The 56,023-nt window shown below is 65.5% G+C and carries 49 protein-coding genes and 1 pseudogene (1 of these 50 cut by a window edge); 19 read left to right on the forward strand and 31 right to left on the reverse strand.

The annotated features are described in order from the left end of the window. The first annotated feature begins 271 nt into the window (after positions 1 to 271). Positions 272 to 2,641, forward strand: coding sequence for a penicillin-binding protein 1C (gene pbpC, locus Q0K12_RS02345; RefSeq protein WP_297260044.1), 2,370 nt, complete (start codon positions 272 to 274; stop codon positions 2,639 to 2,641). A gap of 128 nt (positions 2,642 to 2,769) precedes the next feature. Here the strand turns inward: pbpC and plsY are convergent, their stop codons facing one another. After that, positions 2,770 to 3,363 carry a glycerol-3-phosphate 1-O-acyltransferase PlsY gene (gene plsY / locus Q0K12_RS02350; RefSeq protein WP_297260046.1) on the reverse strand — a complete coding sequence of 198 codons (594 nt, stop codon included), beginning with the start codon at positions 3,361 to 3,363 and terminating at the stop codon, positions 2,770 to 2,772. After that, positions 3,360 to 5,522, reverse strand: coding sequence for a ribonuclease catalytic domain-containing protein (locus tag Q0K12_RS02355; protein ID WP_297260047.1), 2,163 nt, complete (start codon positions 5,520 to 5,522; stop codon positions 3,360 to 3,362). The genes plsY and Q0K12_RS02355 overlap by 4 nt, the downstream gene beginning before the upstream one ends. A 199-nt stretch (positions 5,523 to 5,721) precedes the next feature. On the opposite strand from Q0K12_RS02355, the gene Q0K12_RS02360 reads away from it, so the two are divergent. From Q0K12_RS02360 to Q0K12_RS02380, 5 genes are all read left to right on the forward strand, one after another. Beyond that, on the forward strand, positions 5,722 to 7,548 hold the full coding sequence (locus Q0K12_RS02360; RefSeq protein ID WP_297260049.1) for a cache domain-containing protein: 1,827 nt from the start codon (positions 5,722 to 5,724) through the stop codon (positions 7,546 to 7,548). A gap of 42 nt (positions 7,549 to 7,590) precedes the next feature. Then, positions 7,591 to 8,730: an NADP-dependent isocitrate dehydrogenase gene (gene icd / locus Q0K12_RS02365; protein WP_297260051.1), complete on the forward strand. Its 1,140-nt coding sequence runs from the start codon at positions 7,591 to 7,593 to the stop codon at positions 8,728 to 8,730. A 356-nt stretch (positions 8,731 to 9,086) separates the two neighbouring features. Next, entirely contained in the window at positions 9,087 to 10,892 is a 1,806-nt protein-coding gene (lepA, locus tag Q0K12_RS02370) for a translation elongation factor 4 (protein ID WP_297260178.1), read from the forward strand. Between the two features lie 198 nt (positions 10,893 to 11,090). Then, a complete protein-coding gene (locus Q0K12_RS02375; RefSeq protein WP_297260052.1) occupies positions 11,091 to 12,290 on the forward strand; it encodes a hypothetical protein in 1,200 nt (399 codons plus the stop codon). Between the two features lie 50 nt (positions 12,291 to 12,340). Continuing rightward, positions 12,341 to 13,570, forward strand: a complete 1,230-nt coding sequence (locus tag Q0K12_RS02380) for a hypothetical protein (protein ID WP_297260054.1) — start codon at positions 12,341 to 12,343, stop codon at positions 13,568 to 13,570. Between the two features lie 222 nt (positions 13,571 to 13,792). Here the strand turns inward: Q0K12_RS02380 and Q0K12_RS02385 are convergent, their stop codons facing one another. From Q0K12_RS02385 to Q0K12_RS02445, 13 genes are all read right to left on the reverse strand, one after another. Further along, positions 13,793 to 14,191 carry a F0F1 ATP synthase subunit epsilon gene (locus Q0K12_RS02385; protein ID WP_297260055.1) on the reverse strand — a complete coding sequence of 133 codons (399 nt, stop codon included), beginning with the start codon at positions 14,189 to 14,191 and terminating at the stop codon, positions 13,793 to 13,795. A 19-nt stretch (positions 14,192 to 14,210) separates the two neighbouring features. Continuing rightward, positions 14,211 to 15,629, reverse strand: a complete 1,419-nt coding sequence (gene atpD / locus Q0K12_RS02390) for a F0F1 ATP synthase subunit beta (RefSeq protein WP_297260057.1) — start codon at positions 15,627 to 15,629, stop codon at positions 14,211 to 14,213. A 13-nt stretch (positions 15,630 to 15,642) separates the two neighbouring features. After that, a complete protein-coding gene (locus tag Q0K12_RS02395) occupies positions 15,643 to 16,527 on the reverse strand; it encodes a F0F1 ATP synthase subunit gamma (protein WP_297260059.1) in 885 nt (294 codons plus the stop codon). 15 nt (positions 16,528 to 16,542) lie between these two features. After that, positions 16,543 to 18,051 carry a F0F1 ATP synthase subunit alpha gene (atpA, locus tag Q0K12_RS02400; protein ID WP_297260060.1) on the reverse strand — a complete coding sequence of 503 codons (1,509 nt, stop codon included), beginning with the start codon at positions 18,049 to 18,051 and terminating at the stop codon, positions 16,543 to 16,545. Positions 18,052 to 18,054: 3 nt separating this feature from the next. Then, positions 18,055 to 18,606 carry an ATP synthase F1 subunit delta gene (atpH, locus tag Q0K12_RS02405; protein WP_297260062.1) on the reverse strand — a complete coding sequence of 184 codons (552 nt, stop codon included), beginning with the start codon at positions 18,604 to 18,606 and terminating at the stop codon, positions 18,055 to 18,057. Further along, positions 18,603 to 19,184, reverse strand: coding sequence for an ATP synthase F0 subunit B (locus tag Q0K12_RS02410; RefSeq protein ID WP_297260063.1), 582 nt, complete (start codon positions 19,182 to 19,184; stop codon positions 18,603 to 18,605). Before Q0K12_RS02410 ends, atpH begins: the two co-directional genes overlap by 4 nt. A gap of 297 nt (positions 19,185 to 19,481) precedes the next feature. Next, entirely contained in the window at positions 19,482 to 19,901 is a 420-nt protein-coding gene (locus Q0K12_RS02415; protein ID WP_297260065.1) for an ATP synthase F0 subunit B, read from the reverse strand. Between the two features lie 171 nt (positions 19,902 to 20,072). Beyond that, positions 20,073 to 21,134, reverse strand: coding sequence for a glycosyltransferase (locus tag Q0K12_RS02420; RefSeq protein ID WP_297260067.1), 1,062 nt, complete (start codon positions 21,132 to 21,134; stop codon positions 20,073 to 20,075). After that, positions 21,131 to 21,703 carry a shikimate kinase gene (locus Q0K12_RS02425; RefSeq protein ID WP_297260069.1) on the reverse strand — a complete coding sequence of 191 codons (573 nt, stop codon included), beginning with the start codon at positions 21,701 to 21,703 and terminating at the stop codon, positions 21,131 to 21,133. The genes Q0K12_RS02420 and Q0K12_RS02425 overlap by 4 nt, the downstream gene beginning before the upstream one ends. 415 nt (positions 21,704 to 22,118) lie before the next feature. Further along, positions 22,119 to 23,252, reverse strand: coding sequence for an alanine racemase (gene alr, locus Q0K12_RS02430; protein WP_297260071.1), 1,134 nt, complete (start codon positions 23,250 to 23,252; stop codon positions 22,119 to 22,121). A gap of 178 nt (positions 23,253 to 23,430) precedes the next feature. Next, complete coding sequence (gene tgt, locus Q0K12_RS02435) at positions 23,431 to 24,567, reverse strand: tRNA guanosine(34) transglycosylase Tgt (protein WP_297260073.1); 1,137 nt, start codon at positions 24,565 to 24,567, stop codon at positions 23,431 to 23,433. A gap of 70 nt (positions 24,568 to 24,637) precedes the next feature. Further along, positions 24,638 to 25,663, reverse strand: coding sequence for a DUF1848 domain-containing protein (locus Q0K12_RS02440; RefSeq protein ID WP_297260075.1), 1,026 nt, complete (start codon positions 25,661 to 25,663; stop codon positions 24,638 to 24,640). Beyond that, positions 25,660 to 26,370 carry an SDR family oxidoreductase gene (locus Q0K12_RS02445; RefSeq protein ID WP_297260076.1) on the reverse strand — a complete coding sequence of 237 codons (711 nt, stop codon included), beginning with the start codon at positions 26,368 to 26,370 and terminating at the stop codon, positions 25,660 to 25,662. The genes Q0K12_RS02440 and Q0K12_RS02445 overlap by 4 nt, the downstream gene beginning before the upstream one ends. A gap of 146 nt (positions 26,371 to 26,516) precedes the next feature. On the opposite strand from Q0K12_RS02445, the gene Q0K12_RS02450 reads away from it, so the two are divergent. Continuing rightward, positions 26,517 to 27,161, forward strand: a complete 645-nt coding sequence (locus tag Q0K12_RS02450; RefSeq protein WP_297260078.1) for a LysE family transporter — start codon at positions 26,517 to 26,519, stop codon at positions 27,159 to 27,161. 32 nt (positions 27,162 to 27,193) lie between these two features. On the opposite strand, the gene Q0K12_RS02455 is transcribed toward Q0K12_RS02450, so the two are convergent. The 3 genes from Q0K12_RS02455 to mutY form a co-directional block, all read right to left on the reverse strand. Beyond that, complete coding sequence (locus tag Q0K12_RS02455) at positions 27,194 to 28,894, reverse strand: ATP-binding protein (RefSeq protein ID WP_297260080.1); 1,701 nt, start codon at positions 28,892 to 28,894, stop codon at positions 27,194 to 27,196. Then, positions 28,891 to 29,628, reverse strand: a complete 738-nt coding sequence (locus Q0K12_RS02460) for a response regulator transcription factor (RefSeq protein WP_297260082.1) — start codon at positions 29,626 to 29,628, stop codon at positions 28,891 to 28,893. The genes Q0K12_RS02455 and Q0K12_RS02460 overlap by 4 nt, the downstream gene beginning before the upstream one ends. A gap of 193 nt (positions 29,629 to 29,821) precedes the next feature. Next, positions 29,822 to 30,931 carry an A/G-specific adenine glycosylase gene (gene mutY, locus Q0K12_RS02465; protein WP_297260180.1) on the reverse strand — a complete coding sequence of 370 codons (1,110 nt, stop codon included), beginning with the start codon at positions 30,929 to 30,931 and terminating at the stop codon, positions 29,822 to 29,824. Positions 30,932 to 31,132: 201 nt separating this feature from the next. Between mutY and Q0K12_RS02470 the strand changes: the two genes are divergently transcribed. The 3 genes from Q0K12_RS02470 to Q0K12_RS02480 all read left to right on the forward strand — a co-directional run bounded on the left by Q0K12_RS02470 (position 31,133) and on the right by Q0K12_RS02480 (position 32,794). Further along, positions 31,133 to 31,642, forward strand: a complete 510-nt coding sequence (locus Q0K12_RS02470; protein ID WP_297260084.1) for a peptidylprolyl isomerase — start codon at positions 31,133 to 31,135, stop codon at positions 31,640 to 31,642. A 12-nt stretch (positions 31,643 to 31,654) separates the two neighbouring features. Continuing rightward, positions 31,655 to 32,131: a DinB family protein gene (locus tag Q0K12_RS02475; RefSeq protein WP_297260086.1), complete on the forward strand. Its 477-nt coding sequence runs from the start codon at positions 31,655 to 31,657 to the stop codon at positions 32,129 to 32,131. Between the two features lie 108 nt (positions 32,132 to 32,239). Next, on the forward strand, positions 32,240 to 32,794 hold the full coding sequence (locus Q0K12_RS02480) for a hypothetical protein (RefSeq protein ID WP_297260088.1): 555 nt from the start codon (positions 32,240 to 32,242) through the stop codon (positions 32,792 to 32,794). 439 nt (positions 32,795 to 33,233) lie between these two features. Here the strand turns inward: Q0K12_RS02480 and Q0K12_RS02485 are convergent, their stop codons facing one another. Further along, positions 33,234 to 36,065: a response regulator gene (locus Q0K12_RS02485; RefSeq protein WP_297260090.1), complete on the reverse strand. Its 2,832-nt coding sequence runs from the start codon at positions 36,063 to 36,065 to the stop codon at positions 33,234 to 33,236. Positions 36,066 to 36,176: 111 nt separating this feature from the next. On the opposite strand from Q0K12_RS02485, the gene Q0K12_RS02490 reads away from it, so the two are divergent. Continuing rightward, positions 36,177 to 37,076 (forward strand): DMT family transporter, encoded by a 900-nt coding sequence (locus Q0K12_RS02490; protein WP_297260091.1) that lies wholly within the window; start codon positions 36,177 to 36,179, stop codon positions 37,074 to 37,076. A gap of 380 nt (positions 37,077 to 37,456) precedes the next feature. On the opposite strand, the gene Q0K12_RS02495 is transcribed toward Q0K12_RS02490, so the two are convergent. Next, positions 37,457 to 38,317 (reverse strand): PHP domain-containing protein, encoded by an 861-nt coding sequence (locus Q0K12_RS02495; protein ID WP_297260093.1) that lies wholly within the window; start codon positions 38,315 to 38,317, stop codon positions 37,457 to 37,459. 129 nt (positions 38,318 to 38,446) lie between these two features. Between Q0K12_RS02495 and Q0K12_RS02500 the strand changes: the two genes are divergently transcribed. The 4 genes from Q0K12_RS02500 (at position 38,447) to acs (ending at position 42,458) form a co-directional block, all read left to right on the forward strand. Beyond that, positions 38,447 to 38,650 carry a Trm112 family protein gene (locus tag Q0K12_RS02500; RefSeq protein WP_297260095.1) on the forward strand — a complete coding sequence of 68 codons (204 nt, stop codon included), beginning with the start codon at positions 38,447 to 38,449 and terminating at the stop codon, positions 38,648 to 38,650. Positions 38,651 to 38,704: 54 nt separating this feature from the next. Then, on the forward strand, positions 38,705 to 39,262 hold the full coding sequence (gene yfcE / locus Q0K12_RS02505; protein WP_297260097.1) for a phosphodiesterase: 558 nt from the start codon (positions 38,705 to 38,707) through the stop codon (positions 39,260 to 39,262). Between the two features lie 11 nt (positions 39,263 to 39,273). After that, positions 39,274 to 39,930 (forward strand): Maf family nucleotide pyrophosphatase, encoded by a 657-nt coding sequence (locus Q0K12_RS02510; RefSeq protein ID WP_297260098.1) that lies wholly within the window; start codon positions 39,274 to 39,276, stop codon positions 39,928 to 39,930. A gap of 452 nt (positions 39,931 to 40,382) precedes the next feature. Beyond that, complete coding sequence (gene acs / locus Q0K12_RS02515; RefSeq protein ID WP_297260099.1) at positions 40,383 to 42,458, forward strand: acetate--CoA ligase; 2,076 nt, start codon at positions 40,383 to 40,385, stop codon at positions 42,456 to 42,458. Positions 42,459 to 42,626: 168 nt separating this feature from the next. Here acs and Q0K12_RS02520 read toward each other — a convergent pair whose 3' ends face one another. After that, entirely contained in the window at positions 42,627 to 42,851 is a 225-nt protein-coding gene (locus Q0K12_RS02520) for a hypothetical protein (protein WP_297260101.1), read from the reverse strand. A 219-nt stretch (positions 42,852 to 43,070) separates the two neighbouring features. Here Q0K12_RS02520 and Q0K12_RS02525 point away from each other — a divergent pair, with 219 nt between their 5' ends. The 4 genes from Q0K12_RS02525 (at position 43,071) to Q0K12_RS02540 (ending at position 46,926) form a co-directional block, all read left to right on the forward strand. Continuing rightward, positions 43,071 to 43,310 (forward strand): FeoA family protein, encoded by a 240-nt coding sequence (locus tag Q0K12_RS02525; protein ID WP_297227566.1) that lies wholly within the window; start codon positions 43,071 to 43,073, stop codon positions 43,308 to 43,310. A gap of 93 nt (positions 43,311 to 43,403) precedes the next feature. Next, positions 43,404 to 43,655, forward strand: coding sequence for a hypothetical protein (locus tag Q0K12_RS02530; RefSeq protein ID WP_297260103.1), 252 nt, complete (start codon positions 43,404 to 43,406; stop codon positions 43,653 to 43,655). Between the two features lie 342 nt (positions 43,656 to 43,997). Next, positions 43,998 to 46,217 carry a heavy metal translocating P-type ATPase gene (locus tag Q0K12_RS02535; protein WP_297260105.1) on the forward strand — a complete coding sequence of 740 codons (2,220 nt, stop codon included), beginning with the start codon at positions 43,998 to 44,000 and terminating at the stop codon, positions 46,215 to 46,217. A gap of 406 nt (positions 46,218 to 46,623) precedes the next feature. After that, positions 46,624 to 46,926 carry an HMA2 domain-containing protein gene (locus Q0K12_RS02540; RefSeq protein WP_297260106.1) on the forward strand — a complete coding sequence of 101 codons (303 nt, stop codon included), beginning with the start codon at positions 46,624 to 46,626 and terminating at the stop codon, positions 46,924 to 46,926. 390 nt (positions 46,927 to 47,316) lie between these two features. On the opposite strand, the gene Q0K12_RS02545 is transcribed toward Q0K12_RS02540, so the two are convergent. From Q0K12_RS02545 to Q0K12_RS02590, 10 genes and pseudogenes are all read right to left on the reverse strand, one after another. Beyond that, positions 47,317 to 48,228 carry a DMT family transporter gene (locus Q0K12_RS02545; RefSeq protein ID WP_297260108.1) on the reverse strand — a complete coding sequence of 304 codons (912 nt, stop codon included), beginning with the start codon at positions 48,226 to 48,228 and terminating at the stop codon, positions 47,317 to 47,319. Between the two features lie 370 nt (positions 48,229 to 48,598). Further along, positions 48,599 to 49,525 carry a D-alanine--D-alanine ligase gene (locus Q0K12_RS02550; protein ID WP_297260109.1) on the reverse strand — a complete coding sequence of 309 codons (927 nt, stop codon included), beginning with the start codon at positions 49,523 to 49,525 and terminating at the stop codon, positions 48,599 to 48,601. After that, complete coding sequence (locus Q0K12_RS02555; RefSeq protein WP_297260111.1) at positions 49,488 to 50,153, reverse strand: HD domain-containing protein; 666 nt, start codon at positions 50,151 to 50,153, stop codon at positions 49,488 to 49,490. The genes Q0K12_RS02550 and Q0K12_RS02555 overlap by 38 nt, the downstream gene beginning before the upstream one ends. 383 nt (positions 50,154 to 50,536) lie before the next feature. Continuing rightward, positions 50,537 to 51,331 carry a flagellin gene (locus Q0K12_RS12420; protein WP_363315612.1) on the reverse strand — a complete coding sequence of 265 codons (795 nt, stop codon included), beginning with the start codon at positions 51,329 to 51,331 and terminating at the stop codon, positions 50,537 to 50,539. 210 nt (positions 51,332 to 51,541) lie between these two features. Continuing rightward, positions 51,542 to 51,955, reverse strand: a pseudogene (locus Q0K12_RS02565) (flagellin); the annotation flags it as partial. A gap of 47 nt (positions 51,956 to 52,002) precedes the next feature. Beyond that, positions 52,003 to 53,133: a lytic murein transglycosylase gene (locus Q0K12_RS02570; RefSeq protein ID WP_297260113.1), complete on the reverse strand. Its 1,131-nt coding sequence runs from the start codon at positions 53,131 to 53,133 to the stop codon at positions 52,003 to 52,005. Beyond that, the gene (locus Q0K12_RS02575) at positions 53,133 to 53,825 is read right to left on the reverse strand and encodes a helix-turn-helix domain-containing protein (protein WP_297260114.1); all 693 of its coding nucleotides are present in this window, start codon (positions 53,823 to 53,825) and stop codon (positions 53,133 to 53,135) included. The genes Q0K12_RS02570 and Q0K12_RS02575 overlap by 1 nt, the downstream gene beginning before the upstream one ends. A gap of 31 nt (positions 53,826 to 53,856) precedes the next feature. Further along, the gene (locus Q0K12_RS02580; RefSeq protein WP_297260116.1) at positions 53,857 to 54,705 is read right to left on the reverse strand and encodes a protease modulator HflC; all 849 of its coding nucleotides are present in this window, start codon (positions 54,703 to 54,705) and stop codon (positions 53,857 to 53,859) included. Further along, positions 54,705 to 55,856, reverse strand: a complete 1,152-nt coding sequence (gene hflK, locus Q0K12_RS02585; protein ID WP_297260117.1) for an FtsH protease activity modulator HflK — start codon at positions 55,854 to 55,856, stop codon at positions 54,705 to 54,707. The genes Q0K12_RS02580 and hflK overlap by 1 nt, the downstream gene beginning before the upstream one ends. An 86-nt stretch (positions 55,857 to 55,942) precedes the next feature. Next, positions 55,943 to 56,023, reverse strand: the final stretch of a protein-coding gene (locus Q0K12_RS02590; protein ID WP_297260118.1) for a hypothetical protein. 198 nt of this gene lie beyond the right edge of the window; the window shows 81 of its 279 coding nt (coding positions 199-279); its start codon lies off the right edge, out of view; its stop codon occupies positions 55,943 to 55,945.

Here is a 56,023-nt window from a genome sequence, read left to right on the forward strand (position 1 = left end):
GGAAGGGGAACCCCTCCGCCGGCGCTGGCGGGGTTCCCCTTCCCCCCAAGCCCCCCATCCCTTCCCCAGCGCGCTTTTACCGGGGGAAGGGGCAGGGCCACGAGGCGACCCCGCTTCCAAGGCAAGCGGACAGTGTGCGAGCGATACGTCTTATATATTGAGATTATTTGTAAAATTAGAGCGTTTTGGCTTTGGAAAAGGTAAAACGCGAGGCGGCAGCACAGCGCCGCCCGGCCAAAACCAAACGGAAAACGTTCAAGAGGACTGCCGCATGCCCGCCGCGCGCCGCCTGCCATTGGGTTCCCGCCTGCCGCGTCGCCTGCTCCGTTTGGGGGCATGGCTCGGTTTGCCGCTGTGTGTCCTGCTGCTCCTCTACGCCTTGCTGGGGCTGTTGCCGCCGCCCCCGCTGCTGGACGGGGTGCCCTTCGCCCGGCTGGTGACGGATGCGGACGGCGGCATCCTCCGCATGGGCCTGGCCAAGGATCAGACCTACCGTCTGCGGGTCAGGCTGGACGACATCGCCCCGGAGGCCGTGCAGGCGCTCATCCGCTACGAGGACAGGCATTTCTGGGCGCATCCCGGCGTCAATGTCCCCTCCCTGCTGCGGGCGGCCTGGGGCACCTATCTGGGTGGGGAGCGCCGCAGGGGCGGCTCCACCATCACCATGCAGGTGGCCCGTCTGCGGCTGGGCCTGACGACCTCGGACATCGGCGGCAAGCTGCGCCAGATCTGGACGGCCCTGCTGCTGGAGCGGCACTACAGCAAGCAGGAGATCCTTGAGGCGTATTTCAATCTTGCGCCCTATGGCGGCAATATCGAGGGGATAGAGGCCGCCGCGCGCATCTATTTCGACAAGCCGGCCAGCCGGCTGACGGTCATGGAAAGCCACGCGCTGGCCGTCATCCCGCAGAATCCCGTGCAGCGCCACCCCCTGCGCGGGAAGGACTTTGCCGCGGCGCGCGCCCGGCTGGAGCGTCTGCTGACGGAAGATGCGGACGGCGGCCCGCGAGAGGGACCGTTGCCGCCGCTGCGGGTGCGATCCCCTGCGCGACTGCCCTTCCTTGCCCCGCATGTCTGCGCGGAACTGCTGGCCGACAGCGATGCGCCCGCGCCGCGGGGCGTCATGGCCACCGGCATCGAGCCGGACCTCCAGCGCCTGCTGGAGGAGCGTCTGTCCGGCCTGACGGCCAGAGGGCGCGCCTACGGCATCCGCAATGCGGCGGCCATGCTCGTACGCACGTCGGACATGCGGGTCTGCGCGCTGGCGGGATCGGCGGGCTTCCATGACGCGGCCATCGACGGACAGGTGGACGGCAGTCGCGCCCGCCGCTCGCCCGGTTCCACCCTCAAGCCCTTCATCTATGCGCTGGCCCTGGAGCAGGGGCTCATCCATCCCATGACCTTGCTCATCGACAGCCCGCGTTCCTTCGGCGGCTACGATCCCGAGAATTTCGACCGGGGCTTCCGGGGGCCTCTTCCGGCCCATGCGGCCCTCAAGGCCAGCCGCAACCTGCCGGCCATCATCCTGGCGGAGCAGCTTGCCGAGCCCGGTCTCTACGGTTTCCTGAAAAAGGCGGGCGTCCAGCTGCCCCGGCCGCCGGAGCACTACGGCCTTGCGCTGGTGCTGGGCGGGGCGGAAGTCTCCATGCGCGAGCTGGCGGCCCTTTACGCCATGCTGGCCAATCAGGGCCTTTGGCAGCCGGTGCGCCTGCGCCGCGACCTGCCCGCCGCCGCGCCCGTCCGCCTGCTGTCGCCGGAGAGCGCCTATGTGACGTTGCGCATGCTGGAACGGGAGGACGCCGTGCTGCGGACGCCGGACGGGCCGGTGCCCCTGCGCTGCAAGACCGGCACTTCCAACGGCTTCCGGGACGCCTGGACGGCGGGCGTGGTGGGGGGCTACGTCCTTGTGGTGTGGGTGGGCAATTTCGACAACCGGCCCAATCCGTATCTTATCGGGGGAGAGGTGGCCCTGCCCTTGTTCGCGGAGGTGGCGCGCGGGCTGGCGGCGTTGCGTCCCCTGCATGACGTGACGGCGGAGCGGCGCGCCGGGCTCAATGTGGTGGAACTGCCCGTCTGCGCCGCCACCGGCGATGTGGACACATCCCGCTGCGCGGAGACGGAAGAGACGCTCTTCATCCCCGGCGTGTCCCCGGTGCGGGACAGCGGCATCCTGCGGCCGCTGCTCATCGACAAGGCCACGGGCCTGCGGGCCTGCGAGCCGCGCGAAGGGGAGACCGAGCTGCGTTACTGGGAATTCTGGCCCTCGGACGTGCGCAAGGTCTTTGCTCAGGCCGGGATACACAAGCCTTTGCCGCCGGACTGGCTGCCGCAGTGCCGCCCGGCAACGGAGGAGCGAACCGCGCCGCCCCCCGGGACGCCGCCACGCATCCTCCTGCCCAAGAAGGGCGTGACCTATTACCGGACGCTCTCCGGGACGTCGCGCAGCATCCCCCTCGTGGCGGCGGCGGAGCCCGACGTGCGGCGCATCCACTGGTTCGCCGGGCCTGTCTATCTGGGCAGCGCGGCCCCGGGAGAGCCTTTCCTCTGGGAGCCGGACAGCGCGGGCCGGCGGGAGATCCTTGCCGTGGACGATCAGGGCCGCAGCGCACGGCAGCTCTGCCGCATCGAGCTGGCGCCGTAAGGTCTGTCGCCATGCTCAATGGGGTAGGGAGCAGGGAGACGAGGAAGCATCCCACGAAAAAAGGGGGACCGTCCGGCAAAAGGGTTCCCCTTGCTCGCAAGACATGACGTTTCCTACCGACGGCGGCATCAGTCCTGACGTTTCTTCTGCCAGCTCTTTTCCGTCCCGGCGCGCAGGCGGGCGATGTTCTCCCGATGTTTCCAGACCACGATGGCCCAGATGCAGAGGCTCAGCGGGAGCCACGTCCACTGCCCGCAGAAGAGCAGCCCCAGCACGAGCGCGCTGACCAGCGTCAGCGAGCCCAGCGACACGAAGCCGCTGCGCCAGATGACCAGCACGCAGAGCAGGCAGGCCCCGAACAGGGGCCAGAAGGCCAGCGGCAGGAAGATGCCGATGCTCGTGGCCACGGCCTTGCCGCCGCGAAAGTGCATGAAGCAGGAAAAGACGTGCCCCAGCACGGCGGCCAGCGCCACGAGGCTCACCCAGAACGGGGAAAGCCCCCAGTGCAGGGCCAGCCAGACGGGCAGGGCCCCCTTGCCCAGATCGCAGGCCAGGGTGAGCACTCCCCAGCCGAAGCCGCAGAGGCGGGCCACATTGGTGGCCCCGGTATTGCCGCTGCCGCCCCGTCGGGGATCGATCCCGCAAAAGACGCGGGCGATGACCAGTCCCCACGGGACGGAGCCGGCCACATAGGCCAGCGCGAGACAAAAGATTTCCGTCATGAAGGCATCTCCTCGTAAGGCGCGGGCCGGCAGTCGGCCGTGCGCGCCTCCAGTAACATGATCTCATTGTACAGGGGATTGACCCGCCCGATGCGCACTTCCACCGCCGTACCCGGGCAGGCGCGTTCGTCGAACTGACGGCGCTTGCCCCGCAGGAAGATGCCCTGATCCGGCAGGCTGACATTGCCGAAGACGTCGTTTTCCTCGGTGATGATGCCGGGCCACCAGACCTTGTCGCCCTGCTGGCGGAAGAAGAGCAGTTTCCAGTAGCGGGGCCGGAAGCGCTGTATCTGCCCGGCAGCCTCCAGGGCCGCGTTGAGGCTGACCAGCAGCTCCGTCAGCGCGCCGGCCTCCCAGCGCGGGACCCCGCGCTGCAGGAAATGGGCGATCTGCGCCTCGTTCACGAGGTCGGGATAGCGCCGCAGGGGCGAGGTGACGGGCGCGTAGCGCGGCAGGCCGAGGGCCGCGTGCGGACGGGCCTGCACTTCCAGGCTGGACGGGGCCAGCGCGCGCATGATGCGGGTCATGTCCTCCGGGCGCGTCCAGACGCCGGCGTATTCGCGCGGCAGGGCCACGTCCTGCGTGCGGTGCAGCAGGGGCAGGCTCCGGGCGGCGGCCCAGTCGGCCACGGCGGCGGAGGCAAGGATCATCATTTCCGCCACGGCGGACTGGCTGTCCGGGCAGTTCTCGCCCGGCTCCAGATGCACGACGGTCTGCGCGCCTTCGCCCTCAAGCCGGATGACCGGCTCCGGGCGATCCATGACCACGGCCCCGCCCCGGATGCGGGCCGCCTGCCGGGCGCGCTCGAAGGCGTGCGCCCGTTCGAGGGCCTCGGCGAAGGGGGCGGCCGGATTGTCCGGCAGGGGCGCGCCCGTCCGCCGGGCGTCCAGCACGGCCTGCGTGTCCCGGTAGGTGAGGTTGGCCGCCAGCTTCACGCGGGCCATGAAGACCTCGCAGGGCGCGGCAACGCCTTCCGCATCCACGGCCACCCGGACGCAGAAGGCCGGGCGATCCTCGCCCGCCCGCAGGGAGAAGACGTCCGTCCCCAGCGTTTCGGGCAGCATGTGGCAGTCGCCTTCCGGCAGATAGATGCTGGTGCCGCGCCGCAGCACGGCCTTGTCCAGCGGGGAGCCGAAGGGCCAGCACAGCGCCGGGCAGGCCAGGGCCAGCGTCAGCAGGAAACCGCCGTCCGGCCTGTCCTCCAGGAAAAAGGCGTCGTCCACGTCGCGGGTACTGGCGCTGTCGATGCTGATGAAGGGGAGATCGCAGCGCTCCAGCGGCATTTCACGGCTCTGCGCCGCGCAGTCCTCCACCTCGTCCGTCCAGTGCGTCCACCACTGATCCCCGGGCTCGTAACCGGCGCGGTCGAACCAGAAATTGTAATGCGGCGGCACTTCGCCCCAGGCCATGAGCAGCTGCACCGGCAGATGGGGCACGTCGGGCAGGCCCTTGCTCAGCATGCGCCAGAGCGTATCGTGTTCCTGATTGTCCGGATTGGCCATGCAGTCGAACAGCAGCTTGCGCAGCCGCTGGGCCACCTCCGGCGCGGGCCATTCCGGCGAGCCGCCGTGCCCGTCGGCATCCGGGGCCGGGGGGAGCGTACGCTTCCTGCAGGCCACGTCCCAGAGCAGGCGGAAAAAGGTCGCGCCGCCCACGGTGAGGGCCTCGCGCTCTTCGCGCTCCTGCTGCTCGTGCAGCCGCCGCTCCACGGTCTCGGCATCGAAGATCTGGAAGACGGGCGGCTGGAAGCGGAAATGGCTCTTGCAGGCCAGCAGGGCCCGTCCGTGGGCTGCGATGCTGTCCACGTCGGGGTCGCTGCCGGAGAGTTCCGCGAACCACTGGGCAGGGGCTTCGGCCAGCTCGCCCTGGGCCATCTCCCAGAGCTCGGCCACCGGGACGGCGGCGGCCAGCGCCTCGCGGCGTTTGCGCACATCGTCCAGCAGGCGGACGGCTTCTTCCCGGCCGGGCAGGGGGCCCGGCAGCTGCGGCCCGGACCACGGCAGCAGGCGCGACGTCCCCAGCCGCGTTTCCCGGCGGTTGGGCAGGAGAAGGCGGACCTTCCCCCCGCCTTCTTCAATGACAAGGGCCAGATGGACGGCGTTGCCCTCCAGAAATTCCACAATGCAGCCCGTACCGGGATACTGCACACATGACGACATACGACCTCCCCTCGCTCCGCGCGCTCGCAGCGCGGCACATTTTTTCCGTCAATCCAACTGCTCATAATCGGGCATTTTTGCCAATCTGGCAAGTCCCGCGGGCGGCGAGGGGGTGGCGGACGGCTTTACGCCATGAAAGGAAGCGGCTATGGTGAATCCCTTATTATCTCAGCCGCCCCGACGGGGGCAGAGGAAGGCCATGAGCATCATTTACCAGACCAGCGGCAATCGCCCGCTTCCGTTGCAGGATGTGGAGCAACCCCAGCTTTACCGGGAGCTTTTCCCCTATACGAGCATTTGCCGTACCGCCTTTGACGACGTGCTGCTTGCGCCGCGACCGGCCGAGCAGATGCGTATCACCGATACGACCTTTCGCGACGGCCAGCAGGCCCGCCCGCCGTATACGGTCAAGCAGGTGGCCAAGATGTTCGACTTTCTGCACCGCCTCGGCGGCAAGAGCGGACTCATCACGGCCTCGGAGTTCTTTCTTTACTCGGCCAAGGACCGCAAGTGCATCGACGTCTGCCGGGCGCGCGGCTACCGCTTCCCGCGGGTGACGGCCTGGATCCGGGCCAACAAGGAAGACCTCAAGCTGGCCCGCGACATGGAATTCGACGAGACCGGCATGCTGACCAGCGTGTCGGACTACCACATCTTCCTGAAGCTCGGCAAGACCCGGCAGCAGGCGCTGGACATGTATGTGGGGCTCGCCGAACAGGCGCTGGAGTGGGGCATCATCCCGCGCTGCCATTTCGAGGACGTGACCCGCGCCGACATCTATGGTTTCTGTCTGCCCCTGGCCCAGCGCCTCATGGAGCTTTCGCATCAGAGCGGGATGCCGGTGAAGATCCGCCTTTGCGACACCATGGGCTACGGCGTGCCCTATCCCGGGGCCGGACTGCCGCGCTCGGTGCAGCGCATCGTGCGCGCCTTCACCGATGAGGCGGGCGTGCCGGGGCAGTGGCTGGAATGGCACGGGCACAACGACTTCCACAAGGTGCTCGTCAACGGCGTGACGGCCTGGCTCTACGGTTGCGGCGCGGTCAACAGCACGCTCTTCGGCTTCGGGGAGCGCACGGGCAATACGCCGCTGGAAGCTCTGCTGGTGGAATACATCTCCCTCACCGGAGACGATGCCGCCGCCGACACCACCATCCTCGCCGAGGTGGCCGAGTTCTTCGAGAAGGAGCTCAACTACCGCATCCCCTACAACTATCCCTTCGTGGGGCGCGACTTCAACGCCACCAGCGCGGGCGTGCATGCCGACGGTCTGGCCAAGAACGAAGAGATCTACAACATCTTCGACACCACGCGCCTGCTGGGCCGGCCCGTGCCCATCATCATCACCGACAAGACCGGACGCGCGGGCGTGGCCTACTGGCTCAACGTCAATCTGCGCCTGCCCCCGGAAAAGCAGGTCTCCAAGAAGCACCCCGCCGTGGGCCGCATCTACGACGCCATCGTGGCCCTCTACGAGAACGGCCGTACCACCAACATGTCCCACGACGAGATGGAAGCCCTCGCCCAGAAGTTCATGCCCGAGCTCTTCGTGACCGAATTCGACCACATGAAGCAGCTGGCGGGCGAGCTGGCGGCCCATCTCATCATCCGGCTTTCGCGGCAGCAGGAGCTTCAGGACTTCGGCCAGCACGCCTGCGCCCGTCTGGATGCCTTCACGCGGGAATTCCCCTTCATCCAGTATCTCTATCTGACGGATACCGAGGGCAAGCTCAAGTGCTCCACCATCACCGACCCGGCTTACAAGGAGCGTTACGAGGCCCTGCCCATCGGTTATGATTTCTCGCAGCGCGAATGGTTCAAGATGCCCATGCAGACCGGCGACCTGCACATCATGGACGTGTACCAGTCCCAGTTTACGGGGAAGCTGGTCATCACCGTGTCCTGCGCCGTCACCAATGAGAGGGACGACATCGTGGGCGTGCTCGGCGCGGACATCCAGCTCGAGCAGCTCCTGCAGCGGGCCCAGGCCCTCAAGCAGGAAGTGCGCTCCGAAGACGAGGAATAAGCCCGCCGGGCCAACGATCGAGAACATGTGGAGAACGACGATATGAAAAAGACGGTTTACTGGATAGAAGGCGACGGCATCGGCAAGGAGATCTGGCAGGCGGCCCGGCCCGTCATCGACGCGGCGCTGGCCCGCGAATCCGACGATCGCATCGACTGGGTGGAACTGCTGGCCGGGGAAAAGGCCGAGGCCGAAACGGGCAGCCCCCTGCCCGAAGCCACGCTGGAGACCCTGCGCGGGGCGAGTGTGGCCATCAAGGGGCCGCTGGGCACGCCCGTGGGCACGGGCCGCCGCAGCCTCAACGTCACCCTGCGGCAGACGCTGGATCTCTATGCCTGCATCCGGCCCATCCGCCACTTCACCGGGCTGGAGACGCCGGTCAAGCATCCTGAAAAGGTCAATATGACCATTTTCCGGGAAAATACGGAAGACGTGTACGCCGGTATCGAATACGCCGCCGAGACCCCGGAAGCGAAGAAGCTCATCGCCTTCCTGCGCGAGGAGTTCGGCGTGGGCAAGATCCGCGAGGACGCCGCGGTGGGCATCAAGCCCATGAGCGCTTTCGGTTCGGAGCGCCTCGTGCGGCGCGCCCTGCGCTATGCGCTGGATACCGGTCAGCCCTCCCTGACGCTGGTGCACAAGGGAAATATCATGAAGTTCACCGAAGGCGGCTTCCGTCAGTGGGGCTATGACGTGGCGGCGCGCGAATTCGGCGCGCAGACCTGCACGGAGAAGGAAGCCGTGCCCGGCCGGCTGGTGGTCAAAGACCGCATCGCCGACGCCATGTTCCAGGAGGCGATCCTCCATCCCGAACAGTATCACGTCATCGCCACGCCCAACCTCAACGGGGACTATCTCTCCGACGCGCTGGCCGCGCAGGTGGGCGGGCTGGGCCTTGCGCCGGGCGTGAACATGTCCGATTCCCTGGCCTTCTTCGAGGCCACGCACGGCACCGCGCCCACCATCGCCGGGCAGGACAAGGCCAATCCCGGCAGCGTCATCCTCTGTGGGGCGCTCATGCTGGAACACATGGGCTATGCGGCGGCGGCGGAGCGCATCCGTTCGGCCATGAGCAAGGCCATTGCCGGACGCGCCGTCACCGTGGATCTTGCCGATCAGGTCAGCGGCTCCCGCGTGGTGGGCTGCCGCGAGTTCGGGGAGATCATCGGCGCGGCGCTGTAGAATAATATAAGCCTGCGGGCGGGGCTTTCTTGTCTGCCGTTCCGGCTGCCAGAACGAGTCCGTCCGGCGGGAGCAATGTAATGCCGGGGGATGACCAGCTTGGGGCATCTCCCGGCATTAGAGCATGTTCCGTTACGCCCTTCGGTTCGCGGAAAAAACGCGGTTTTTCCGCTCACTTTGGGCCGGGCGGCGCTGTGCTGCCGCCTCGCGTTTCACCCTTTTCAAAGGTGAAACGCTCTAACCCGCCGCCAGCCGGGCAATATGGACTTTTGCCGCTGTTCGGGATATAAAAAAAGACTTTGCGACATCGGGTATTCTCCCTGTCATGTCTTTAACCTCCAGCGAGTTCGATGACCATGCCCAAGCAGGAATTTATCCGTAACTTCTGCATCATTGCCCATATCGACCACGGCAAATCCACCCTTGCCGACCGTATCCTTGAGCTGACCAAGGTGGTCAGTCAGCGGGAGGCGCGCCAGCAGTATCTGGACAAGATGGATCTGGAACGAGAGCGCGGCATCACCATCAAGGCGCAGACCGTACGCATCCCCTATGTGGCGGCGGACGGGCAGGAGTACGAGCTCAACCTCATCGATACCCCCGGCCATGTGGACTTCAACTACGAGGTCTCCCGCTCGCTGGCCGCCTGCGAGGGCGCGCTGCTGGTGGTGGACGCCACCCAGGGCGTGGAGGCGCAGACTCTGGCCAACGTCTATCTGGCGCTGGACCATGACCACGAGATCGTGCCGGTGCTCAACAAGATCGACCTGCCCAGCGCGGAGGTGGACCGGGTCAAGGCCGAGATCGAGGAAGCCATCGGGCTGGACTGCTCCGAGGCCCTGCCCGTCTCCGCCAAGACCGGCATGGGCGTGCCGGACGTGCTGGAGGCCATCGTGCACCGCCTGCCCGCGCCGCAGGGCAGGGAGGACGGGCCGCTCAAGGCGCTGATCTTCGACTCGTGGTACGACAGCTATCAGGGCGTGGTGGTGCTCTTCCGCATCGTGGACGGTACGGTGAAGCTGGGCGACCGCATCCGCCTCATGAGCACGGGCAAGGAATACGACGTGCTGCGGCTGGGCGTTTTCCAGCCGGAGTCCACCGACGTGCCGGAGCTGCACGCCGGGGAGGTGGGCTTCCTCTGCGGTTCCATCAAGGAGCTGGGGGACGCGCGCGTGGGCGACACCATCACCCTGGCCGCCAATCCGGCGGACGAACCCGTGCCGGGCTTCAAGGAAGTGAAGCCTATGGTCTTCTGCGGGCTGTATCCCTCTGATTCCGACGATTACGAAGGCCTCAAGGCCGCGCTGGAGAAGCTGCAGCTCAACGACGCGGCTTTCAGCTTCGAGCCGGAGACCTCGCAGGCGCTGGGCTTCGGCTTCCGCTGCGGCTTCCTCGGCCTGCTGCACATGGAGATCATCCAGGAACGGCTGGAACGCGAGTTCGAGGTGGATCTCATCGCCACCGCGCCCTCGGTCATCTACAAGGTGGAGACCAACGACGGCAAGACGCTGGAGATCGACAACCCCAGCCATCTGCCCGATCCCACCAAGATACGCACCCTCTACGAGCCGTATGTGAACATGGACATCCATGTGCCCAACGAATATGTGGGCAATGTCATGAAGCTCTGCGAGGAAAAGCGCGGTACGCAGAAGAACCTGCACTATCTGGCCGCCAACCGCGTGGTGGTGACCTACGAACTGCCCTTTGCGGAGATCGTCTACGACTTCTTCGACCGGCTCAAGTCCGCCACGCGCGGCTACGCCAGCATGGATTATCAGCCCATCGACTACCGGGCTTCCGACCTCGTCAAGCTGGACATCATGCTCAACGGCGAACCGGTGGACGCGCTGGCCGTCATCGTGCACCGGGACCGCGCCTATCCCTACGGGCGGGCGCTGGCCCTCAAGCTCAAGCGCACCATCCCGCGCCAGCTCTTCCAGGTGGCCATCCAGGCGGCCATCGGCCAGAAGATCATCGCCCGCGAGACGGTCTCCGCCTTCCGCAAGGACGTGACCGCCAAGTGTTACGGCGGCGACATCACTCGTAAGCGCAAGCTGCTGGAGAAGCAGAAGGAAGGCAAGAAGCGCATGAAGCGCATGGGCAATGTGGAGCTGCCGCAGGAGGCCTTCCTTGCCGCGCTCAAGGTGGGGGACGAATAAGCTCCCTGTTTTTTCCTTGCCCCTCACGGGGCATTTTTTTATCCGCCGCCGGACGTCCTTTGTTTCGAGCGGGGAGAGGCGGCGTCAGCGATTGTGACCAGCCGTGCGGCGGATGCGCTGGGTGTGAATGTGGTTGGCAAGTCCTTCCGCGCTGCGGGATGGGCCGGCGTGAAAGACTCGACATGACAGGAGGAATCTATGGGCGTCTATTACCTGATCGTCAATGTGGACAAGAAGGAGCTGCTTTCGCCGCATGACTTCGACTCCGGCGCGAAAATGGCGGAATGGTGCTATCAGGGGCAATCCGTGGTGCTGGCCCTGAAAAACCTGCTGGAAGGCCGCTGGAAGGGCGACCGGGTCTATGCCGTCTCGGACTATGCGCTGGCAAGTTATGACTCCCGCTACAGGGCGGCGTTGTCCGAAGCCCTGCGGGGGACAGGCGCCAAGAGCCTGTATGCCTACGCGAGCCAGCACTACACGGCCCTGGGGCCGAAGGATACGGACACGGAGGATCACAACATCCGCTATATCTATAATCATGCGCTCAAGGTGTTCATCGATCTGGAACACTGCCCGCGATATACGGACTGGATCGCGCCGCTGCCCCTGCTCATCGCCATAGGACATGACGCCCCGGCCGGCGGCAACTTTGACTTCCTGCCGGAAGAGTGCAGCGATTATGTGGGGACGTGGTGCGATACCGTCCGTTCCATCGAGGTGAGCAGAACGCCGCTCAAGAACGTCGATTACGCGGAATTCCGTCCCGGCTTCACGGAGGTCCCGCCCGGACGCCATTACTATGTCGTCAATGTGGACAAGCGCATGCTGTTCGGGGCCTATGATCTCCAGCTGCTGGACTGGGCCTGCTGCCGGTGCGAAATGGTGCACATCCTGCATAACCTCCTGGCCGGAGACTGGAAGGGCGACCGCGTGTACGTCGTCGCCAACGACGCGCTGAAAGGCTGGGAATTCCCCGGAAACGACGAACTTTGCGCCGAACTGGCCAAAAGCGAGGAAAAGGGGCTCTTTCTCTACGCCGAAAAACATTTCAAACGAGTCAGCGCGTCAGTGGATATGCAGGATCACGGCATACGCTACCTCTATAACCATGCCCTCAAGGAGTATGTCGATCTGAAGCATTGCCCCGTGCCGCAGGAGGACGAGACCTGCATCGCCCCGCTGCCGCTTTTGCTGACCATCGGCAATGTGGGAGATGCCGCGCTGGACCTCGCGCCCGAGGATGACGGCTTCGAGCACATGGGGAAGTGGTGCGCCAGCGTCCGCTCCATCGAGGTGAGGACGGATCCTTTGTCGGGTGTCGACTATACGGAATTCCGGCCGAACTTTCTGGAACGGAAGGAGCGTCCGTGGTCCGGCCCCATCATCGTAACGGAGTGAAGGCCGACCGGTATTCCGGAGACCACAAGCACATATGACAGGAGGAACACATGGGAAGCTATAACATGATCGTCAATCTGGACAAGAAGGAGTCGCTCTCTCCCCACGACTTCGGCAGTGGCGCGAAAATGGCGGAATGGAGCTACCATCAAACTCCGCTGGTGCGGGCCCTGCATAATCTGCTGGCCGGGCCCTGGAAGGGGGACAGGGTCTATGTCGTCGCGAGTCATCTGCCCAAGGATGACGGCAGCTACAGCGGCGAACTGGCCGCGGCCCGGAAGGAGTTGGGCATCAAGAGCCTGTACAGGTTTGCCTGCGACGAGTGCAGGAACCTGCAACCGGATGAAGTGGATACCGAGGATCACGGCCTGCGCTATATCTACAACCATGAGCTGGAGGTCTTCCTTGATCTGGCGCATTGCCCCGTCAATCTGGACGACATTGCGCCCCTGCCGCTGCTGATCGCTCCGGGCGGCAGCGACTTTGATTTTGATGTGGCTGATGAGGACGCCGCAGAGAAGATGGAGGAGGCCGAAGCATGGTGGATCGATAGCGTGCGTTCCATCGAGATCCGCAAGGAGCCGCTGGAAGACGTGGATTACGAGGAGTTCCGGCCGAACTTCACGGAAATGGGGCTTGGGCGCTATTATATGCTGGTCAACGTGGATAAGCGCGAATGCTTCGGCTACTACACGCTCAGCATGCGCGAGCTGGCCGTCCCCGAGGCGGGGGGCTGCGAGATCTTTTGGGATCTGCAAAATCTGCTTGCCGGGGACTGGAAGGGCGACCGGGTCTACGCCGTCGCGACGGATGCCCGGTCGGGCTGGGAACTGCCGGGCAATGAGGATCTCTGTGCCGACATGGCGCAAAGCGAACTCAACAATCTGTACGGCTTCGCAACGCAAAATTACGCCTGGCTCGATGTGGAGAAACGCGATTCTTCCGATCAGGGCCTGCGCTATATCTACAATCATGCGCTCAAGGTCTTCATCGACCTGGAACACTGCCCGCACGACGGCGGCAAGGCCGCCATGCCGCTGCCGCTTCTGCTGGCCATCGGCAACCGCGGCGATGTGGAAGGGGACTATCCGTCCAGGGGCGAAGGCTTTGAACATGTGGGCGCCTGGTGCGCTACCGCCCGTTCCATCGAACTGAGCAAGGAGCCTTTGCCCGGCGTCGATTACGCAGAATTCCGGCCGGAATTCCTCCCGCCGGACAGCTGGGATGATGCGATAGACTATGACGGCGATGATGAAGATGATGAGGATGATGACGACTAGGGTCTGTTGATGTAAATTTGTTAATCATTTCAATATATACGGAAAATTAACAGTGCATGCTCCACCTGCCCCGAGGGGCGGTGCGCACCGCTCCCCTGCTTTTCCCCTGATAAAAGCGCGCAGGTGGAGGGGGGCTCCCCCCAAAGCAGTAGGCATTTTCACAATAAAACAGGGCCGGAAGATCGCTCTTCCGGCCCTGTATGCGTTTCTTGCCGCCGAAGGTTAGCGGCGAGCCAGTTGCAGACGGGTCACGGCACGTTGCAGGGCGGCTTCCGCCCGCTTGACGTCCAGATCCTCAGCGCGCTGGCTCAGGCGTTCCTCGGCGCGTCGTTTGGCGGCTTCGGCGCGCGCCACGTCAATGTCCTCGGCACGTTCCGCCGATTCGGCCAGCACGGTCAGCACGTTCTCGTTCACGTCGGCAAAGCCGCCGGAAATGAAGATGTACTGATCCTTGCCGTTGTCGCTGTAGCGAAGAAGGCCGATTTTCAGGGCCGAAAGCAGAGAGACGTGATGCGGCAGCACGCCGAATTCACCCATGACGCCGGGGCAGACGACCATATCCGTCTCCGTGCTGACCACGGTCTTGTCCGGGGTGACGATCTCCAGTTGCAGCGTGCTCATGCGTATCCTCCGCTATGCCTTACTTTTCCTGGCTGATGCGGGCTTCGTACTTGGCGACGGCCTGGTCGATGCCGCCCAGCATGTAGAAGTCGCTTTCGGCCAGATGGTCGTACTTGCCTTCCAGGATGCCCTTGAAGCCCTTGATGGTGTCTTCAAGTTTCACATACTGGCCGGGCGTGCCGGTGAAGGTTTCGGCCACATGGAAGGGCTGGGAGAGGAAACGCTGGATGCGGCGGGCGCGCGCCACGGTGAGCTTGTCCTCATCCGAGAGTTCGTCCATGCCGAGGATGGCGATGATGTCCTGCAGTTCCTTGTACTTCTGCAGCACCATCTGCACCTGCCGGGCCACCTGATAGTGTTCCTCGCCCACCACGTTGGGGTCAAGGATGCGCGAGGTGGAGTCCAGCGGGTCCACGGCGGGGTAGATGCCCAGTTCCGCGATCTGGCGGGACAGCACGAGCGTTCCGTCCAGATGCGAGAAGGTCGTGGCCGGGGCGGGGTCGGTCAGGTCGTCGGCAGGTACGTAAACGGCCTGCACGGACGTGATGGAACCCTTGTTGGTGGAGGTGATGCGTTCCTGCAGAGCGCCCAGGTCCGTACCGAGGGTGGGCTGATAGCCCACGGCGGACGGCATGCGGCCCAGCAGGGCGGACACTTCCGAACCGGCCTGCGTGAAGCGGAAGATGTTGTCGATGAAGAGGAGCACGTCCTGATTCTCTTCATCGCGGAAGTACTCGGCGCAGGCAAGCGCGGTAAGGGCCACGCGCGCACGGGCTCCCGGCGGCTCGTTCATCTGGCCGTAGACAAGCGTGGCGCGTTCCAGCACGCCTGCGTCCTTCAGTTCGTGGTAAAGGTCGTTCCCTTCACGGGTACGCTCGCCGACACCGGCGAAGACGGAGGAACCGCCGTGCTGCTTGGCGATGTTGTTGATCATCTCCATCAGGATAACGGTCTTGCCCACGCCTGCGCCGCCGAAGAGGCCCATCTTGCCGCCCTTGGGGAAGGGCACGAGCAGGTCCACCACCTTGATGCCGGTCTCCAGCAGTTCCACCTTGGTGTTCTGTTCGGTGAAGCTGGGAGCGGGACGGTGGATGGGGTAGTATTTTTCCGCGTTGACCGGGCCCATTTCGTCCACCGGGCGACCGATGACGTTGAGGATGCGGCCCACGGAAGCCTTGCCCACCGGGACCATGATGGGCTTGCCGGTATCCACCACCTCCATGCCGCGCACGAGACCTTCCGTGGCGTCCATGGCGATGGTGCGCACGACGCCGTCCCCAAGGTGCTGCGCCACTTCACAGATCAGGTCAGGGGCGTCGCTGTTGTTGGGGTTTTTGATCTCAAGCGCGGTGAGGATGTCCGGCAGGTGTCCGCCGCTGAACTCCACGTCCACGACGGCACCGATAACCTGGACAATTTTACCGATGTTTTTCTTCATGTGCTTGCTCCTGTTACCCGTTGAGCGCCTCGGCGCCGCCGACAATGTCAATGAGTTCGCTGGTGATGGAGGCCTGCCGCGTCTTGTTGTACAGCAGGGTCAGCGTATTGATCATTTCATTGCAGTTACGGGTGGCATTGTCCATGGCGGCCATACGGGCCGCATGTTCGCTGGCTGCCGTATCCAGCATGCCGCGATAGACCTGCACCTTGACGTAGCTGGGCAGAAGTTCCGCGAGCAGCTGTTCCTCGTTGGGCTCGTACAGGTATTCGCAATGCGCGCCCTGTGCCGCGTCTTCGTCCTGCCCGGCTTCCGGCGCGCTCAGCGGCAGAAGGCGCAGGCTGCGCGGGGGCTGATGCCCCATGGAGACGAATTCTCCATAGACCATCCAGACCTCGTCCAGCGCCAGCGTCTCGTAGCCGTGGATCATCTCCAGCGCCACGGAGCTGGCGAGGGCGAAGTCCACGCTGCCCATACGGTCGCCGTAGGACAGGGTGATCTCCTGCCCGGCGCTGCGGATGGCGTCGCGTCCCTTGCGGCCCACGCAGGCGAACTGCACGTCCATGCCCTCAGACCGTTTTTCGGCGGCCAGCTTGAGAGCGGCATTGACGATATTGGCGTTGAAGCCGCCGCACAGGCCGCGGTCCGAGGTCACCAGGACGATGGCGCAACGCTTCTTTTCCTGATGCTCCGCCAACAGCGGATGCGCGCCGTCTTCCACCTTGCGCGCCAGTTCCGCCAGCACCTGACGGTACTTGCCCGCGTAGGGACGGAAGCGCTCGATGCGGGCCTGCGCGCCGCGCAGCTTCGCCGAGGCCACCATGTTCATGGCCTTGGTGATCTGCTTGGTCTTGCCGACCCCCACGATCTTCATTTTGACGTCTTTGAGTGAAGGCATGGTTTCCTCCCGGCGTTACGCCTGCCACGTCTTCTTGAACGCGGCAATGGCCTCGGTCAGGCTCTTTTCCACGGCTTCGTCAATGACCTTCTTTTCCTTGATGGCTTCCAGAGCGTCCTTCTTGGAGTCGCGCATGAAGGCCAGCATCTTGCTTTCGAATTCCCGGATGCGCTCCACGGGCACGTCGTCCATGTGGCCGCGCGTGGCGGCGTAGATGGAGGCTACCTGCTCATGGGCGGGCATGGGCTGATACTGGGGCTGCTTGAGCAGTTCCACCAGCCGCGCGCCACGGTCCAGCTTGGCCTTGGTCGCCTTGTCCAGATCGGAACCGAACTGGGCGAAGGCCGCCAGTTCGCGGTACTGGGCAAGGTCGAGGCGCATGGTCCCGGCAACCTGTTTCATGGCCTTGATCTGGGCAGCGCCGCCCACGCGGGACACGGAAAGGCCCACGTTGATGGCCGGGCGCACGCCGGCGTTGAACAGGTTGGGCTCCAGATACACCTGGCCGTCCGTGATGGAGATCACGTTGGTCGGGATGTAGGCCGACACGTCGCCCGCCTGGGTCTCGATGATGGGCAGGGCGGTCAGCGAGCCCGCGCCCAGATCGTCGTTGACCTTGGCCGCACGTTCCAGCAGACGGGAGTGCAGGTAGAAGACGTCGCCGGGGAAGGCTTCACGTCCCGGAGGACGACGGAGCAGCAGGGACATCTGGCGATAGGCCACGGCCTGCTTGGAAAGGTCGTCGTAGATGATGAGCGCGTGCTTGCCGTTGTCGCGGTAGTGCTCGGCCATGGTGCAGCCGGTGTAGGCGGCGATGTACTGCAGCGGCGCGGGGTCGGAAGCCGTGGCGGAGATGATGGTGGTGTATTCCATGGCGCCATGACGGCGCAGGGTGTCGGCCACCAGGGCCACGGAGGACTTTTTCTGACCGATGGCCACATAGAAGCAGTGGATGTCCGTATCCTTCTGGGCGAGGATGGCATCGATGCACACGGCGGTCTTGCCGGTCTGACGGTCGCCGATGATCAGCTCGCGCTGACCGCGGCCGATGGGCGTCATGGCGTCGATGGCCTTCAGGCCGGTGGGCATGGGCTCATGCACGCTCTTGCGGGCGATGATGCCGGGGGCCTTGATTTCCACGGGGCGAACTTCCGTGGCCTCGATCGGGCCCAGGCCGTCCAGCGGCTGACCCAGCGGGTCGAGCACGCGGCCCATGACCTTGTCCCCCACGGGCACGGAGAAGATCTTGCCGGTGCGCTTGACCGGGTCGCCTTCCTTGATGCCCACGTCCGAGCCGAGAAGAGCCACACCCACGTTGTCCTCTTCCAGGTTGAGCACCATCCCCATGACGCCGCCGGGGAATTCCAGCAGTTCCATGGACATGGCGTTCTGCACGCCATAGACACGGGCGATGCCGTCACCGACGTAGAGCACGGTGCCGGTCTCGCTCATTTCTACGCGCTGCTCGTAGTTTTTGATCTGACTTTCGATGATCTTGCTGATTTCTTCGGCTTTGATCTGCATCTGCTATTCACCCCTCTTGAATGTCTCCCGAAGGATTGCCAGTTGAGCGCGCAGACTGGCGTCCAGCACCTTGTCGCCCACCTTGAGGACGATGCCGCCGAGAATGTCGGGATCCACGTCAAAGCCCAGTTCGATGGATGTCCCGGCCTTCTGTTCCAGCTCGGCCTTGAGAGCGACCTGCTTTTCTTCGGTAAGTTCCACGGCGGTGGTGAGCCTGCCGCGGAGAATTCCCCTCGCCTCGTCCAGCAGCGTGCCGTAGCAGCGCACAATATCGCCCAGGCAGGCCAGGCGTTCCTTGTCGGCCAGCAACAGACAGAAGTTGCGGACCGTCTGGTCGATCTTCATTTTTTTCAGCACGGCGGAAAGGACGGCCTTCTTTTCGGCCGTGGCGATGATCGGGCTTTTCAGCACCGCCGCCAGGGCCGGGACCGCCTGCGTCTGCTCGCGCAGGGCCTGCAGGTCGGCATTGTAGCGGCCAAGCGCCTCTTCCCCCTGCTCACGGCCGAGGGCAAAGAGCGCGGCCGCGTACCGGCGTGCGATCATGGATTCTGTCATTGCAGCACCACCTTGTTGAGCGATTTGGCAATGAGCGCTTCATGTCCCTGGGCATCCAGCTTTTCCACAAGGGCCTTCTGGGCGGCGTCCACGATCTCGTCGGCCACGGCGGCGCGCACTTCCGCAAGGATGGTGCGGCCTTCGTTCTCCGCCGTGCGGCGGGCCTGCTCGAGGATCTGGTCGGCCTGACGCCGGGCCTCGTCCAGGATGCCCGCCTTCAGGCGTTCGGCCTGGGCGGCGCTTTCCTCGAGGATGGCCTTGCGTTCGGCTTCCAGATGAGCGATGCGCTGTTCCACTTCAGCCAGACGCTTTTTGGCGTCGCTGCGGCGCTGCTCCAGATCGTCGAGCCCTTCCTGGATCTGCCGGCGGCGTCCGCTGAAGTATTTGCGGGCCAGACCGCCCACGAAATACCAGAGGATGCCCGCAAACAGGACGAAGTTGAGGACACGCCAGCCGAAATCTCCCCAGCGGGGCGCGGCATGTTCTTCCGCCGCCAGAGCCGCGGCGGTCATGAGCAGGGTGAGCGCCGTGACGAGCACCGTCTGCCGCGCGACCCTGCGGCCTGCATGTTTCCACATTTTCAAGGTGATTACCCCCTTGCCGTTGCCGGTTGCGTATCCTAAAGCATCTTCAGTTTGCAACGCTTTGCGTTTCAAACCATACGGCCTGTGGTTTCGCGGAAAGAACGCGGTCTTGCCGCTCACTTTCGGCCGGGCGGACTGTGCAGCCGCCTTGCATCTTCAGTTTGCAACGTTTGGCGTTCCAAACCATGCGGCCTGTCGTTTCGCGGCGAAAACGCGGTTTTTCCGCTCACGCCTGGCCGGGCGGCGTTGTGCCGCCGCCTCGCGTCGTGCCTGCAAAAAAGACAAAACGCTCTAGCCCCGCAGCACCTTTTCCGCCGTCAGGGCGGAGAGGGTGGCCACCTGACCGCGCAGGGCGGCAAGGGTCTGCTGGGCTTCGGCTTCCAGTTCCCGACGGGTCTGGGCCAGGATCTCCTGGGCCTTCTTCTGGGCATCGCCCACAATGACCTGCTGTTCCGCCGCACCCGCGCTGCGGCCTTCGTCACAGAGGCGGGCGGCATCACGCCGCGCCTGCACGAGGGCCGCCTCGTAGTTGTCCAGCCGTTTGGCGGCTTCGCCCTCGAAGGATTCGGCTTCGCCGCGCATGCCGTCCATGACGTCCTTGCGCTGACGGATGATGCGCCGTATGGGGCGGATGAGCAGGATATTCAGGACGAAGAGGGCGATCAGAAAGTTCGCCAACTGGAAGAGCAGAGTGATATTGAGATCCAGCATATGGCTTCTCCTCGTGGATGATTGCCGGGGAATGCCCCTGAAGGCAGGAAATATCGGCTCGACTACAATACGGCATGGCGGGGCTTCTGTCAAAGCCTTTGCGGCCCGCCGACAGGTCGGCCGGGCCGGAATGCCGCCTTTTCGCGCCGTTGCATGCAAAAAAGCGTCTGTTCAGACCAGCAGCCAGTCTTCCCGGGCATAGCCCGCGTCCGCAAGCCAGGCGGCGGCCTCTTCGGCCGCGCCGTGGGCCGTCAGGGCATTGAGCAGCAGGCCCGTGCCCGGCGGCGGCAGCGCCTGACGGGAAAGGACGGGTACCCGACGGGGGTCGCCCGGCGACAGGGGTACCCGCTGGCCGATCTTGTGCGGATCGATGTCGATGAAGGCAGCGGGCTCGATGCCTTCGGCCCAGAGCGGCGCAAGACGGCGGCGCGCCACCCGGCCCGCGCCCAGCACCCATACCCGCTCCCGGCCAGTACGGTGCAGGTGACGGGCCAGCCAGCGGGCGCGCAAGGCATCGTTGGCGGCATCGGCATAGCGGGCGTCGGTGCGGGTCAGCCTGCCGGGCGGGTCGTTCCAGACGAGCAGTTCCTCCGGCAGTTTCTCCATGCGGGCCCCGGCATGGAACCAGCGCAGCCACAGCTCCCAGTCCTCGGCAAAGTCGCCGTCGGCATAGCCGCCGAAGCGTTGGACGGCGGTGCGGCGGAACATGGCGGAAGGATGGCAGACCGGCGTGTCCCGGAAGCGGTCGCGGGCCATCTCTTCATGGCTGCACAAGCTGTTCTGCCAGGCCACATAGCAGGCGAAGCCGTACGCCGTGCGCGGATCGCCGCCAAAGCGCACGCGGCTTGCGCTGACGTCCAGCTCCGGCTGTCGCCGAAGATGGGCCGCCTGCCGGGCAAGACGCTGCGGATGGGCCACATCATCGGCGTCCATACGGGCGATGAGCTCGCCCCGCGCCGCGTCCAGCCCGGCATTGAGCGCCCGGGCTATGCCGCCGTGCGGGATGCGGACGATGCGCAGGCGTTCGTCTTCACGGGCCAGCTCGCGCAGGATGGTGGGCGTGGCGTCGTCGGAGCCGTCATCCACGGCAAGGATCTCCAGCGTGGGCAGGGGGGCCTGCGGCGTGCCGCTCTGGGCAAAAAGGCTGGCAAAGGCCGTCCGCAGGCGGTCACCGCCATCGGCAGCCGCGTTCCAGACCGGGACGATGACCGAAATGGACGGAGCGTCCCTCATGCGCCGGCATTCCCGGAAAGCAGAGCCAGGGCCTGCGCGCGGACGTCCCGAAGCGGGCGGGCGGCATCGAGGCGGTGGTGGGCCTCTTCATACAAGGGGAGCCGCTGCGCCAGCACGTCGGCCACTTCCTCGGTCAGGCTCTTCCCCGTCAGCGAGGGGCGTTGCGCCTCCAGCGGGTTGCGGCTCAGACGTCGGACCAGTTCCGCCACCGGCACGTCCAGAAAGAAGACGCGGCCCGTCTCGCGCATGAAGCGGCGGTTCTCTTCGGCCAGCACCATGCCGCCGCCCGTGGCCACCACGCCGCGCCAGGCTGACGGAGCATCCTGAGCGGCCGTCTCCGCCGTTGCGGGGCCGTTTTCCAGCTCGGCGGCCACTTCGCGCAGGATGGCGCTTTCCCGGCGGCGGAAGCCTTCCCAGCCTTCACGGGCCACGATGGCGGCAACCTCTTCGCCGCTGCGCTCCCGCAAGTAGTGATCCGTATCCACGAAGGGCAGGCCGAGGGCCGCGGCCAGCGACCGGCCAAGACTCGTCTTGCCGCAGGCTCGCGGCCCGGTCAGATAGATAAGCATAAACGCCTCCTGAACGCCGGGAAATGGGGCGCTCGGCTGTCCATTTTCTGGGGGGAAGGGGAACCCCTCCCGCTCTGCTGTCGATGCCTGTAAGGCTCCTGCGTCGCCTAACAGGCACGGCCCTGCGGGCCGCCTTTCAGTCGCGCTCTGCTGTCGATGCCTGTAAGGCTCCTGCGTCGCCTAACAGGCACGGCCCTGCGGGCCGCCTTTCGGTCGCGCTCTGCTGTCGATGCCCGTAAGATTTTCTTGTCCAGGACCTGTCAACGTACGCTTCATACTGAACGCCCCGTATTCTTTCAGGTAAAAGCGCGCTGGGGAAGGGATGGGGGGCTTGGGGGGAAGGGGAACCCCTCCCGCGCCGGCGGAGGGGTTCCCCTTCCCCCCAAAAAACATGTGCAGAACAACTCCAGCAAGTCTAAACGATATACTGCCGGGGGTTCACTTCACCCATGAGGCAAAGGAGCTCATAGGGCAGCACGTCGGCCAGCCGGGCCAGTTCGCAGACGGTGACGGGGCGTTCGCCCGGGGCGGCCTCGCCGCCCATGAGCCAGGCGGTATCTCCCCGGCTGACGTCGGGCAGGTGGCTCACGTCGGCCATCATCATGCTCATGCAGACGCGGCCCACCACGGGCGCGCGGCGGCCGTGCAGGAGGACGGCGGCCTTGTTGGACAGGGCGCGCGGGTAGGCCGTGGCGTAGCCGCAGGCGATGACGGCGATGGTCATGTCATGGGGGGCGGTGAAGGTGCGCCCGTAGGAAAGGCTTTGTCCGGCCCGCAGTTGACGTACCTGCATGACCGGGGCGCTGAGGCTCATGACCCATTCGAGGCCCGCGCCGCGCTCTTCCCAGGGGCCGCCCGCAAAGGGATTGCCGCCGTAGAGGGCCAGTCCGGGGCGGCAAAGCTCGAAACGGGCCTGCGGCAGGCCGAGCGTACCCGCCGTATTGGCCAGCGAGCGCGCCAGAGCGGGCCAGCGCTGCCGCAGGGGCTCGCACAGCGTGCGGAATCGCTCTATCTGCTCCAGCGAAAAGGTTTCGTCTTCGGGCATGTCCGCGCTGGGCATGTGCGAAAGGGCCATGACCGGTGTTACCTGCGGCATGCGGTCAAGGGCGTTGAGCAGGGCGGGGATGTCCGCAGCGTCGAAGCCCAGCCGCCCCATGCCGGTGTCCAGCTTGAGGGCGATGTCCAGGGTGTCGCCGCGTCCGTTCAGGCCTTCGGCCGCGTTCTGCAGGTCCTCGAAACAGGCCACCACCGGCGTAAGGTGCGCATCGGCGGCCTGCGTCCACTCGTTGGGGCAGAGCGCGCCCATGAGCGTCACCACGCGCTGGCGATAGCCTTCGTCTCGCAGGGAGATGCCCTCGCTGACGGTGCCGACGGCGAACTGGCGCGCACCGGCGCGGTCCAGCGCCCGTGCCACCGGCAGCAGGCCGTGTCCGTAGGCGTCGGACTTGATGACCGGCAGGATGGTCTCCGGCGCGCCGAGGCGGGCAAAGTTGCGCTGCAGGGCGGGCAGGTCGATATGACAGGCGGACGGGGTAAAGATGCAGGTCATGCGCGTGGCTCCAGCCGGAACGGGAAAAGGCCCGCCGTGATGCGGCAAGGCGAGTCCCTGTCATAGCAACATGCGGCCGGATAGACAAGAAAAAGTCTAGACATGCCGTGCGGCGTCCCCGGGGGCGGCGAGGGAGGACGGCGGAGGAGCCGTGCGCGGCTCCCCCGGGCGTCCGAGGCTACATCCCCGCGGCCTGGGCGGCCTCTTCGGGATAGATGGCGGCCACGCCGGCCAGGAAGTCCGCGTAGCGGTTTTCCAGGATGGCCTGCCGGGCATTGCGTACGAGGTCGAGGAAGTACGTCAGGTTGTGCAGGGAGTTGAGACGGAAGGAGAGCAGCTCCTTGCTGACGTAGAGATGGCGCAGATAGGCCCGCGAGAAGGTGCGGCAGGTGTAGCAGCCGCATTGCGGGTCCAGGGGGCCGTCGTCCTCGGCGTATTCCTTGCGCTTGATGTTGATCTTGCCCTGCGAGGTGTACAACGTGCCGTTACGGGCGTTGCGGGTGGGCAGCACGCAGTCGAACATGTCGATGCCGGCCGCTATGCCGTTGGCGATGTCCAGCGGGGTGCCCACGCCCATGAGATAACGGGGCTTGTCGGCGGGCAGCTGCGGCGCGATGTCGTACATGAAATCGTACATGACGGGCTTGGGCTCGCCCACGGAGAGGCCGCCGACGGCAAAACCATCAAAGTCGTGGGCGCAGAGCTCCTCGATGGAACGGCGGCGCAGGTCCTTGAAGAAACCGCCCTGCGTGATGGCGAAGAGCAGATTGTGCGCCGTGCCCGCCGGATAGTGTTGCCGGGCGCGCAGGGCCCAGCGGGTGGTGAGGGCCGTGGATTTGTCGGTATAGGCGTAATCCGCGCCGTGGGGGACGCATTCGTCCAGCACCATCATGATGTCCGAGTTGAGGCTGCGTTGGATGTCCACCACGTTTTCCGGCGTGAACAGATGCCTGGAGCCGTCCAGATGGGAGCGGAACTCCGCGCCTTCTTCCCGCAGCTTGCGCAGGGAGTTCAGGCTGAAGATCTGGAAGCCGCCGCTGTCGGTGAGGATGGCGCCGGGCCAGGAGGCGAAACCGTGCAGGCCGCCGTGGCGTTCCACCAGCTTGTGGCCGGGGCGCAGATAGAGGTGATAGGTATTGCCCAGGATGATGGGCGCGTTCATGGCGGCCAGATCGTCGGGGGCCACGGCCTTCACCGAGCCGACGGTGCCCACGGGCATGAAGATGGGCGTGGGGATGTCCCCGTGCGCGGTGTGGACGATGCCCGCCCGGGCCGCGCCGTCGGTATGCAGCAGGGTATAGGTGGATGTCTTCATGGCGGCAGGGTAGCCGCAGGCGGGCCGGGACGCAAGGGGGGCGGCGGACGGCGGGCGCGAAGGGCCTTTCTCAGGCAAGCAGTTCGCGGCCCGGCGCAAGGTGGGCCAGCCGTTCCCGCACCACGGCCTCGGATTGATTGGCGTAGCAGTAGAGGCAGCCGTGCAGGCAGGTGGAATACGCCCCGATGTCCCGGCTGGGCAGGCAGCGGCAGGCCGTGCGCTGGGAGCCGTCGCGCGGCGGAGCGGCGTCTTGTCTGGCGCTCGCGTCCGCCAGGGGCAGGAGCGAGCCTTGTACCGGCGCGGGAGGCGGCCCGCACAGGCGCTGTATCTCTGTATCCCGGGGGCAAAGCCGCCGGACGAGTTCACCGTCCACGCAGGCATTGTGCGCGATGCCCAGAGCGCGCAGGTCGATGGTCTCGGCGCAGCTTGCCAGTTGCGGACGTCGCGGCCAGCCGTCCGCCAGCCGGCGGAGGCCCGCGGCCAGTTCCCGCTGTTCGTCGGGAGTGGGGGCACGCAACGAGGGATCATGCCGCCGCAGGGCATTTGCCGTCTTGCGGTACATGTCCAGGAAACTGAAGACCAGTTTCTCGGTGTACGGGGCAAGCCTGCGGCCCAGCGCGTCGATGCGGTCCAGCAGGCGCGGCACGCTGAGGCCGCCGCCCAGGATGAGGGGATCGAAACGCCAGACGACGCGCTCCGGCCCGATGCTGTCCGCCAGACGGCAAAAGGTGTCAAGCCGCTGGGCCAGCGGCGGCACATGCGGTTCCAGTCCTTCGGCGGCGTAGTCGTTGAGGGTGAACTGGAAGTAGAAGGCATGGCCGCGCCCGGCGATCTCCGGCAGATGCGGCAGGAAGGGCCGGGGATTTTTGCTCCAGAAAACGAAGACGCGCGCTGAATCCAGGGCGATGGCGCTGACTTGCCGGCTGTTGCAGGGATTGCGCCGCAAACAGTGGCCCGCCCGCAGCCGCTCCATGAACCACGCGCCGTGAAAGGCGGGGATGTCCGTGGCCCGGCTGGCGGAAACGATGAGCGGGCTGACGGCCGGGACGTCCCCTTCGGCGGTGGAGAGGCGGCGTGCGGCGGGGGCGGCGTTCATTCCAGATAGATCATGCGGCGGGTCATGCCGCCGTCCACCACGAGGTTGATGCCGTTGACGAAATCATTGTCCGGGGCGGCAAGGAAGAGGGCGGCGCGCAGGATGTCGTCCGGCCGCCCCACACGCCCGGAGGGGTGTTGGGCATGGTCTTCCGGGCGCAGGGCGGCGTAATCGCCGGTCTCGATCCAGCCGGGGCTGATGGCGTTGACCGTGATCCCGCTGCCGCGCAGGGAGACGCAGAGCGAGACCGTGAGCGCCGTGATGCCGCCCTTGGACGCGCCGTAGGCGTCCCAGTGGGCCTCGTTCTGCGGGCCGCGCGTGGAGGCGATATTGATGATGCGGCCATAGCCCGCGCCCGCATTGGCCGTCTGGAAGGCCCGGCAGCAAAGGAACGCGCCGCGCAGGTTGGTATCCAGCACGTTGTCCCATTCCTCGGCGGCAAGGTCCGGCAGCGGCTTGCAGAAATGGCTGACCGCGCCGTTGTTGATGAGCAGGTGCAGCGGGCCGAAGCGTTGCCGGGCCAGGGCAAAGGCCGCCTGTATGGATGCCTCCTCCCGCAGATCCATGCGTACGGGCAGGATGCGGGGATGGGAAAAGCGGGCGTCGTCCATGTCGCAGGCCAGCACGTCGTAGCCCTGCGCGGCAAAGCCTTCGCAGAGACAGCGGCCGATGCCGCGTGCGCCGCCGGTGATGATGGCTGTGGGCATGGGATATCTCCCGGATATGATGATGTTGACAGGCCTCACGGGCCGCCTCGGGCAAAGGGCCTTGCATCGCCCCCTGCCTTCTGCCACAAGACGGAAAATACGTCGTGCCGGCCCGCCCCGCAAGGAAAGGCAAGGAGGAAACTGCCGTGCTCTGGGAGAATCTGCTGCTCTATGTGCCCATGTCCGCCCTCATGGTCATCATGCCGGGACCGGACTTCGCGCTGGTGACGCGCGTGTCGCTTTCCCAGGGGCGGGTGGCGGGCACGCTGGCCGCCTGCGGCGTGGCCCTGGGCATCGGTCTGCACACGGCGCTGGCCATGCTCGGCATATCCGCGGCCATCGCCCATTCCCGCCTGCTGTTCAGCCTGTTGGAATACGGCGGCGGGGCGTTCCTCTGCTGGATGGGCTTCCAGTCGTTGCGCGGCGCCTCCACGGCGGCGCAGGCGGTCTTGCGCTGCGGGGAGGGGACCCTGGCCGCAACGTCCGGCATGTCCCTGCGTCGGAGTTTCCTGCAGGGATTTTTGACCAATGTGCTCAACCCCAAGGCCATCGTCTACTTTTTGACTTTCCTGCCGCAGTTCATGCAGCCGGATGCGCCGCTGGCCCCGCAATTCCTGGTGCTGGGCGGCATCCTCGGCCTGCTCGTCCTGCTCTGGTTCGTCACGCTGGCCAACTTGCTGCAGACGGTGCGCGCGCTTTTCCTGCGTCCGCGCGTACAGCTCTGGCTCTACCGCTGTACCGGCGTCTTCTTCCTTTGTTTCGGCCTGCGGCTGGCGCTGTCCGCCCTGTAGCGGCAAATAAGCCGTACACGGCTCCGCTTACTCTAGTCCCCGGCCCCGAAGGTCAGCCGGGCGATGAGACCGCCGCCGGGGCGCTCCAGCAGGTGCAGATCGGCATTGTTCTGCCGCGCCATACTGCGCGCGATGGACAGGCCGAGCCCGCTGCCGCCCTCATGCCGGCCACGGGCCGGGTCCAGCCGGAAAAAGGGTTCGAAGACCTGTTCGCGCTTTTCGGGCGGGATGCCGGGGCCGTCGTCCTCCACATCCACGATCCAGGCGCCGCTTGCGGGGCAGCGGTGCAGGCGCACCACGATATGAACGGCATAGCGCAGGGCATTGTCCACAAGATTGTCCAGACAGCGGCGCAGGGCATGGCCGCGGATGGGCAGGATGCAGCTTTTGCCGTCCGTTTCGGCCAGGAAGCGCAGGCGTTCTTCCGCAGCGGCGCTTGCCGGAGCCGTGGCGTGTTCCTCGCCGGAGAGGAGAGAGGCCAGACGGTCGGTGACCAGGCTGTCCAGAAAGGCCGAGAGATCCGTCCGGTGCAGGTTTTCCCGCGGCATCTGGGCGTGTCCCAGTTCTTCGCTGCTGCGCATGATGGCCGAAAGGGTGTTGACGTCGGCCTCCAGCTTGCGGCGCAGGAGATCGTCGGGAACCTGTTCCACCCGCAGGCGCAGCCGGGTCAGCGGCGTGCGCAGATCGTGGGCCACGGCGGCCAGCATGCGCTGATGCTGTTCCAGCGCGGCCTTGATGCGGCGGCTCATGCGGTTGAAGGCGCGGGCCGCTTCGGCCACCTCCGGCGGGCCGCTTTCCGGCAGGGGGGGCGTATGGCGGTCCTGCCCCAGCGTGTCGCTGGCCTGCATGAGCTGGCGCAGGGGCGCGATGAGCCGGTGCACCACGAAAACGGTCAGGATCAGCATGCCCAGCGCCTCCAGCCCCAGCAGCGCCAGCATGAGGGGCCACGACGGCGCGAGACGGCTGATGCGGTGGATATCCAGCCAGGTGTCGTTGTCCAGCCGGACAAAGAGGCGGCTGATGTAGACGTCCGCCTGATTGGTGCCGGGCAGCATGAGCAGGCGCGCCAGGCCTGTGGGGCCTTGCCGGGTGACGCGGGTCACGAAGACCCACGGCGGCACGGCGGTATAGGGCGCCACTTCCTTCAGGTCCGTGAGCTGGGAGCCTTCGTCCGCCCAGAAGGATTCGCTGGGCGGGAAGTGCGGCGGCGCGGCGCTGTCCGGGCGGGAGGGCTGGCTCTCGCCTGGATGTCGGGAGACCATGTCCTTGCTCCACGGCAGCAGTTCGGTCGCGCTCGGTTCCGGCGAGAGATCGTCCGTGGAATCCTCGGGCGGAAGGGGAGAGACGAAGCCTTTGAGGCTGTTGCTGATGCGTTGCCGCAGGAAGAGGGAGGCCGCGTCGCGATACTGGACGGGCTGCGAGGAAGGCCGCAGGATGCGGGCATTGACGGCATCCAGACGGCGCAGGCGGAGGATGAGCTCCGGCAGGGGCGCGCCGCCCTCATGCAGGGGGTCGAGCATGAGCAGGCAGAGGGTGAGGCTGGAGGCATGGTCGGCCAGCACCATGCGCGCGGCCTGCTCGTCGTCCAGGCGGTGGGCCAGCAGGGCCGTCAGGCTGTGCAGCAGCAGGAAGGTCAGCCCCAGCAGGAACCAGAGCCGGGTCTGCAGGCCGATGCGGGCAAAGAAGGCGCGCAGCGGCGCGCGGCCTTTCGCAGCGGCGGGCGGCGTATTCATGCCCGGTCCTGCGGGCCGGCCTCTTCGCGGGTGACGTCCGTGGCCAGCACGTAGCCTTCGCCGCGCACGGTCTTGATGAGCGTGCCGTAACGGCCGTCGTCCTGCAGGCGGTTGCGCAGGCGGCTGATAAGCACGTCGATGCTGCGGTCATAGGGTTGGGCGTTGCGGCCCTGCGTCTGTTCCAGCAGGGTGTCCCGACTGAGCACCTGCCGGGGATGCTGGAGGAAGATGGTCAGCAGCCGGTACTCCGCGCCGCTCAACGGCATGATGACGTCATCGGCCGTCAGCAGGTGACGGGCGGTGGTGTCCAGCCGCCAGGAGGCAAAGCGCAGGATGCCGCCCTGCGGGGCGGGAGGCTCGCTTTCGCCGCTGCGGCGCAGCACCGTGCGGATGCGGGCCAGCAGCTCGCGCGGCTCGAAGGGTTTGCCGAGGTAATCGTCCGCTCCCAGCTCCAGCCCGACGATGCGGTCCGTGCTTCCGTCCAGCGCGGAGAGGAAGATGGTCGGCACGCGGGAAAGCTCCCGCAGGCGGCGCAGGACGGCGAAACCGTCATCGCCCGGAAGCATGATGTCCAGCACCACGAGGTCCGCCGGGCCGTCATTCCAGAGCGTGAAGAAGCCCGCCGCATTATGAGCCGTGCGTACCTGGAAGCCGTTATCGGAAAGATACTCCTGCAACAGTTCGCAGATTTCCACGTCATCGTCGAGAAGATAGATGCGTTTTGCCGTTTCCATGCGTGGCTCCAGGTGGCTTGCGGGGTGCGGTACGGTACGCCCGTCGCCTCATGCGGCCCGCATGCGGGATCATGCGGCGCTTGCCGGCAGACCGCATCCCGAGAGAGATGTGGCGGGGCACAGGGCTGTTCCTTTTGTCACATGATAGCTCAAGACAGGGCTGGCGGCAAGCGGGCCCGCGTCCTGAGGACCGTCAGACGAGGCGCGCCTGCTCCGGCGCGGCGGCAGCCGCAAAGAGCCGGTCCGCCAGCTTGCGGTGAGCGGCGGGCATGGCCAGGGTCTGCAGTTCCTGCGGGCTTGCCCAACGGTAGGCGCTGGCGGCGGTCAGCACGGGCGGGACGGGCAGTCCCTCGGCATCCGTTGCCCACGCGCCCGCCGTCAGTGCGACGCTGAAGCAGTGCAGGGTCACGCGGTAGGTGGTGTAGCCGTGCCGGATGATGCCGTGATCGTCCGTCACCCGCACGGCGAAGCCCGTTTCCTCATGATGTTCGCGCACTACGGCCTGCCGGGGTTCCTCTCCGGGTTCCACCCGGCCGCCCGGGAATTCCCAGAGCCCGCCCCAGGCCCCGCGGTCGCAACGTTTCTGCACGAAGATGCGCCCCTCATGCCGCAGCACGCCCGTCACCACATCCAGCAGCACCGTATCGGCCTTGCGGCCGGGCACGGGGCGCTCGTGCACGATGCCCAGATGGCGGGACAGGCAGAAGTCGGCCAGCGGGCAGGCTTCGCAACGGGGCTTGCGCCCGCAGACGAGCGCGCCAAGTTCCATCATGGCCTGGTTGTGCGCCCGGGCCTGTGCGGGCGGCAACAGCTGCTGCGCCAGGGCGGCGATGCGGGCGGCGGCCTCTTTTTCCTTGACCGGCGCATCCACGTCGAAGACCCGGGCGATGACCCGTTCCACATTGGCGTCCACGCAGGCCACGGGCTGCTCGAAGGCGATGCTGGCGATGGCGGCCGTGGTGTACGGCCCCACGCCGGGCAGGGCGGCGATATCCTCCCGCTTCCGGGGGAAGCGCCCGCCGTGCACGTCGCGGATGCGGCGGGCCGCCGCCAGCAGGTTGCGGGCCCGGGAATAGTAGCCCAGCCCCTCCCAGGCATGGAGGACCTCCTCCTCCGAGGCGGCCGCCAGGGCTTCCGGCGTGGGGAAGCGCTCCATCCAGCGCTGGAAATAGCTGACGCCCCTATCCATCTGCGTCTGCTGGAGCATGATCTCCGAGATCCAGACCTCGTAGGGCGTGTAGGTCCTGCGCCAGGGCAGGTCGCGTCCGTGGGCGGCGAACCAGCGCAACAGGGCTTCCCGCATCTGCGGCAGATGCTCCAGGGGGGCAAGGTGGCCCGGCGGCGGCACGGCGCCGGTGACGGGCAGGGGCATTTGAGAAGTTTTTTTGCTCATGGACCCAGCCTACACCCCGGCAGGCGCATTGTCATCAGGCGTCGCTTGGCATATACTTCCCGGACTCGACGGCCGTCTGCGCCGCGGGCACATCCATCGTAAGGAGATCCCATGTCCGAGAATCCCACGGTGCTGCTGGAGACAACCTCCGGCGACATCCTCATCGAACTCTTTCCCGACAAGGCCCCTGAAACCGTCGCCAACTTCCTGCAGTATGTGGATGACGGTTTTTACAACAATACCATTTTCCATCGCGTCATCCCCGGCTTCATGATCCAGGGCGGCGGCCTCGGCGCCCGTATGGACGAAAAGCCCACCCGCGAGCCGGTCAAGAACGAGGCCGACAACGGCCTGAAGAACGACCGCGGCACCATCGCCATGGCCCGTACCCGCGAGCCGCACAGCGCCACGGCCCAGTTCTTCATCAACCTCGTGGACAACGAGTTTCTTGATCACAGCGAACCCACGCTGGACGGCTGGGGGTACTGCGTGTTCGGCAAGGTGGTGGACGGCATGGACGCCGTGGACAAGATCGCCAAGGTCAAGACCAAGGCCGTGGGCGTGCACGAGGCCGTGCCCACCGATATGGTGCTCATTACCGGCGCAAGCCGCTTCGAATAGGACGATCGCATCATGTCCCGAACGTTGACGACGGCGGCGGCAGTGCCCTTTGCCCATGCCTGGAGCCTGCTGGAAGCCTATGTGGATGCCTGCCCGGACAGCATCTGGGAAGAGAAGCACGGCGGCTGGCCGGTGTGGCAGCAGGTGCTGCACGCGGTGACGGTGCTGGATTTCTTTACCTGCGGGGAGCAGTCGCTGCTGCCCGCTCCGGCCCCGCAGGACGTGCTCATGCTCACCGTGCAGGGGACGGAAAGCGTGGACAAGAACGGCCTGCGCGCCTATATGGCGGCGGTGAAGGCCCGGGTGGACGCCTGGCTGGCGGCGCTGGACGATGCCGCGCTGCCCGTGAAGGATGCGCGCCTGAGCGCGGCCCTGGGCTTTGAGGTCAGCGCCATGTGGGTGCTGGTCATGCTGGCTTCGCATACGCAGTACCATCTGGGCTCGTGCGATGCGGCCCTGCGCGATCAGGGCCTGCCCGGCGTATTTTAGAGAACGTGAAGGCGACGTGTTTCGGGAGGAGGGGCGAGCTGCGGGCCTGATGCGTCAGGGCTGCCGCGCGCCCGGCCTTCCCGGTCAAGCGCGCTCCCGGAGAAAACTATGAAGACCTATCTTGCCGGCTTCGTCCTTTCGCTGGTGGGGCTGTTCCTGCCCGCCGCCGTGCGGGCCGAGGACGAGAAAATCGATCCGACCACCTATATCTGCGCGGAATATGTGGCGCTTGCTTCCACGCAGTCCGCGCCTCCGCTCTTCCAGAGCCTGCAGATCGACGGCTTTGTGAGTTCCAACATCGGCAAGACCGTGGCGGACCCGCGCATGGTCATGAGCCTCATGGCCCGGACCTACTCCGTGTGCCAGCGGGATCCCACGGCCGTGGCGGCCGATGTCTGGCAGGAAATGAAGCTGGAGCTTTCCGATCCGCTGGACGAGCACTGGAAGGCCGATACGGCCACCTGCCGCCAGTACAACGACAATCCTGACGACGGCAGCGGCTTCGTCATCTGGTTGGACGGCTACAACCGACATTACAACGTGACCGAAAAGTCCGTTCTGGACAGCCAGAAGACGCTGGACGCCTTTCTTGCCGCCTGCAAGAAGAAGCCCGACGCCCGCATGATCGACGTCATGCAGGAGACGCTCAAGAACAGCAAGTGAGTCTCCCGTGCATCACGGACAGGAACGGGGCTGCCGGAAACGGCGGCCCCGTTTTTGGTTTTTCCTGGAGCAATTCCCCATAGAAAATGCGGATCGCTCTGGTAGTCGCGAGAGCGTCTACCCGCAACCAAACACACGGAAAAACCACGCTTTTTTCGTAAGGTGAGGGCAGCCTCAGCAGGGGAATTGGACACAATTTCCCTACAAATCCGATCCACGAAAGCGTTTTCGGGCTGAAACGCTTTGCCTTTCCCACCAGATGACCTGTCGCGTCGCGAAAAAATGCGGCTTTTCCGCTTGTTTTCGGCCGGGCGGCGCTGGCCGCCGCCTCGCACGCTGTCTTTTTCAAAGGCAATGTCTTTTACCTGCCCCCAGTAGCGCGCCCAGGCGCGAAACGGGAGATCTCCCGCCATGCGGACGGTTTGGGGCCCGCCGGAGCTCAGCGGCCAGGCGGCAGAGCGCGGGAGGCTTCGCCAAGGGACGCGCGTATGGTGTCGCAGCAGCGGCGGACGCCGTTCAAATCGAATTCGTTGACGGCCTGGAGCAGCTGGGCCAGCTGTTTCGCCAGGCAGGTGCCTCGGGCCCGCTCCAGCAGCTGGGAGGCGAGCGTTTCCGCCGTGCCCCAGTCCTTTTCCATGATATCGGGAAGGCCGGTCAGGGTGGCCGCCGCGGCGGAGCGGACACAGGGCGGGACCGGCGCGCAGCCCTGTTCCTGCAGGGGTTCCTCGCCGCCGCAGTACGCAAGGATGGCCTGACGGCTCTCGTCCAGCGCCTGCAGGAAATGGTGCGTCTTTTCCGCTTCGGGGGCCTGCCGCAGCAGGGTATTCTCCATGGCCGTGGCGTGGTCGGCAAAGCGGGCAAGCCCCAGATTGGTGGCGACGCCCCGCATGGCATGGATGAGCTGGAGCAGCTCCTCCAGCCGGTTATCCTGCAGCAGGCTGCGGATTTGTACCGTGCAGTCGGCATAGCGGTGGGCGAAGCGCTGCAGCAGGGAACGGTAAAGGCGTTCGTTGCCGGCCACGGCGGCAAGGCCATCCGAGGGACTGAGCAGGGGCAGGCTTTCGCCGCCGGAGGGGGCGTCGTTTTCGCTGCCGTCCGTCTCATGCGAGTCGCTGGGCGTCTCCGCTGTGGAAGGCAGGCCGCAGGGCAGCCATTTTTCCAGCGTTTCCCTCAATTTTGCGGGGTCGACCGGTTTGGTCAGGTAGTCGTTCATGCCGGCGGCCAGCCCGGCGATGTGCGAGCCGGAATCCGTGTGCGCGCTCAGGGCGATGATGGGCAGGCTTTGCGGCGAATGTCCGTTGCCGCGGATGCGGCGGGTGGTCTCCATGCCGTCCATCACGGGCATCTGCATGTCCGTGATGATCAGGTCCGGCTGCTGCGCTTCGGTCTGCTGGATGGCCTCCTCGCCATTGGCGGCAAGGCTGACCCGGCAGCCCATCTGGGTGATGAGTTCCTGCAGGATCTCGCGGTTGATCTCGTTGTCGTCCACCACAAGGATATGGGGGCAGGACTTGCGAGAGGCCGCGGCGGGCTCTTCATCAAGCATCTCGGCAGGATCCTGCGACTGATGCTCACGGACCAGGAGGCGGCAGAAGGCCGGATGGGGCGCGGCCTTTTCCAGAACGGGGAAGGAAAGGCTGAAATGGAGGCAGCTCCCTCCGGGCTGGGTTTCCAGCTCGAGCTGTCCGCCCAGCAGGCGTACCAGCTGATGCGCCAGGGCAAGGCCCATGCCGATGCCGGTCTCAGTGCGGGTAAGGGAACTGTCGCCCGAGGTCAGCGGCTCGAAGATGTGCTTGCGTGCCGGCTCGCTGAAGCCGGGGCCGTTGTCCGTGACGGCGAACTCCACCAGAGCGTGGTCAGGCGGGGAGGCATCCGCCGAGGCCGGCAGGAGGCGGGCGGACAGGACGACGGTCCCCCGCTGGCTGTAGCGCAGGGCGTTGTCCAGCAGGCTTTCCAGCACCCGGCGCAGGCGCAGGGCATCGGTCAGTACCTGGACGGGCAGCTCGGGGGTCGCGTCCAGCGCCAGGCCAAGATGGCGCTGCCGGGCCACGGCGGCGAACGGACGGATGGTCCGCTCCAGCAGTTCCACGAGTTTTGCCGGCTGCTCGTCCGGGCGCTGCCTGTCGTCGGCCAGGCTGGAGAATTCGAGGATGCGGTCGATCATGGCGGTCAGGCGGCCGCCGGACTGCTGGATCTGCCGTACATAGCTCTGCTGCCGGGGCTGGAGCGGCGTCTTGAGCAGGAGGAAGCTCATGCCCAGAAGTTCGTTGATGGGCGTGCGCAGCTCGTGGCTCATGCGCCGCAGCAGATCCTCTCGTGCGGCCAGGGCCTGCCGGGAAAGGCGGGTGGCCTCCTCGGCCTCGCTGCGGGCGAGCTCCGCCTGCCGGCAGTTCTCGCGTGACTGCTTGTCCGCCATGTCCAGCGCGCGGATGCGGGCCTCGAGGTCGTCCTGCAGGCCGCAGAGGGCCCGAAAGATGTCGGAAAGCTCATCCCTGTGGGCCGGAAGAGGGCGGGGCGCCTTTTCTCCCCGGCGGGAGGCCAGCACATACTGGTGCATCTCGCGCAGGGGATTGATGAAGCGGCGTTCCCGCAGGCGCATGAACGTGAAGATCAGGATGCCGATAAGGGCAAGGGCCCCAGTGCAGGCCCAGGCCAGCATTTTGAGGCTGTGACGCAGCTCATCGGCGTGCAGGGTGATGTTGCGGCGCAGCAGGTGGCGGAAATCCCGGCACTGATCGATGATGATCTCGAACTGCCGCCGCATGTTGCGCGCCGCCAGGAAGTCCTGCATGGCCTGCCGGGAATCTTCGGGCATGACATGCGGACGCGCATGGGTCGGCATATCGCCCGCCGCCTGCCGGGCGGCTTCGCCTATCTGGTCGGAAAATTCCTTGTACAGCGTGACGGTGCTGGTCAGCAGCGTACGCGGCGTGGGGGCAAGGGGGAGTTTTTCCACCGTGGACGGCAGCTGCGGCAGATCCTGCGTGGGGTCCTCGCGGCGGGGCAGCGCGCCCTGATCCTGGAGCCGGATCTCTTCCAGCATGGCCAGCATGGTTCGGTTGCCCGTACGGCCAAACTCCCGCGCCAGCGCATACTTGGTGCGTGCGCGGTATTCGATGTGGCTGGAGATGTCGTAGGCCTGACCCACCTCGTCAAGACGGCTGCCCCTGTTGTAGAGGTCCATGCCAAGGATGAAGATGGAGGCGCAGAAAAGGGTCGTTACCGTCAGAAGGAGGATGTTCCAGCTGCGGGTGAGAGCGCGGATCGTCATGGGGCGTACACCATACTTGAAGTCAGCGGCAATGTAGCATAGGCTCCGGCGAAAATCATCCGTCCCCCTGCAGGCCCATTTTCGTCAACCCTTCCGCCCCTTCCGTCCGTCATGCCGCTTCTGCAACGAATCTGGCCGCATCTTGCCCTGCTGCTGGCCATGTGCTTCTGGAGCACATCCTATCTGGCCATGCGCATCGCCCTGACCGCTCTTGACCCTCACAGTCTCATGCTGGGGCGCATGGCCGTGGCCACGCTGGTGCTGGTTCCGCTCTGGCCGCATCTCTGGAAGGCGCTTCGCCGCTACGGGAAATGGCGCTGGCTCCTGTTCATGGGATTGTGCGAGCCGGGATGCTACTTCCTGTTGGAGACAAACGCCCTGCGCTTCACCACGGCCTCGCAGGCGGGCATGGTCATTGCCCTCATGCCGCTCTTCGTGGGTCTGCTGGCCTGGTTCGCCCTGCGTGAGCGCGTGGGCCTGCAGGGCTGGTGCGGCTTCGGCCTGGCCGTGGGCGGGGTGATCTGGCTGACGCTGGCGGCCGCGCCCCAGACGAGCGCCCCCAATCCCCTGCTGGGCAACATCCTTGAAGGGCTGGCCATCTTTTGCGGTTCCGTCTATACGGTGACGGCCCGCCACCTTTCCTCCTGCTATTCCCCCTTGCAGATCACGGCCGTGCAGTCGCTGGTGGGGCTTGTCTTCTTCGGGGCGCTGCATGTGCTCGTGCCGCTGGAAGTGACGCCGGTGCAGCTCGATATCGACCTGCCGTCCTGGGCCGCCTGGGCCGCGGTGCCCTATCTGGGCTGTGTGGTCTCGCTGGGGGGCTACGGCCTTTACAATGTGGGCGTGCACCGTCTTTCGGCCGCGCAGGCCGCCGCCTACACCAATCTGATCCCGGTGCTGACGCTGCTGCTCGGCGTCTGGCTGCTGCGGGAGGTCTTTTTGCCTGCCCAGTACGCGGCCTCGGCGTTGATCATCGCCGGCGTGCTGCTCAGTCAATGGCGCAGGAGCTGACGTCCGTCGGCCGGCAGCAAGCCCCGGCGGCCTGCCCGCAGCGTGGCAGCCGTCCACAGCAGGGCGTGCCGGAAAAGGGAGAAATCCCCCGGCGGTCGTGATGAAGGCCCTCCAGGGGCGGGGCGCATCATTTTGCCCACGGCAAAGCAGGCTTTTCCCGTTGGGGCTGCCAATATGAATTTTTTAAACAACTCCGGTAGATACGGCAAGTAGGCTGGACACGCTCCGCTTGCCTTTGGGGGTGGGTCGTCTCGTTCTCCGCATCTTCCTTTGGTAAAAGCGCGCTGGGGAAGGGATGGGGGGCTTGGGGAGAAGGGAGCGACCGCAAGGCGGCCGCTCCCCTGCCCTCCAAAATAAGCAGAGAATCGTGTCAACAGGCCCTAGCAGGGAAGTCCCTGTTCGCGGCGGCGGGCCTTGAGATCCTCCAGGATGTCCAGGGGGACGCGCAGGCCGCCGTACCCCGCGCCAAGACGGATGCGGGGCTTGTTGCGTCCGTGATAGTCGCTGCCGCCGCTCAGGCCCAGGCCCAGACGGCGGGCCAGATCCACGCAGGTGCGGATGTCGGCATCCGAATGCTCGCTGTGATAGGCTTCGATGGCGGTCAGGCCGCAGTCCTTCAGGCGCAGGACGAAGGCTTCCAGCCAGTCCGGCGGTAACGGCTTGAGGCAGGGATGGGCCAGACTGACCGTGGCCCCCAGCCCGGCCATGAGGCGCACGGCTTCTTCCGGCTCCAGCACTTCCTTGGGCAGATAGGCCCGGCCGCCGCTGCCCAGATATTCCCGGAAGGCGGTCTCCATATCCGGCACCGCCCCTTTTTTGACGAGCAGGGCGGCGATATGGGGCCGGCCGACGCTTTCCCCCTGCGCTTCGTGCAGGAGTTCATCCATGCTGATGTGGATGCCGAGCGCGGCGAGCTTTTCCAGGATGAGCGCGTTACGGTTGTCGCGCTTGTGGCGCACGTCGGCCAGCCGGGCTTCCAGCGCGCCGGCCTCGCGGGGGAGCCAGAGACCGAGGATGTGCATTTCCCCGTGTTCCGTGCGGGTGGAGAGCTCGCAACCGCGTATGAATTCGATGTCGTGCTGTCGGGCAGCGTCCTCGGCTTCGTCGAGGCCGGAGATGGTGTCGTGGTCCGTCAGGGCTACGGCGGCCAGCCCGGCGGCCGCGGCGGCGGCGACCAGTTCCGCGGGACTGTCCGTGCCGTCCGAGGCCTGACTGTGGGTGTGAAGATCGATGAATTTCATGTCGGGATCCTTTTCGACGCATTTCATCCGTTTTGCCGATAAATGGCAAGAGGCGCCGCCCCTTGAAGTGCGGGCGGTATGGGGCTATGTTCTGCCTCGATATTCCTGTTTCGGGAGGTTCTCTTACGCATGCAGACCGAGGAACTTTTGCAGATACTGGCCTGTCCGCGCTGTCATGGCGAGCTGACGGCGGAAGGCCGGCCGGACGAACCGGCGGGTTTTTTTTGTGCCGCCTGCGCGGTGGTCTATCCCGTCCGGGACGGCATCCCCGTCATGCTGCTGGAAGAGGCCGTGCCGCTGGAGCGCTGGCGGGTCGAGCATCCCGCAGCCTGACCGTGCCCGCACGCCGCATCCGCAGGCGTGACCGACCCTTTTTCAGGAGGTGCCATGCGTCTTCTCATTGCTTCCGATCTGCACGGTTCGCTGGAAAGCCTGAATTTCCTGCGGGAGCGTGCCGAGGCCCTGCAGCCGGATTTGCTCGTGCTGTTGGGCGACCTTGTGTATCACGGGCCGCGCAATCCGCTGCCGTCGGGCTACGATACCCTCGGCGTGCTGGGTACCTTCGCCGCCGTGACGTGTCCGCTGCTGGCGGTGCGCGGCAATTGCGACGGCGAGGTGGACATGAACCTGCTGCCCTTCGCCACGGCGGAAAATGCCTGGCTGTCGGTGGACAACCTGCGCGTTTTCGCCTCCCACGGGCATCTGTTGCCTGACGTGCCGCCCATGCCCGCCCGCTTCCCGCAGGGGACGGTCTTTTTGCGGGGACATACGCATATCCCGCGCGGCGAGACGCGGGACGGCTACCATTTCTGGAATCCCGGTTCGCTCAGCCTGCCCAAGGGCGGCTCGCCCCGCAGTTATGCCGTGTATGAAGACGGCTGTTTCCGCGTGCTGGACATGCAGGGGCGGGAAGTGCTGCGCCATTGGCCGCGGCAGAACGATTGAGCGGGCGCGGCATGACGGCTTCCGTAACGAAGTGGCCCCCGCTGTTCGCCCTGCCTGCCGGCTGGGATCTGGTGCTGGCCTCGCATTCGCCCCGGCGGCGGCAGTTCCTGGACGAGTGGGGGTTGACCTATCGGATCGTGACGGGCAGGGACGAAGAGCCCCGGCCCGCAGCGGGCGAGGTCCCGGCGGATTATGCCCGGCGGGCGGCCCGGGCCAAGGCGCTGGCCGCCGCGGCGGCGGACGGCCGGACGGCGGGCCCGCGCGTGCTGCTGGCGGCGGACACCATCGTGGCGCTGGACGGGGATATCCTCGGCAAGCCCGCCAGTCGGGAGCACGCGTTGTCCATGCTGCGCCGCCTTGCCGGTCAGACGCACGAGGTGATCAGCGCCGTCTGCCTGCTGGGGCCGCAGGGGGAGGAGATCCTGTTCCATGACGTGAGCCGCGTTGGCTTTGCGCCCTGGCCGGATGCCGTACTGGCGGCCTACGCCGCCACCGGCGAGCCGGACGACAAGGCCGGGGCCTATGCCATCCAGGGGCAGGGCGCTGTGCTGGTGGAACGTGTGACCGGCTCCTGGAGCACCGTGGTCGGGCTGCCGGTGAGCCGTCTGGCGCAGGAGATGCTGCGGCGCGGCTGGCTGGTGCCGGTACGGCGGGAAGCTGCGATCTGACCGGGGGCCGGAGCGCCATACCGTCAATGAAGGAGGGCCGTTGTCGCGGTCCTTTTTTTGTCTCCGGCGTCTGGCGGATGGCAGGCGGACGGACGTTGTGCCGTACAGGAACAGGCTGCTTGCGCGAACAGTCAGCCGCCGGATGGGAAGAATAGGGATTGTTTGTATAAACAGTTAATATTTTCATAGGGTTGGCGATGGCATTGCAGCGGCATTCCAAAAAATTTTTTTGCGGAATCTTGTGAAAAAAAGTTCTTGATGCCTGTGCCGTGCAGGCCTTTATCCGTCGTAAGAGGAGAGGGGAAAAAAAGCGCTTGTGCCAAAAGGCGCAACCATGATTGGAAGCACAAACAATTTCGGCCTCTTGACGCTCCCGAAAAATACTCCTAGGCCCATATCATCGGCGAGTGCCCGTGTCTTTCACTCTTAACCATGCAGGGAGTATCAAGGCCATGTCTCAAGAACGCATCACCACGCTGTTGACCGAAAGCCGTAGCTATCTTCCGCCGGAGCACGGCAAGTCAAGCGCATGGATTTGCGGCCAGGATGAAGCTGAGGCCATTTGCCGGAGAGCGCTTGAAGATCCCAACGACTTCTGGGGGGCGCGCGCCTCGCAGCTCATCCACTGGTACAAGCGATGGGACAAAGTGCTTGATGCGGACGAGGAAAAGCACAAGTACAGATGGTTCACCAATGCCAAGCTCAATGCGTCCTTCAACTGCATCGACCGCCATATCTATTCCGGCCGCCGCAACAAGGCCGCGCTCATCTGGCAGGGTGAAAAAGAAATGGACGTGCGCTGCTTCACCTACCAGATGCTGTACACGGAAGTCTGCCGGGTGGCCCATGCCCTGAGTTCTCTGCGGGTGCGCAAGGGCGACCGCGTGGCCCTGTACATGCCCATGATTCCCGAACTGGTCATCGCCATGCTGGCTTGCGCGCGCATCGGCGCGGTGCATACGGCCATCTTTTCCGGCTATGCCGAGGGCGGGGTGCGCAGCCGCATCCAGGGCGCCAAGGCCAAGGTGGTCATCACGGCCGACGGCGTCATTCGCGCGGGCAGCGTCAAGCCGCTCAAGAGCAATCTTGACCCCATTCTGGAAAAGTGCCCCTCGGTGGCTCATGTGGTGGTGGTCGGCCATGCCGGGCTGCAGGACGTGAAGATGATGCCCAACCGGGACATCTGGTGGCATGACCTCATCGAGGACTTCACGCTGGACGTGGACTTCCCCTGCGAGACCATGGACGCCAACGATCCGCTCTTCCTCCTGCACACCAGCGGCAGCACCGGCAAGCCCACGGGCATCATGCACTCCACGGGCGGGTATCTGACCTATGCGGCGCACACCACGCAGTGGATCTTCGACATGCGTGACGACGACGTGTACTGGTGCACCGCCGACATGGGCTGGATCACCGGCCACACTTACGGCGTGTACGGCCCGTTGGCCCTGGGCGCGACGACCATGATGTTCGAGGGCGTGCCCAACTGGCCCAAGCCCGACCGCTACTGGCGCATCGTGGAAAAATTCCGCGTGAATATCCTCTATACCGCTCCCACGGTCATCCGCTCGCTCATGCGCATGGGCGAAGCCTGGCCGGAACGCTATGACCTGCGCACGCTGCGCGTGCTGGGGTCGGTCGGGGAGCCCATCAATCCCGAAGCCTGGCAGTGGTACCACAAGAACATCGGCGGCGGGGAGCTGCCCATCGTGGATACCTGGTGGCAGACGGAGACCGGCGGCGCCATGATCAGCCCGCTGCCCTACGCCACCAAGCTCAAGCCCGGTTCGGCCACCTTCCCCCTGCCCGGCATCGACGCCACGGTCATGGGCTCGACCGGGCGGGACGGCGACGATCTGACCGAAGGCCGCCGCTCGGGACATCTGGTCATCCGCAAGCCGTGGCCCGGCATGATGCTGGGCGTCTTCAACGACGAGGAGAAGTACCAGAGCTATTTCAGCCGCTTCGGCTGCTTTGACTCCGGCGACGGCGCGGAGATCGACGACGACGGCTATTTCTGGATCCTGGGCCGTATCGACGACTCCATCAACGTGTCCGGTCACCGGCTGTCCACGGCCGAGATCGAAGCCGTGCTCGCGGCCAGCCCCGATGTGGCGGAAGCCGCCGTGGTGCCCATGCCGCACGCCCTCAAGGGCGAAGCCATCTATGCCTATGTGGTGGTGCGGGACGAAGTGCCGTGGAGCGACGACGTACGCAAGAAACTGCGGGATACCGTCCGCCGGGATATCGGCGCGCTGGCCTCGCCTGAATATATCCAGTTCGTGGAGGCCATGCCCAAGACCTGCTCCGGCAAGATCATCCGCCGCATGCTGCGCAAGATCGCGGGCAACGTCTATGATGATCTGGGCGATACCACCTCGCTGGCCCATCCCGAAGTGCTGGACGCCATCATCACCGGGCATCAGAACCTGCTGCTCGGGCAGCACGAAACGGCGTCCTCCGTGCCGGCTCCCGAGGACAAGGGCGCCGCGCCGCAGGACGAGTCCGGCAAGAAAGCAAGCTGACGCCGCCTCCCGGGCATGCCCGGCGCGCAGCGGTGACGATGGGCCAGTGACGCCAGCCGCTTTCCCGCAGGAAAGGGTCACGCCATCAACGCAGCGGGGGCTGCCTTCGGGCAGCCCCCTTTTGGTTCAGCCTGCGCGCTCAGGGGACGATCCTGACGTGCGGCCCGGTTACAGCGCCTTGCGGCGTTTCCAGACGTGATCGGCCAGCAGGACGCTGAAGGCGATCCCGGTCAGCACATGGGCCTTGCTCTTGCCGGCAAAGCCCAGGGCCAGCGAGAGGCCCAGCGTCCCCAGCATGACGCGCATGGTCAGTTTGCGGGTGTTCACGGCCGGCCGTCGGGCGGGCGTCGCACAGTCGGGAGCGGACGTTTCCAGGGGAGCGATGGTGGACATGGTTGCCTCCATTGAAAAGATGGGTTGAGGAAAAAATGAATTTAACTTTCATTTTTTCTTGACGACCACGCTAAAGTAAGTCACTGTCCTTTGCAAGCCCGCACGGGCAGCTTCCGGCACGACGATCCAGAACCGACCCCTACTGGCGTGCCGCAGGCACGTCAGCCAGCGTGCCGGAAGCTGCCCATGCGATACACCGTGTTTTTACAGGAGGCGGTCATGAGCAATATCATCAGTTTGCGTCAGATGGCAGTAGGGCAGCAGGGCAAGATCGCCGCTGTGGAGGCGCTCGGCGAAATGGGACGTCGCATCCGGGACATGGGGCTTATCCCCGGCACGACGGTTTCCGTGGTGGGGCGCGCGCCGCTCAAGGATCCGGTGGCCTTGCGGCTTTCCGGCGTGACGGTGACGCTGCGCAACAGCGAGGCCGATCATATCACCATCGATGTGGCAGGCTAACGTGCCGCCACTCCCCGGGCGAGCGGGGCGAAGTTGTTGATGAAGGGGGGCGACCCCCTTTTTTCAAGTTGTAGCGATAAGGAGAAAATGCCTGTGAATTCTGTATTCAAGTATGGTCTGGTTTTTCTGGGCGGTCTCGTAGTGGGCGCGCTGGGCGCGACGGCGGCCAAGCGGGGTTCGCTGAACCTCAAGCCGCTGGCCACGGATCTCATCAGCCGCGGTATGGACGTGAAGGACGCGCTTATGAGCAAGATGGAAGCGGTCAAGGAAGACATGCAAGATTTGGCGGCGGAAGCCCGCGCCAAAGCCGAGGACCGCAAGGCCGCTCCGCAGCAGGACGCCTAGGGCGAAGGCTCTGCCGCGAGCTGTCAACGTGACTATTCCCGTCCGGCCGGGAGGCCGGGCGGGAGCAGTCTGCCGCCGCAAACCGCGGCGGCTTTTTTAGAGTCTTGCAAACAGAAGATGCTCTTGGAACGTTTCACCTTTGAAAAGGGTGGAACGCGAGGCGGCGGCACAGCGCCGTCCGGCCCAAAGTGGTTGGAAAAACAGCGCTTTTTCCGCGAAACGCCAGGTCGTATGGTTTGAAACGCAACGCGTTTCAAACGGAAATTGCTCTAGGGAACAGCCCCATCGCGCACGTCGGGCGGAATGGGCAAAACGTCGAAACGGTTCAGGGGAGTGGCGCGCATGCGTTTTTATCTGGTTCATGAAGTGGTTTTGCCATCCGGCGGACGGATGCGCGTGCGCGCCTCCCAAACCTTTGACGCCGCCTTTGGAGAGGCGCTGGGCGAAGAGCTGGCGGCGCTTTCCGGCGTGACGGTGGCTGCCGTCAATCCGCGTGTGGGCAGTTTGCTGCTGTTGTATGCGGATGCGGCGGCCCGCGAGGCCTGCCTGCGCTGCCTGCTGGCGCTGTCCGGCCCGGAAGACGCGCCGGAGCGCTCCGATCAGGCTGCCGGGCCTGCCGTCTCGCTGTCCCCCGTGCATCAGGCCGGGGGCGAACTGCACCTGCTGGAAGAGGGCGACGCCCCGCCGCTGGGGGGCTTCGGGCCGCTGTTGCGCTTCCTTTTCGTGCGGCCCTTCCTGCCTATGGCCGCCCGCATACTTTCCTCCGTCATGGGGGCGCTGCCCTTCCTGAAAAAAGGACTGGATGCGCTGCTGCAGGGCAAGCTCAATGTGGATGTGCTGGACGCGGCGGCCATCACCGTCTCGTTGATCCGGCGGGATTTCCGCACCGTGACCACGCTGACCCTGCTGCTGGGGTTGGGCGAGGCGCTGGAATACTGGACGCGCCGCCGCTCGCTGGACAGCCTGACCGAAAGTCTGGCCCTCAATGTGGAACAGGTCTGGCTGGAGCGCGACGGTACGGAGATCTGCGTTCCCCTTGCCCAGGTGGCCCCGGGGGACCGGGTGGTCGTGCGGGACGGCGGCTGCATCCCCGTGGACGGCGTGGTGGAAGAGGGCGAGGCCGTGGTCAATCAGGCCTCCATGACCGGCGAGCCGCTGGGCGTGCCGCGTGGCGTGGGAGCCTCCGTCTATTCCGGAACCGTGGTCGAACAGGGACGGCTGGTCATTCGCGCCGTGCATGTGGGCGACGGTACGCGCCTGCAGCAGGTCGTGCATTTCATCGAGGAATCCGAGGCCCTCAAGGCGGGCATCCAGGGAAAATACGAGCGCATGGCCGATATGGCCGTGCCCTTCACCTTCGGCCTTGCGGCGCTGGTCTGGCTCATCACCCGCAATCCCCTGCAGGCGGCATCCGTACTGCTGGTGGACTACTCCTGCGCCCTGCGGCTGGCCACGCCGCTGGCCGTGCTGGCGGCCATGCGCGAAGGGGCCCGGCACGGCGTGGTCATCAAGGGAGGGCGCTATCTTGAGGCCTTGTCCGAGGCGGATACCGTGGTGTTCGACAAGACGGGCACGCTGACCAATGCCACGCCGCGCGTGGCGGAGGTCTTTGCCGCCGAGGGACAGCAGCGGGACGAGGTCTTGCGGCTGGCCGCCTGCCTTGAGGAGCATTTCCCGCATCCCGTGGCGCGGGCCGTGGTGCACAAGGCGCAGGAAGAAGGCCTGCAGCACGAGGAAGAGCACGCCCATGTGGAGTATGTGGTGGCGCACGGGGTGGCTTCCACCCTGTACGGGCAAAAGGTGCGCGTGGGCAGCCGTCATTACATCGAGCATGACGAAGGGGTGAGCGTCGAACCCATGCGCGAGGTGCTGGAGGCCCAGACGCGGCTTGGACGTTCGCTGCTCTATCTGGCCATCGACGGCAGGCTGGCGGGCATCATCGCCATCGAGGATCCCTTGCGGCCCGAAGCCGCGGAGGTCCTGCACGGTCTGCGGGAGGCCGGCGTGCGTCGCATCCTCATGCTCACCGGCGATGACGAGCGCACGGCGCGTGCCGTGGCCGCCCGGCTGGGCATCGAGGAATTCCGGGCCCAAGTGCTGCCCACGGAAAAGTCCGACGTCATCCGCGAACTCAATGCCGAAGGCTGCAAGGTGCTCATGGTCGGGGACGGCATCAACGATGCGCCGGCCCTTTCCGCCTCCCATGTGGGCGTAGCCATGTGCGACGGGGCGGATCTTGCCCGCGAGGTGGCCAATGTGCTGCTGACCCGCCCCAGCCTTGAGGGGCTGCTCACGGCCCGGCGGCTGGGCTGCGGCGCGCTTTCCCGCATCCGCTGCAATTTTGCGGCGGCTATGGGGCTGAACAGCCTCTTCCTGCTGGGCGGGCTCTTCATGCTGCTGACGCCGGGCGTCTCCGCCCTGCTGCATAATCTGACGACGCTGGGCATCACCCTCAACGCCATGCGGCCGCATCTGCCGTCCCCCGCTGAGCCGGAATGGCCGCTCGACGAGGACGGGCGTACTCTGGAACTGCTGGCGGACGACGGCGGGCAGGCCGCCTAGGGCTGTTGACACTATTTGCTGTCTGTTTGGGGGGAAGGGGAACCCCGCCGCCGGCGCGGGCGGTGTTCCCCTTCCCCCCAAGCCCCCCATCCCTTCCCCTGCGCGCTTTTACCGGGGGGAGGGTCAGGGACACGAGGCAACCCCGCCTCTGTGGTAAGCGGAGTGTGTACGGGGGGTGGCTTATATGTTGAAATTGTTTGTAAAATTAGTGTTGACGGGCCCTGGGGCGTTTCACCTTTGAAAAAGAGAAAGCGCGAGGCGGCGGCACAGCGTCGCCAGACCGCAACCAGGTGAAAAAGCAGCGCTTTTTTCGCAAAACGCCAGGCCGTATGGTTGGAAACGCGAAGCGTTTCAAACGGAAAGTGCTTTAAGAACGACAGGTACGGAAAGTACGGAGCGGAACCCTATGCTGGATACCCTGCGTTTTGTCAAATATGTACGGAGCTTCATGGATGGCCGGGTACGGCTGCGGCATCCCGCGCTGCAGGACCGGCAGGTGGCCGCGCTGGCCCAGCAGGGGATAGCCGCCATCCCCGGCGTGCGGCAGGTGGAGGTCAACCCGCTGAGCGGATCGGCCCTGTTGCTGTACGACAGCAGCCGTCTGAGCCGGGAGCGGCTCATGGAAATGGGCGTTGCCTGGGCCGTGTGGCTGGATGAGGCGCGTGCCGGCCGTATCGGTCCCCTGCCGCAGGCCGGAGGGCCGCAGTAAACGCGGATGCGCATGTCGGCGTCCGGCCTTTTCTCGCAGGAGGCGGATGGGCTTGTCGGGCAGCGCCTAAACGAATATCCCTCCTCCCCGGACCTGCCCTGTGGCCGTGCGCTATGGGGCAGGTTCCTTTTGGGGGATGTGGGCAAGGGAGGCCCTTTCTTTGCGGGACTCTGGCCGCGCGGGCGGCGGCACGGTGCCGCTCGGCCGAAACCAGGCGGAAAAACCGCGCTTTTTCCGCGAAACGACAGGCCGTATGGTTTGGAACGCGCAGCGTTTCAAACGGAAATTGCTCTGGTAGTCGCGAGAGCGACTACTCGCAACCGAACACACGGAAAAACCACGTTTTTTCCGTAGGTGAGGGCAGCGTCAGCATGGAAATTGGACACAATTTCAATGCGAATCCGCTCTAGAAGAGGGGGGCTGCTTGAGGGAAAGGCGGCTCTCGGAGATGCCCAGCCCCAGCAGCACCAGGCCCATGCCCAGCGCGGCCAGCCAGGTCAGCGGTTCGTGCAATATGAGCATGGCGGTGATGACGGCCACCACCGGGACCAGATAGATATAGACGCTGGTCTTGACCGCGCCCAGGATCTTGATGGAGTAATTCCAGGTAGCGAAGCAGAGGGCCGAGGCTCCCAGTCCCAGAAAGAGCAGATTGCCCAGCAGCACAGGGTCGGCAAAGCGGGAAAGATCCCAGCGCACGCCGGTCAGCGGCAGTACGGGCAGCATGAAGAGCAGGCCCCAGCAGAAGATCCGGCGGGTGGCCTGTACCATATTGTAGCCGCACTGACTGACCTTGCGCGTGAAGATGGAGTAAAACGCCCAGGTCAGCGCGGCCAGGAAGGCCAGCAGGTCCCCCAGCGGATTGAGGCGCAGCACCGCGCCGCTGTTGATGCTGATGCAGATGATGCCGCCCAGCGCGCAGGCGAAACCCAGAAAAAAGCGGGGCTGCAGGCTCTCCCCCAGCAGCAGGCGGGCCAGCAGGGCCGTGAGAAAGGGGGCCGTGGCCACGATGACGGCCGCATTGGCGGCCAGGGTGTGGGTGAGCGCCACATTCTCGCAGAGAAAATAGAGCGTCACGCCGCAGAGGCCCGCCAGCGCGAAGAGCCCTTCCTCCCGCAGGCTGCGGCTGCGCAGACGGTGCGGGCAGGCCAGCGCCAGCGCCACGGCCCCGAGGGCAAAGCGCAGAAAAAGTATCTCCACCGGAGAGAAGCCGCGCAACAGCACCTTGGTGGACACGAAGGTGGCCCCCCAGACAAGGATGGTCAGCACGGCGGCGATGTGCGCCGTTATACGAGGATCCATGCCTGCTCTCCGTTGGCTGGACAAGGGACTGACAACGTGACTTTGCGATGCCTTCCAGGCAAATGAAACATACTCGCCATGTGTGCGCCGTCTCTCTTGTCCTTATTCTGCTCCGCCAGCGACCGAAAGGCAGCCCGAAGGGCGGGCCTAGGCGTGTTGACACAAATTTTACAAATAATTTGATAGATAGGTAAATGAACTGTAGACAATTCGCTTGCCTTTTGGGGCGGTAGTGCCCCGTATCCCCGACTCTTCCCTCGGTAAAAGCGCGCTGGGGAAGGGATGGGGGGCTTGGGGGGAAGGGGAACCCCTCTCGCGCCGGCGGAGGGGTTCCCCTTCCCCCCAAACAAGCAGCGAATACTGTTGGTGGTTAGCGGACGCGGGCCGTTGCGGCGTGGCGTTCCAGCCCCAGTTCGATGAGGCGTTCCAGCAGCTGGCCGAAGTCGAGCCCGGCCACGGCCGCTTCTTGAGGCACGAGGCTCGTGGGCGTCATGCCCGGCAGGGTATTGACTTCCAGCAGGTGGAGGCTGTCGTCCGCGCCGAGGATGAAGTCCGCCCGGCTGTACCCGGCAAGGCCCAGCGCCTTGTGCGCGGCCAGGGCGATGCGCCGCACTTCCGCGGTCACGTCCTCAGACAGGGGCGCGGGGCAGATCTCACGAGCGCCGCCCTTGGCGTACTTGCTGGTGAAGTCAAAGAATTCCCCGGCCACGGGCTCGATGAGGATGGGGGCAAGCGCCTCTTCGCCCAGCACGCCGCAGGTCACTTCCCGGCCGGTGAGCTGCGGCTCGATGATGGCGCATTCCCCGGCATTGAAGATCTCGTCAAGGATGGGCGCAAGCTCTTCCCGGCTGGCGGCCCGGCCCAGATGCAGGGAGGAGCCGCCGGTATTGCTCTTGGCGAAGACCGGCCAGCCGAAGGGCGGTTCCCAGTCGGGCGCGGGGCGCTGCGGCAACAGGGCCCAGTCGGCCGTGGGCAGTCCCGCCTGCCGGAAGATCTGTTTGGCGGCAGCCTTGTTGAGCGCCAGAAAGGAGCCTGCCGGGCCGGATCCCTGATAGGGGCAGCCCACACGCTCCAGCATGGCCTGGACAAGGCCGTCCTCGCCCGGCGCGCCGTGCAGGTTGATGAGGGCAAAGTCATGCGCCTGGGCGCTCTCCAGCAGGTGGTCGAAGCCGCTCAGCAGGTCAAAGAAGGTGACGCTGTGGCCCCGCGCTTCCAGCGCCGTCTGCATGCCGCGCGCGCCGATGAGGGAGATCTCCCGTTCAGAGGACCAGCCGCCCGCAATCAAAAGTATCTTCATGTAGTGAGCACCCCAAATGCGCCTCGAAGGCGCGTTCGATGATAAGTCCCTGCTGATGGGAGGCCTGTATGCCCGCCCGGGCGGCCTCGGTATGTCCGTAGCGTTCCTGCAGATCGGCAAAGCGCTCGTCCAGCGTGACGCACTGGTCGTGCCGGGTGCGCTTGTCGGCATACAGGATGAAAAAGGGCAGCGTGCACAGGCGTGCCCCGTCGTCCACGGGGATGCGCCACGGCCAGTGGACATGCAGCATGACGCCCTGCGCCACGGCATGATGGCGCGTTTCCGCCACCACCCAGCTTGCGCCAAGGTGGGCATGGCCCGCGCCGTAATGGATGCTGTAGGCCTTGGCCAGATCATGCAGCAGGCCGGCGGCCCGCACCTGTGCCACATCCACCTCGAAGCCGTGAGCGAGCGCCCTGCCGGCCAGCGTGCAGGCGATGTGCGCCACCACCTTGCAGTGACGGCGGATGTGGGGCGGCATGGCGTATTTTTCCCAGAGGGCCGTACAGCAGGTCTCGTCAGGCGCGGGCGGCTGCGGCCGTGCGGGCGCCAGCACCGGTTCCGGCAGCTGCGAGTACGGGTGGGCAAAAAGGGGGCCCTTGTCGCTGGGAGGCATGAGCACTGACATGGAGCGGAGTATGCCACTGCCTTGCCGCCTTGGCAAGGAAGGGCGCAGGGCCGCAGCCGGCCGCCCCAAACCAAGCGGGAAAACCACGCTTTTCCCGTAGGGTGAGGGCAGCGTCAGCATTGAGACTGGACGCAATTTCCATGCGAATCCGCTCTCAAAGACCAAGGCCGCCCCGTGTGATACGGGACGGCCTCGACGGGAAGTGACCGGAACATCCGCGGTCCGTGTCATTCCGGCGGGAGCTAGGCTTCTCCCGCTGACAGGTGAACCGTCAAGATGCGGTAAACTGCCTTATCGGTCACTTAAAGGAGAACTTGAGGGAATCGCAAAAATTTTTTTCGCCCCTTCTTTCCTCAGCCCGTCAGATCTGCCTGTACGGCGGATCAGCCGATAAGGCGGCTGATGACCATGCCCGGCAGGGAATTGGCCTGCGCCAGCATGGAGACCGCCGCCTGGGTCAGCACCTGATTGCGCACGAAGGTCTGCATTTCCTGCGCCACATCCACATCGGAGATGCGAGACTCGGCGGCGGCGGTATTCTCGCTCTGCACGGTCAGGTTGGTGACCGTGTTTTCCAGCCGGTTTTGCAGTCCCCCCAGGTAGGTGCGTATCTCGGCATGGCGTTCCAGCGCCCCGTTGATGCGGTTCAGGCTCGTCTGGGCATTGTTCTGGGTGGTGATGTCGGTATTGGCCAGCCCCAGCCCCGTCAGGGTGGCGTTGGACTTGTCGATGACATAATAGTCCTCGGCGGAATCGTTGCCCGTGCCAAAGTGGATGAGCACCTTGCCCGGCGCGGGGTCGCCGGGGATGGCGGTCTGGCCGCCGGCCTGCGCGCCCGCCGGGTTGTCCTTGACGCTGACCGGGCCGAAAACGACCCCTACGCCCATATTGGACCAGCTCCCGATGACGAGAGCATTGTTGCCGCCCACGTTGGCATTGGCGATATTGCCCACATCGTTGCCGTTGAGGATGACGTGCAGGGCATTGTCCGCCTCTATGCGCACCTCAAGGGAGTTGTTGCCGCCGTCGGCCACGCCGCCCACAGGCCCCTGGACGCTCTGGCCGCCGAGGCTGACCTCCAATTCGCCCGTGGTGGTGACCCGCGCCGAAAGGTTGCCGAAACGGAAGAGCTCCGCATGGGCTCCCGCGCCCGCGGTCAGCGCGGGATTGAAGCTCATGGAGATGCTGAACCCGGCCCCGCCGTTGAGGTTCAGGTTGACCGAGGCGTTGCCCAGCAGGGAGTCCACCGTGGTCAGATTGCCGCCGCCGGCAAAGATGGTGCCGTTCTGGGCGAGGTTGTTGCCGTTGCCGCTGCTGTCGGAAAGGTCGTTGAAGTTCCATTCCCCCACGGTCTGCTGTGCAAAACCGCCTATGCCGCCGGCTCCGGCCAGCAGCTTGATGCCGTTGAAGTCCGTGGCCAGGGCGATGCGGGTGATCTCCGACCCCATGGCCTGGAACTCGCTGTCGATCATGAGACGTTGTACGGAATCGTAGGTGCCGGTGGCGGCCTGTTCGGCCAGCTCCTTCATGCGGATGAGCTTTTCTTCGATGACGCCCAGCGCCCCGTCCATGGTCTGGATCATGGAGATGGCGTCATTGGCGTTGCGCACGCCCTGATTCAGGGCGCTGATGTCGGCGCGCATGAGCTCACGCACGGCCAGGCCGGCGGGATCGTCAGCGGACTCCTCGATGCGCAGGCCGGACGAAAGACGGCGCGTCGAATCCGACAGCGCCTGGAAATGGGTTGTGAGCGTATTGGCCACATGGCTGGCCGCAAGGTTGTGCAACAGTGAAACAGGCATATCGCGCTCTCCCAGTCCGTCAAGCCGTGGGGGGAGAGGACGGCTTGCTAGAGCTGTTTGGCTACCAGATCTCCCAGAGCCAGGATGGTGTTGGCGTAGACGGTGGACTTGTTGTACCGCATGAGCAGGGCGTGCTGACGTTTGCGGTCTATCCCCGCTCTCCAGCCATGCTTGTACAGGTAACAGGAAAGACTTGCAACAGCGTCGGGGATGGTGAACAGATCGACCCGTCCGTCGCCGTCGCCGTCCGCGCCGTAGGTGGTGATGTTGGAGGGCATGAACTGGCACAGGCCCACCGCGCCGTAGATGGAGCCGGGCAGGTGCTCGGCGGGGACCTGGTCGCGCAGCATGTGCTCCACAAGAGCGCGGGTTTCCTTATAGGCCCAGTCCGCCCGCTGGGGCATGGTCTCCTTGAGCCAGCCCAGATGCTTTTCGTAACCGGGAAGTTGCGGCAGCCATTGGCGGATGTCGTCAGGGTCGCGGCTGACGGCCATGCTGGCGAGCGTGTAGAAGGCGTTTTCCTTGACGTCTCCCAGCACCCGGCCAAGGCGCGTCTCCACAAAAAGCAGGGCCACGGCCACATGGCGCGGCACGCCGTAGCGGCGCTGCGCCTCGTCGAAGGCCGCCGCGTTTTCCTTGATGAAATCGGCGCAGGTGCGGGCGTTGGCTTCCGTCACGACGCCCTTGTAGTACTGCTGGCGGGGTTTGCCGCTGGGAGGGGGGGCCGGCAGGAAGCGGCGGCGGTAGAGCTCCTTCATCTTGCGGCCCATGGGCGACTGGGTGGCCTCGGCGGGCAGCGCGGCAAAGAGGGCCGTCACCTGCGGGCCGGAGATGCCGTCGGCGGCCAGGCGCTGCAAAAGCGGCTCCCAGATGGCGGCGGGCCTTCCGTGGACAGGGGTCGCGGACGGCAGGGGATCGGGCATGGCCCCTGAGGGGACAGGCAGCGCGCCGCCCGGCAGACCGGAAACGGGGGTGGCCCCCGAAGGGGCCACCTGCTGGGAAGAAAGGTTCTTTTCTTCCAGACGATCCGTTTTGGTCGCCTTTTCCGGGGCTTCCAGCACCGGCGTCCCGATGGGCACGGAACCGTCGTCCGCAGCCTGCGTGCCGCCGCAGGCGGCAAGGGCCAGACTGCCCACGAGCATGAGGACCAGAAGCACACGCCTGTACAGTCGCATCATCACAACTCCTGCATGATCCAGATCACGCGGCCCAGCAGGCGTTTCTTGAGCTGCTGGGGCGTGAGCCGGGTTTCGGGATACTGGGCGGATTCGGAGCGCAGAAGGTAGCCCTCCTGTTCGCCGTCCAGAAAGATCTTGCGTACCGTCACGCCTTCATGCGGGGCGAAGACGGCATAGAGCTTGCCGGAAATTATCTCCTGATCGTCGCTGTCCACGCCGAAGTGGGCATTGGGCGGCAGCAGGGGCGCCATGTTGCCGGCGCTCATGCGGAAGACCATGAGGCCGTCCCGCTGCAGGGAGCCGGGGATGGCCAGGCGGCCGGCCGGCGAGAAGGCGGGGCGGGCTTTGCCGTCGCTGTAGGGACAGGACATGAGGAAAACGGGGCAGATGACGCAGCGGGATTGCGGATCGCCGAAGTGGGCCGGGTCTTCGGCCAGCCCTTCCGGCTTCTCGCTGGGCACGTAGCCCTTGTCCGTCCGCAGGTACATGGGGCCGGATCCCTGCTTGAGCCAGTCGGGGTTGAGGCCGAATCGTTCAAAAAGCTTCATGAACCAGTCGCCCGGCACGGTGTTGCGTCGCTTGGCATCGGAAATGCTGGACTGTCGGATATCCAGCACGGCGGCAAGCTCCATCTGGGTGCGGCAGTTGGTGGCCAGCTTGATGCGTTCGTAAACATCTGCAAAGGCAGGCATGGCTATCTCCGTGGCACGCGCGCCGCGCGTGCTATCGTTGCAGGTTGAGCAAGGGCGCGGAGTTGGAAAGAATCAGTGAGCTGTTCTTCTCGAGGCCCTTGCGCAAGGTTTCCAGCCATCGCTGGTAACTGTAGAATTCCGGGGACTTGCCGTAGGCGTCGGCAAAGATGGCGGCGGCGCGGGCGTCCCCCTCGCCACGGACGATCTGGGCGTCGCGGGCGGCTTCGGCAAGGATGAGCGCTTTCTGACGGTCCGCATCCGAGCGGATGCGGGTGGACTCCTCCTCACCTTCCGAGCGGTACTGTTTGGCCTGGCGTTCACGTTCGGCACGCATGCGGTCGAAGATGGCGCGCTGGTTGGCTTCGGGCAGGTCGGCCCGCTTGATGCGCACGTCCAGCACATCGACCCCGTAGGGGCGCATGAGTTCCGAGGCCTTGGCCGTGACGCGTTCCATGATGGTGGCCCTGTCGGAAGAGACGACCTGCGTCAGGGTATAAAGGCCGACCAGCGCCCGCAGCTGCGAGTAGACCACGTCGTCCAGACGCGCCTGCGCGCCCTGGATGGTGCGCATGGTGCGGTAGAATTGCAGGGGATCGCTGATGCGCCAGCGCGCGAAGTTGTCGAGCACGATGGTCTTCTTGTCCACGGTATAGGCTTCGCGGGAAGATGCCGTGTAGTCCAGCACGCGGGCGTCGAAAAGAAGGACCTTCTGGATGAAGGGCAGCTTGAAGTGCAGGCCCGGGCCGTAGACCTCCGGCAGGGGTTCGCCGAGCTGGAGCACCAGCGCCTTCTGGGACTGCTGCACCGTGAAGCAGCTCTGGGAGCCGAAGATGGCCACGAGCGCCAGCGCCACGAGCCAGATCAGGGGATTGTTCTTCATCAGCGTTTCTCCGTCGTGCCCGCCGCGGGAGCGGCCGTCAGGCCGGACAGCGGCAGGTAGGGGAGGATGCGTTCCGGGGACTTGCCGTCCAGCAACACCTTTTCGCGGGCGTTCTTGAGCAGCTCCTCCAGCGTTTCGTAATAGAGGCGGTGTTCCATGACCCTGGGCGAGCGTTCATGCTCGGCGCTGAGCGCGGCGAAGCGGGCCGCCTCGCCCTCGGCATTCTGGACGCGCGTAGCCCGGTAGGCCTCGGCCTTGTTGCGGATGGCCGCCGCCTCGCCGCGTGCCCGGGGCAACAGTTCGTTGCGGTAGGCCTCGGCTTCGTTGATGATGCGTATCTTGTCTTCGCGGGCGCTGGCCACATCCTTGAAGGCGTTGCGCACTTCGTCCGGCGGATGCACGTCCTGCAGCTGCACGGCGATGACCTGCAGCCCGGCGTGATAGCGGTCAAGGATGTTCTGGAGCAGGCGGGTGGCGTCAGCCTGGATCTGCAGCTTGCCGTCGGTGAGGGCCGCATCGATGAGGCTGTTGCCGATGACTTCGCGCATGGCCGCCTCGGCCGCGCTGCGCACCAGCGCGTCCGGCTCGTAGATATCGAAAAGATAGGCTACCGGGTCGGCGATGCGGTACTGCACGCTGAACTGCACGTTGACGATGTTCTCATCGCCGGTCAGCATGGACGCCTCGGCGGGGATAGGCTTCACCTGTCCTTTCTGGTAGGTGCGGCTTTCGCCGGGCGAGCGGTAGCCCACCTCGCTGCGCAGCACGCGCGTCACCTGGGGCTTGTAGACGGTCTCGATGGGCGCGGGCAGGGCGTAGTGCGGGCCGGGGCCGACGGTGCGGTCGTACTTGCCGAAGCGCAGCACCACCCCCTCCTCGCCGGGATTGACGATATAAATGCCCGACAGGAGCCAGATGACCAGCACGGCGAGCACGCCGCCGCCGACGATCAGGCCGTTGGGCAACTGCCACCTGGGCAGCTTGGGCAGGCCGCCGCGCGGCTCGCCGCCAAAGGGGGAGCGCCGGTGGGGGCGCTCATCACGGTCGTCATCGTAGTCGTCGCGTTCATCCTGACGCGGTTCAGGGAAGACGGGGCGCTGCCGTTGCTGGCGCTCGCGCTTTTCCTGCAGTTTGTCCCAGTCCCAATTCATCTGTATGCAGTCTCGCTGGTTGGAGGTGAGGGTAACCGTTACGCGGGAACACAATTTGTTTACACATAGGCACGATATGCCGAAGGTCAAGGGGTCTGGCGGGCCTCCCGCGCACTGTGCGCCGGACGCCGCGGACGCTCCCCGCCGGGATCGGGCGCAGCCGTGCT

This window comes from uncultured Desulfovibrio sp. (assembly GCF_944324525.1).
Taxonomy (GTDB): Bacteria; Desulfobacterota; Desulfovibrionia; order Desulfovibrionales; family Desulfovibrionaceae; genus Desulfovibrio.

Excerpts from the sequence above, each read along its gene's own strand:
- pbpC (WP_297260044.1), top strand. The coding sequence starts at position 272 with ATGCCCGCCGCGCGCCGCCTGCCATTGGGTTCCCGCCTGCCGCGTCGC.
- plsY (WP_297260046.1), bottom strand. The coding sequence starts at position 3,363 with ATGACGGAAATCTTTTGTCTCGCGCTGGCCTATGTGGCCGGCTCCGTC.
- Q0K12_RS02355 (WP_297260047.1), bottom strand. The coding sequence starts at position 5,522 with ATGTCGTCATGTGTGCAGTATCCCGGTACGGGCTGCATTGTGGAATTT.
- Q0K12_RS02360 (WP_297260049.1), top strand. The coding sequence starts at position 5,722 with ATGAGCATCATTTACCAGACCAGCGGCAATCGCCCGCTTCCGTTGCAG.
- icd (WP_297260051.1), top strand. The coding sequence starts at position 7,591 with ATGAAAAAGACGGTTTACTGGATAGAAGGCGACGGCATCGGCAAGGAG.
- lepA (WP_297260178.1), top strand. The coding sequence starts at position 9,087 with ATGCCCAAGCAGGAATTTATCCGTAACTTCTGCATCATTGCCCATATC.
- Q0K12_RS02375 (WP_297260052.1), top strand. The coding sequence starts at position 11,091 with ATGGGCGTCTATTACCTGATCGTCAATGTGGACAAGAAGGAGCTGCTT.
- Q0K12_RS02380 (WP_297260054.1), top strand. The coding sequence starts at position 12,341 with ATGGGAAGCTATAACATGATCGTCAATCTGGACAAGAAGGAGTCGCTC.
- Q0K12_RS02385 (WP_297260055.1), bottom strand. The coding sequence starts at position 14,191 with ATGAGCACGCTGCAACTGGAGATCGTCACCCCGGACAAGACCGTGGTC.
- atpD (WP_297260057.1), bottom strand. The coding sequence starts at position 15,629 with ATGAAGAAAAACATCGGTAAAATTGTCCAGGTTATCGGTGCCGTCGTG.
- Q0K12_RS02395 (WP_297260059.1), bottom strand. The coding sequence starts at position 16,527 with ATGCCTTCACTCAAAGACGTCAAAATGAAGATCGTGGGGGTCGGCAAG.
- atpA (WP_297260060.1), bottom strand. The coding sequence starts at position 18,051 with ATGCAGATCAAAGCCGAAGAAATCAGCAAGATCATCGAAAGTCAGATC.
- atpH (WP_297260062.1), bottom strand. The coding sequence starts at position 18,606 with ATGACAGAATCCATGATCGCACGCCGGTACGCGGCCGCGCTCTTTGCC.
- Q0K12_RS02410 (WP_297260063.1), bottom strand. The coding sequence starts at position 19,184 with ATGTGGAAACATGCAGGCCGCAGGGTCGCGCGGCAGACGGTGCTCGTC.
- Q0K12_RS02415 (WP_297260065.1), bottom strand. The coding sequence starts at position 19,901 with ATGCTGGATCTCAATATCACTCTGCTCTTCCAGTTGGCGAACTTTCTG.
- Q0K12_RS02420 (WP_297260067.1), bottom strand. The coding sequence starts at position 21,134 with ATGAGGGACGCTCCGTCCATTTCGGTCATCGTCCCGGTCTGGAACGCG.
- Q0K12_RS02425 (WP_297260069.1), bottom strand. The coding sequence starts at position 21,703 with ATGCTTATCTATCTGACCGGGCCGCGAGCCTGCGGCAAGACGAGTCTT.
- alr (WP_297260071.1), bottom strand. The coding sequence starts at position 23,252 with ATGACCTGCATCTTTACCCCGTCCGCCTGTCATATCGACCTGCCCGCC.
- tgt (WP_297260073.1), bottom strand. The coding sequence starts at position 24,567 with ATGAAGACATCCACCTATACCCTGCTGCATACCGACGGCGCGGCCCGG.
- Q0K12_RS02440 (WP_297260075.1), bottom strand. The coding sequence starts at position 25,663 with ATGAACGCCGCCCCCGCCGCACGCCGCCTCTCCACCGCCGAAGGGGAC.
- Q0K12_RS02445 (WP_297260076.1), bottom strand. The coding sequence starts at position 26,370 with ATGCCCACAGCCATCATCACCGGCGGCGCACGCGGCATCGGCCGCTGT.
- Q0K12_RS02455 (WP_297260080.1), bottom strand. The coding sequence starts at position 28,894 with ATGAATACGCCGCCCGCCGCTGCGAAAGGCCGCGCGCCGCTGCGCGCC.
- Q0K12_RS02460 (WP_297260082.1), bottom strand. The coding sequence starts at position 29,628 with ATGGAAACGGCAAAACGCATCTATCTTCTCGACGATGACGTGGAAATC.
- mutY (WP_297260180.1), bottom strand. The coding sequence starts at position 30,931 with ATGCGGGAAGCCCTGTTGCGCTGGTTCGCCGCCCACGGACGCGACCTG.
- Q0K12_RS02470 (WP_297260084.1), top strand. The coding sequence starts at position 31,133 with ATGTCCGAGAATCCCACGGTGCTGCTGGAGACAACCTCCGGCGACATC.
- Q0K12_RS02475 (WP_297260086.1), top strand. The coding sequence starts at position 31,655 with ATGTCCCGAACGTTGACGACGGCGGCGGCAGTGCCCTTTGCCCATGCC.
- Q0K12_RS02480 (WP_297260088.1), top strand. The coding sequence starts at position 32,240 with ATGAAGACCTATCTTGCCGGCTTCGTCCTTTCGCTGGTGGGGCTGTTC.
- Q0K12_RS02485 (WP_297260090.1), bottom strand. The coding sequence starts at position 36,065 with ATGACGATCCGCGCTCTCACCCGCAGCTGGAACATCCTCCTTCTGACG.
- Q0K12_RS02490 (WP_297260091.1), top strand. The coding sequence starts at position 36,177 with ATGCCGCTTCTGCAACGAATCTGGCCGCATCTTGCCCTGCTGCTGGCC.
- Q0K12_RS02495 (WP_297260093.1), bottom strand. The coding sequence starts at position 38,317 with ATGAAATTCATCGATCTTCACACCCACAGTCAGGCCTCGGACGGCACG.
- Q0K12_RS02500 (WP_297260095.1), top strand. The coding sequence starts at position 38,447 with ATGCAGACCGAGGAACTTTTGCAGATACTGGCCTGTCCGCGCTGTCAT.
- yfcE (WP_297260097.1), top strand. The coding sequence starts at position 38,705 with ATGCGTCTTCTCATTGCTTCCGATCTGCACGGTTCGCTGGAAAGCCTG.
- Q0K12_RS02510 (WP_297260098.1), top strand. The coding sequence starts at position 39,274 with ATGACGGCTTCCGTAACGAAGTGGCCCCCGCTGTTCGCCCTGCCTGCC.
- acs (WP_297260099.1), top strand. The coding sequence starts at position 40,383 with ATGTCTCAAGAACGCATCACCACGCTGTTGACCGAAAGCCGTAGCTAT.
- Q0K12_RS02520 (WP_297260101.1), bottom strand. The coding sequence starts at position 42,851 with ATGTCCACCATCGCTCCCCTGGAAACGTCCGCTCCCGACTGTGCGACG.
- Q0K12_RS02525 (WP_297227566.1), top strand. The coding sequence starts at position 43,071 with ATGAGCAATATCATCAGTTTGCGTCAGATGGCAGTAGGGCAGCAGGGC.
- Q0K12_RS02535 (WP_297260105.1), top strand. The coding sequence starts at position 43,998 with ATGCGTTTTTATCTGGTTCATGAAGTGGTTTTGCCATCCGGCGGACGG.
- Q0K12_RS02540 (WP_297260106.1), top strand. The coding sequence starts at position 46,624 with ATGCTGGATACCCTGCGTTTTGTCAAATATGTACGGAGCTTCATGGAT.
- Q0K12_RS02545 (WP_297260108.1), bottom strand. The coding sequence starts at position 48,228 with ATGGATCCTCGTATAACGGCGCACATCGCCGCCGTGCTGACCATCCTT.
- Q0K12_RS02550 (WP_297260109.1), bottom strand. The coding sequence starts at position 49,525 with ATGAAGATACTTTTGATTGCGGGCGGCTGGTCCTCTGAACGGGAGATC.
- Q0K12_RS02555 (WP_297260111.1), bottom strand. The coding sequence starts at position 50,153 with ATGTCAGTGCTCATGCCTCCCAGCGACAAGGGCCCCCTTTTTGCCCAC.
- Q0K12_RS12420 (WP_363315612.1), bottom strand. The coding sequence starts at position 51,331 with ATGAGCTTCAATCCCGCGCTGACCGCGGGCGCGGGAGCCCATGCGGAG.
- Q0K12_RS02570 (WP_297260113.1), bottom strand. The coding sequence starts at position 53,133 with ATGATGCGACTGTACAGGCGTGTGCTTCTGGTCCTCATGCTCGTGGGC.
- Q0K12_RS02575 (WP_297260114.1), bottom strand. The coding sequence starts at position 53,825 with ATGCCTGCCTTTGCAGATGTTTACGAACGCATCAAGCTGGCCACCAAC.
- Q0K12_RS02580 (WP_297260116.1), bottom strand. The coding sequence starts at position 54,705 with ATGAAGAACAATCCCCTGATCTGGCTCGTGGCGCTGGCGCTCGTGGCC.
- hflK (WP_297260117.1), bottom strand. The coding sequence starts at position 55,856 with ATGAATTGGGACTGGGACAAACTGCAGGAAAAGCGCGAGCGCCAGCAA.